The sequence below is a fragment of the Psychrobacillus sp. INOP01 genome (assembly GCF_018140925.1).
Lineage (GTDB): Bacteria > Bacillota > Bacilli > Bacillales_A > Planococcaceae > Psychrobacillus.
In genome coordinates this window covers 2767460-2825130 of the sequence record NZ_CP073315.1, presented here as the reverse complement: position 1 = coordinate 2825130, position 57671 = coordinate 2767460, and the positions used below count along the sequence as shown (strand labels likewise).

The following is a 57671-nucleotide window of genomic DNA, read 5'->3' as shown; positions in this document are numbered from 1 at the left end:
TGGTATAAAAAACGTGGTTGATATGTATATTGGGGTTGCACCTGTAGTACTTGCATTCGGTACGATTGCATTAATGCTTGCAGAATATACTTCGGTATTCACTATTTTAGGTAAGCCATTTGAGCCTCTATTAATGTTATTTGGCATTCCAGAAGCAGCGGCAGCAGCACAAACAATGGTTGTTGGATTTGCGGATATGTTCCTTCCATCTATTCTTGGGGCATCTATTGAATCTGAAATGACTCGTTTCTTTATAGCTACAATGTCCGTAACGCAGTTGATCTACATGTCTGAGGTTGGTGGTTTGTTACTAGGCTCGAAAATCCCGGTTAATTTTAAAGATTTACTCGTTATTTTCTTGTTGCGTACGCTTATATCATTCCCAATCATTGCAGTTGTAGCGCATTTATTGTTTTAAATATAAGCTCTATTAAACGATACTTCTGATTTCCGTGACAAAGGCTAAAAGCGCAACCTTTCACAACAATCAATAAAGTGATTATAAAAAAACAGCTGACCTTATAGAAGGTCAGCTGTTTTTTTTGCTGCTAGTTTAGTTAACATATCCTTTGTCATAGCATCTAAATCGTACTTAAATGAAAAGCCCCATTCTTCTTGTGCAGCTGTTGCATCGATAGAATCTGGCCAGCTATTCGCTATTGCTTGTCGAACTGGATCCACCTCATAGTCCAGAGTGAACGTCGGTATTTCCTTTCGTATCGATACTGCAATTTGCTCAGGTTCAAAGCTCATCGCTGTTACATTGAATGCGTTGCGATGTATAAGCTTACTTCCATCAGCTTCCATTAAGTCTACAATTGCCTGTAATGCGTCGGGCATATACATCATATCCATATATGTCCCTGCACTAATATACGATGTATATTGTCCTGTTTGTATTGCCTTGTAGTAAATATCCACCGCATAATCGGTCGTTCCACCACCAGGTAAGGTTTCATTGGAAATCAGCCCTGGGAAACGCACTCCGCGTGTATCTACTCCAAACTTATTAAAGTAGTAATCACATAGTAATTCACCAGATACTTTGTTCACACCGTACATAGTTGTAGGACGCTGTAGTGTGTCCTGAGGCGTGTTCTTTTTAGGTGTAGATGGTCCAAATGCTCCGATAGAGCTTGGAGTAAAGAACTGCAACCCTAGTTCCCGGGAAGCTTCTAATGCATTCACTAACCCACCCATATTCAAATTCCAGGCAAGTAAGGGTTTTGCTTCAGCTGTTGCTGATAAAAGTGCCGCCATGTGGATCATCGTGTCCGCATTGAAATCCTTCGCAAGCTGATGCATTTTTTCTCCGTCTGTCACGTCTAAAATTTCAAAAGGACCACTTTCCGATACAGGTGAAGCTAAATGTCTAATATCTGTTGCTAATATATTTTCTGAACCATATTCTTTTCTCAATTTGGTTATTAACTCTGAACCAATTTGCCCTAAAGCTCCGGTAACCATAATCTTTTTCATAAGAATCTTCCTTTCAAAAACAATTGTATTTTTGAGGAGTACATTAACAACACTCAAACCATTGATATAACAAGACTTTTACGAAATTTATTATACAATGTTCACTCTCTAAATACAACACCTCATCATAGAGGGTTTTGGTATAATGAAATAAAGGAGGATTATATGAGACTATTACCATTTATATATATATTTATTTTTGGGGTTGTACTAACAGTAGCTTTGCTATTTATAGAGCAACCATTTTGGTTGATTTATATTGTAATTATTGCAGTATACGTTGTATTGCTCGTTTTGCCTCCGATGTATACTGTATATAAATCCAACAACCTAAAAAAAATTGAGCGCTTTTTGGAGAAAAACAAAAAAAAGCCTATATTTGCTTACGCACTTGCAGTACAGACTGGCAATCGCGAGGAAATAATTGATACAATTCAGATGATTTTATCGAAATACAAACAACCATATGTTCAAGAAGTGTATAAAGCAAATTTAGCTTTATTTGAAAACAATATATCGCTGTTTGAACAGCGTGCTAAACAAATAAGTAAAGAACCACTTCATACATACTACATTGCTTATGCAGAAGCACTGAAAGGGAATTTTGAAAATGCACAAGTTTTAAAGAAGAAGTTGCCTGTTGGGTGGATGCCTTGTGCAATAGATGCAATTATTGCTAAAGCGCATGGAGATATGATTGCCTTTCATCAAGCAGCTGAGCAGAGTATTAACCTGGCTAGAGGAGTTCAGAAGTTTAATCTTTTTTATTCATTTAAATGGATGGAAAAAGAGTAACTCTGTGACGATAACAGGTTCCGGTTCCAATCACAAAACTCAAAATAACACTTGAAAATGCTTCACTAATTGCACCGCGAAATGCGGTGCTTTTTCTATAAGAAATAGCCCAGTAAATTAATCTGAGCTTTTTTATGTTTATTTTTATTCGCTTCTTCAACTAAAGCACCCGTTAGTTTAAGTGTAATTCTTCACAAACTATTAGCAGATAATTCTATTGTATTTTTGATCGGAGAGAGAGAAATTGCTAATTCCACTCTTCCTATTCATGTTTAAAATTTGATAACTACTTTTCCTTTAGTATGTCCACTAGCCACTAAATTCAGTGCTTCATTAATGTCCTCGATTGTAAAAATGGTAGGGTCTATGGCTGGAACAATATTGTTTTCTTCAATGATTTTTGTAATTTTTTCTAATTGTTTTCCATCAGCTCTTACGAAAATGAAGCGATATTGAACACCTTTTTTCTTTGCTTTCTTATCAAATTTCGAGCCAACTAATCCAAAAATAATTTGCTTCCATTTTGGAAGACCTTTATCTATTGCAAACTGTTTATTTGGTCCAGTACGAAGACTTAGTAACCGACCACCGGGCTTGATAATGGATAACTCTCGTTCGAATTCATCGGCACCTAGAGTATCTATTACAAAATCAACTTCGTCTAGTATTTCCCAATAATTTTCCTTTGTATAATCAATATATTGATCTGCACCAGCATTCAAAGTTCTCTCTTTAGCGGAAGGACTACCAGAAACAATAACCATCAATCCCATTGCTTTAGCTATAGGAACAGCCATTTGGCCAAAACTTCCTGATCCTCCTGGAATAAACACTGTTTGTCCCTTTTTTGCTTCTAACTCTTCTATTAAGCCTTGATATGCCGTCAAACCAGTTAAAGGTGCACCAGCTCCCGTAACGAAATCTAAATTTTTCGGCAAATGCCATATGGATTTAGCATCAACTGCAACATATTGTGCAAATGCCCCAATTTTTTCAATAGGGAGTCTTGTATAAATAGGATCTCCAACCTTAAAACCATATACATGATTACCCACTTTTTCGATAATCCCTGTTAGTTCATTTCCTAATACAAGAGGCATATCATAGTCTTGTATTAATTTTACACTTCCTGTAATATTTAATATTTCAAGTGGATTTATTGCAGCTACTTTTACCTTTACCAGTACTTCATTATCTTTAATACTTGGTATAGGGATATCAACAATCTGCGCTTCAATGTTTTTCGAGTATTTTTGTATTTGAGCGGCTTTCATATTCCCAATCTCCTTTTAAAAAACCACCAACTCTTACATTGATGGTTTTTATCATTCGTTTATTTCATTCATTTATTCTAGTCTGTGTATCCTAAAGCACCATTATAAATCTAAAATGTTTTGTCATTCCCTTTAACTGTTAAAACTAACCTGACTTACTCTTTTAAGAACGGATAATCTATATACCCTTCCGCTCCTCCTGCATAAATGGTATTTTTATCAGGCATATTCAGTGGGGCATCCAATTTCAATCGTTCGACAAAATCAGGGTTAGCTATCATCCAAGTCCCTACAGTTATAACGTCCGCAAGTTCATTATCTAAGTCTACCGTAAGTTGGTCTAAAGTACGTCCTGCTCGGTTAACAAGAAGTGCTTGAGACCAGAGTTGACGGATTTCTTGTAATAATGATTCATTTCCGAAGTGCATGATGTGTAGATATGCAAGGTTGAGTTTATCTAACTCGCTGATTAAATATCGGTACATTTCACTACTTGTTTCTCCCTCTTCTATTCCATTTAGTGTTCCTTGAGGAGAGAAGCGTATGCCCGTTCGTTCTGGACCAATCTCATCAACAACTGCTTTTGCCACTTCAATGGCAAATCTTGAGCGATTTTCAATCGTTCCACCGTATGCATCCTGACGTTGATTAGCATTTTCACTTAAGAACTGTTGAATAAGGTAACCATTTGCTCCGTGGATTTCAACGCCATCTGCCCCAGCTTCTACCGCTGCTCGTGCTGCTAGGCGAAACTCATTTATAACGTCCTTAATTTCTCCTTCACTCAACGCTCTAGGTGTAGGAATCTCCTTCATCCCTTGTGCTGTAAATATTTCTATATTAGGAGAAATAGCTGAAGGGGCAACAGCTTGACGGTGATGAGGTGTATTGTCAGGATGTGAGACACGGCCTACATGCATAAGTTGAACAAATATACGTCCTCCTTTGTTATGCACTTTTGATGTTACCTTTTTCCACCCCTCCATGTGTGATTCTGTATAAATACCAGGTGTATTTGTATAACCCTGACCATCCTCTGAGGGTTGAGTACCCTCACTTATTATTAAACCAACCGATGCACGCTGGCCGTAATACTCTGCCGCCAAATCACTAGGTGTTCCATCTGGCAGTGCTCTACTCCTTGTCATTGGTGCCATACCTAGACGGTTTTTTAGTTCTATATTTCCAATTCTGACTGGTTCAAATAACTTGCTCATATAACTTCCTCCTTTTTAATCGTTATCAATTTTTTATAAAGATGTTGAATTCAAGAATGAATTGACGTTCTCAGCAAATAGTTCTGGAAATTGGAATAGGTGACCATGACCAGAATCAGGATATATAATGAGTTGTGCTTTTGGTAAATACTCAGCTAAAATATAACTATTTTTAGTCGGAACCATAACATCGTTATTACCATTTGTCACAAGCATAGGGTGTTTAATGTTCTGTAACCAATTGTAATCATTATTGGATTTTGGTTGAGACCACTTTGCCAAAGCCTTTAATTGGGCTTGTTGTACTTGGTCAGAACTTTCAACCTTTTTCTGATTGATAATTCTTTGTAAAGATGCCATTCCCGCAGATTTACTTGTTTCAGTTGAAGTGTAGAAGAAAAACATGAAGTCATCCAAAGCATTCTCTGCATTCCCACCGTGTCGATTCATTCTTTCAAATATTTCTGGCTCAGGATTAATTCCAGACTCAGGTCCAGTACCTGCCATGATGATTCGTCTAATCAAATTCCCTTCTTGTAATGCCAATTCTTGTGCAACCATTCCACCAATTGAAAAACCGAGAATATCGACTTGATCTAAACCAAGTGCTTTTATAAATTTCCCTGCATCTTGTGCCATCTCAGCAATCGTAGCAGGTGTTTGTCCTTTCGTCTCACCAACCCCTTTGTTATCAAATAGGATAACTGGACGTTCCATCGCTATTGGACCAACCATATTAGGATCCCAATTTTCCATAGTTCCTCTAAAGTGAACTAGAAATACGACAGGTACTCCCGTTTTTTTACCAAACCTTCTATAAGCATAACTAGTATCTTCAACTTTAATAAATTCTGTTTCAGATGGGATAGTAAATATTGTCATTTGAATTTCTCCTTCGAACATTGAGTTCTTAAATTTTTATATAAATTAGTTGTACTACAACTTTTCTAGAATGAACATTCTAGAATGGATGAAAAGAAAGCTAATCCAGCACTGAAAGTGTCAGATCAACAATGTTTTCTATATTTTTTGAGTTGTAATTGGTTTTTACTAAGACCCTTAGACCTACCAGCGTGTTGTTAAGATAAAGGGAGAGTAACTCAGGGTTATGTTCATTTGAGATTTCACCTTTATTCTGTCCTTGTATCAGTAGATTGTAGAAATGATTTTCTGTTCTGGTGAACATATCTGAGATTATTTGGGCAATTTCTTCGTCTAACAACGATAATTCGACGGCTGTGTTGACAGTCAGACACCCTTTGGGATAGTCACTATCTACTTTTGAGTTAATAACAAACATAAATACTTCTTGTATCTTTTGTTTGGTTGGTAAATCACGTTCAAGCTTCGACATTAATTTGTTTGTAATAAACTCTTCATAATACGTTAAAGCACTTAGAAACAGCGTACGCTTGTCTCCAAAAGTATCATAGATGCTTCTTCGATGAATGCCCATATGATCTACTAAATCTTGCATTGACGTTTTTTCATATCCTTGTTTCCAAAAAAGTTGCATTGCTTTTTTTAATGTTTGTTTTTCATCGAACTCTTTACTTCTAGCCATAATTCTCCTCCCATACAAGAACATTTTATATAATGGAGATAGAATATTAATAAAAATATCCCATTTAAATACAAGAACGTTCATTCTAATTATTTCAAATTGTACTACAACAAATTTATTTTTATATAATATCATTTCTAGAACGATTAGTAAAGAATGATTAATTCATTAGAATAACATCTACTTTACTTATATAAGAAATTGTTTGTCGATGAACCCAAACTTTGAGTTAAATCTCTTTTATTGTTCCGTTTTTGTGTCATTGCGACATTAACCCCACCTACACTTCTTCAACTAATCTGCTGCGTTAGTTCAATAAGAAAAAGCTACCATTGGCAGCCACTTGTTTAACTAAAGCACCGGTACTTAAAGTGCTTTCCTTTACAAACAAAAAAATTATAAACACAAAAGATGATATTGTATTATTTAACTTTTAATATCAGAACTATATAAGACACTAATTAATCAAATGTTGTTTAACCAACAATTGATGTTATTTGTTTGTTGTAACCGCTGTCAGACTTTATTATTATGTAGATAAGCAACATATGTTGCTATATGACGAAAAGGGAGGACGTTTAATAGTGAATTCTGAAACCTACCTAGATCGTCGTATTTTACGCACACGTGATTCTTTAAAAGTTTCCTTTATGAAATGCCTTCAGAAAAAAAGCATACACAAAGTTTCAATCAAAGATATTACAGAAATTGCTGGAATTAACCGCTCTACTTTCTACTCTCATTTTACAGACAAATATGATTTGCTGAATGCTGCAATTGAAGAATATGCATCATTAAAATATAAAAACGTCTCTAAAATAAAAGAAATTAATGGGGAAATTTTGAAGGATATTTTTATTAGTGTCACGGTGATTTTAAAAGAATTAAAGGAAACATACTCCATTAATTTTGATGCAATTTCATTGTATGTTGAAAAACAGATTAAGACCGATTTGCAGTGTATTTTTTATAGTATTGAAGCAGAAATTACAAATCATCAAAATCTTAGAATGGTACATATCTCCTCAGTTATGATGAGTTGGGGGATTTATGGAGCTGCGTTAGAATGGGTTAATAATAGATCTGAAAATGCAGAAGAGTATATTCAATCCGTTATTCCATCTTTATTGCATGGATTAACAAGTATAAAATATTAATTAATCTATTTAGGGGGATATTACATGAAAATCAAAGCTGCAGTCACACATGGTATTGGTGAGGAATTTAAAATCGAGGAAATTACAATTGCTGAACCTAAATCAAATGAAGTATTAGTGAAAATTGTTGCTACAGGTGTTTGTCATACAGATGCTACAGTACGCGACACAGGCATGACACCTCTTCCAGCAGTCCTTGGTCATGAAGGTGCTGGTATCGTTGAAAAAGTAGGAGAAAACGTTTCAAACGTGGAAGTAGGTGACCATGTACTTTTGTCATTCGCAGCATGTGGGAAATGCGAGAGCTGCCTAACTGGCCATCCATCTTATTGTGATCGCTTTATGGAATTAAATATGGGTGGACAAATGGATGACCATACACATCGTTTACATTTCCATGACCAAGCTCTATCAACTTTCTTCGGACAATCCTCCTTCGGTACATATTCGATTGTCAACTCACGAAACTTAGTTAAAGTTGATAAAGATGTAGATTTAGAATTATTAGGACCTCTTGGCTGCGGTATTCAAACAGGTGCTGGTGCGGTGTTAAACGTAATGAAACCTCAATTTGGTTCAAGTATCGTTGTATACGGTACTGGAGCTGTTGGTTTAAGTGCTATTATGGCAGCAAAAATTGCTGGTTCTGAACATATCATTGCTGTGGATATACATGATAATCGTTTAGAATTAGCTTTAGAATTAGGAGCAACATCTACTATTAACTCGAAAAATGTTAATCCAGTGGATAAGATTCGTGAAATCACAAAAGGTGGTTCTCACTATGCTCTTGATACAACTGGCGTACCAGCAGTAGTTGTTCAAGGGATTCAAGCTATCCGCCCACGCGGTCATTTCATGACTGTGGCAGCAATGGCTGAAATTAGCATCCCATTTATGGAATTAACCGGAGCTGGAAAAATTGTGAGCGGTGTAGTTGAAGGGGATTCAATTCCTCAAACGTTCATTCCACAATTAATTGCCTACTATAAAAAAGGAATGTTCCCATTCGACAAACTATTGAAATTTTACAACTTTGAAAATATAAACGAAGCATTTGAAGATTCTAAAAAAGGAATTGCAATTAAACCTGTGATCAAAATGTAAATCATCTATGTTAAAAACCTACTTAACCGTGTAGTGAATATACAAGGTTAAGTAGGTTTTTCAATTGTTGATACAATTTATCTGCTTTCTTCTTTTCAACTAACCTCCCGCTTTAGTTCACTAAAAAAACTTCATTGAACTAACCTGCCGCTTTAGTTCAAGAAGAAAAAAGTTTTTACTCCGTCTTGAATTAAAGCACCCATTATTTAGAGAAGTAAATCAATGCTTTTCTTTTATTTGTTTTAGTAATTCAATTATTTCTTGTTGCTGCTTATATCCTTTTTTAAGCTGTCCATCAATTGATAAAATACTAATAACGACTACAATAAAACCTATAATTATCAACACTACTAAATCCTCCCCACTTCTGCTCTTTCTTCTTCAACTCTTCTGCTGCTTTAGTTCAATAAAAAAAAAGCTTTACTCCTTCTTAAAGTAAAGCACCCGTTAGTTTAAGTACAATACTTCACAATCTTTTTTTACACCTTCAGAAGCTTAATCCCTTAAATGTGTTATCCATGCAAAAAGACGCCATCTTATTAAAGAAAAGCGCCCGATTGTTGAAGATCTTTATTCAACTTACGTTCCTGTTAGCCCTACAAAGAAAAGGATTAGCTGTGATATGGTGATATTTCGGCGTTAAGATTTCTTTAATCAAGATCCTTCCTTTAATAATTCTTTTGCATTTTTGCCATTACCAATAATCCCCCCCAAAACTGATAAGTTCCTTTAGGAATATCCCTAACAATCAACTTTCGAGAAAGTTATTAAAATATTAAACATAGTAATTTTTTTCTTCTATAAGTTTCCCGAACTATTCTAGCAGGAAAGTTCGATAACAGTTTAAAGGTCCATTGTTTATAGGGGGGATATTTAATATTCTAATGCTAAGAAGTGAATGTAACTAATATGGTGGTTGGACTACAAACTAAGGAGGAATATTAAATGAGATTAGAAAATGAAGTAGCGATTATCACTGGAGCTGCAAAAGGAATGGGCGCTTCACATGCAAAACGTTTTATTGCTGAAGGTGCTAAAGTGGTCATTACGGATGTATTAACAACTGAAGGGGAAGCATTAGCAGCTGAGCTAGGACCTAACGCATTATTCCTACCGCTTGATGTAACAAACTTTGCACAATGGGAAGAAGTTGTAAATAAAACTGAATCACATTTTGGGCCTGTTACGATTTTAGTAAATAATGCAGGTGTGGATTTCTCAGAGGTAAGTATTGAAGACTTACAAGTTGCACAATATGAAAAAATTATTGCTATTAATCAACACGGGACGTTATATGGCATGAAAGCCGTTGTTCCAAATATGAAAAAGGCGGGACATGGTGCTATTGTTAATATTTCATCATTAGCTGGAATCATTGCTGCCAATCAAAAAATCGCCTATACAGCTTCAAAATTTGCTGTAAGAGGTATGACGAAAGCAGCGGCCTTAGAACTAGGTGTTGCAAATATTCGTGTTAACTCTGTACATCCTGGTTTTATTGAAACCGATATGACACGTCATTTAATTTCACCAGAACTGGAGCAAATGTTTCCATTAAAACGTGCTGGGCGCGTGGATGAAGTGACAAATTTAGTTTTATTTTTAGCATCAGGTGAATCAAGTTATTGCACAGGCACGGAATTTATCATTGATGGCGGATTAAATGCCCAATAAGTTATCGATATGTTAAGTGAGGAAAGGGGAGCAACCAATGGATGCGCTCCTTTTTCTTATGTAAAAAGGTTAATGTTCTAAAAATCCTTTCTGACGTTGAGTTTCGTTTTGAACAATGTGCCTTTTTATAGTTACAGTATGAACTTGTGCTGTAATTGTATCAATTAAAATTTTCGAGAATTGGACAGCAGATAGCGGACACCCCTGTTCAATCCAATCAATAATTAAACCTGCAGAACCATATACTATATAACGATTTATATATGAGGTTAAGTGTGCGTTTTCGTGAAAATAAAAATCCTGTTCATAAAGTGTTACTAAATGTTGGAGCAATTTTTCTTTAAATCGCAGTTCTAAAGAAGGCGTCATTAATGCAAGATAAAAATTACGATACTTAGCAATATGTAAAAGGGCAGCAAAAGGCTCATCAGAAGTAAGTTGATCAAATTCAAATTTAGATTTCCCCATATAGGGAGTTCGATAAGCTATAGTAAATTCCTTTAATAGCAGCTCAATACAATCTTCCGCAAGGTTTTTCTTATTTGTGTAATGTTTATAAAATGTTGCTCGACCTACATTTGAGTGCTCAAGAATAGATTGAATTGTAATATCCTTGTATGGCATTTGTTCTAATAATGTAAAAAAGGTTAAAAACAATTCGATTTTCGTTTTTTGAACACGTTTATCTAAAAATTGAAATTCAGCCATGGTAAACCTCCTAAAATTAAAATGGATAGTTTCCTTTATTTTAAACTAAATATTATGTAATTTCATTGGGAGGGGTATTTCCTCCTTCAAAACATGCCTCACTCTTATATGTGCATTATACTTTCCCAAAGCGTCGTTTGGTAACCTTTAATAAAAAAATGTTATTCAATAATATGGCCCGATTGTTGAACAACACTCTTCAACTAACCTGCTGCTTTAGTTAACCGAAATTTATTTATCACGTTTTTTCTCTCCATGGTTTACCCAGAGCCAAAAAGTAGTTACCGCAATAATAGGTATAAACATTGCTATTATTTCAAGGATTTTTGAGTCCTGCATTAAAAAAAGTAACATTAATATTCCAAAAGAAATAAATACAATAAAGAATTTTTGCGTACCTTTCTTTTTATTCATCCTATCCCCCCTAAATACGGTATAAGTTTTAATTAATAGTAACACTATTCTTATTCAACTAAACTGCACCTTTAGTTCAATAACAAACCCAGTATGGTAACAGAGAAAATAAATAAAGAAACAATAATAAATAAATACCCTTCAAATCTTTTTCTGTCTTTCTGAAGTTCGGATAATCCTGTTGCTAACATAAATGCCCCTAAGCACATCATTACAATCGGCATTAACTCAAAATCTCTACTTATCAGACTATAACTTGATAAAGAAAAAGCAATTATTGCAAATATAATTCTAGTTATTTTCACCAATTTATTCCCCCTCAAAATTATTTCATCTCAGCTTTAAAAAGTATATTTATTTTGGTCGAATTAATAGAACCTTTATTGAACTAAACTGCTGCTTCAGTTCAGTAAGAAAAAAGGCTTTACTCCTTCTTGAAGTAAAGCACCCGTTAGTTGAATAAGCAATAGCGTTAATATGACTACTATAAAAAACAATCTTCTATTCGATTTTATCATTTAGTTTCGATTTTATTTCCTCTAATAATTTATACTGCTTATCTTGTTTCTCTAAAATCTTATCTGTTAAATTTTCTAATGTTTTCGTAATAGACCATAAAAATACCCATAAAAATATAATAATTGCTAAGGCTTCTATAATAATCACCTTCCTTTACTTTTGCTTCAAACTGATTGGGTAATCCATTTTGTTAGTTCAACTAACCTGCCCCATTAGCCATCCATGCAGCAAAAAAACGCTGCACCACAGAGGATGAAAATTGTTGCAGAACGGGTATAGTTTAGTATGGCTGGCGAAGAAGGTCGATCAACTATGGTGCCATAGAGCCCATCCGTTAGTCTGACTCCAACGACCACGGTGCATCACAGACTGTCGCACTCTATACGAGTAGCACTCATGGGAGATTAATCCTACTCTGGTTATTGCACCAGCCTGCCTTTATTCTAACAAGAATGGAGTCGATTCTTGATTCACCTTTTAACTTAATATAAACATTCTGTATGCTCAGCCTTTTTTAAAAAAAGCAATTTCTGAGTCTCTTTTGTTATGCAATTTTATATTTTTTGAGCATTTTTTAATTTTCATGGGAGTTTAAGTACAACTCTTCACAAACTAACCTTCAAGGAGTTGCATATAGTACAAATATCCCCCTTCAAATTCGACTATCAAGATTCCCAACTCCTTATCATTATCAACTTCTCTTGAAGAGTGTACTTTTGTCCCGACAGGTAATTTTGTTGCTGTCATATCATTAAAGCCAATGCTATTTGTTGACTGTTTTTCAATTTCGCCTATCAAATTATATTTGATATATTGCTCATTTTTTTGTTCAAACCACTCTACTTCGGTCATATTGCTATAAATCCGACCTTTATACATCAATATGTCAGCATCTGAGTTTTGCTTTAATACATCTCTAGCTGTAATCTTACCATCGTCAGCCACACCACAACCTGCAATTAACATTAGAGAGAAGATTGTAAACAAAATATTAAAGAATGTTTTGTTGATGGTAATCAACTTGTTTATCCTTATCATTTTTCTACCTCCTAATGTGATTTCCTTCTTGAAGTAAAGCACCCGTTAGTCGAATAATAATTATGTTCTATCTAAGCAGTTTCTGAACAAACTTTGTTTTGTTAAACAAGCGAATGAATAATGGAATGGAATCAAACCAAATACAATAGATAGATAGACTAAGTTGATTATTAACTTGAAACTACCTTCAAATTCCCTTGAATTTGTCCACACCTTGAAATTTTTAATCTTTAAAAAAAGCTTTTGGCAGCCCTACTTCTCTTAACAGACCATTATAGCTATATCGATATCTTTTTCCTTCAAGTTCCGAGTCACCTAACACTTTTCTAAGTACAATGAACAATTGCTTATCAACTGATTTAAAGATATCAAAACGCTTTTCATTATCTAAATCTATTAAATAACATACAATTGCGGTATATAATAACGGAAACTCTTGTTTAATGACTTCTCTATTATCTACAAATGATTTAACATAACATTCGAAGTGATAAATTTTATCTTGATGCAAATAGAGATACTTTCCACTTTCTAGTTCTTCAATTGGTGGAAAGATAAAGCATGAACTACTAAGCCAATTACCAAGGCCGGCTGCAAAAACAAGAAGCGAATACTTTCGTACTTCAAAATCCGGATGTGAGAAGTATTGATAATAATCATCATAATTATCTTCATTCCAATTCTTTGCTGTATCAAATCCAATTTCCAGTCCTGTTAAAATACTCTTCGCCTTGTCGACTAACGTTTTTGTCATCTAATGTTCCTCATCTCTTGGATCGTAACTTGAATAGATCCCATATAATGCCTACATAGACAGCCATTTACTAGTACCTGCTTCGTTAGTTCAATAAGAAAAAAGGCTTTACTCCTTCTTGAAGTAAAGCACCCGTTAGTTGAATATTCCATTTTAATTCTCCTCAGAATATTCTTTTGTGTAATACTCGACACCTTCTGGGTCCTCGATAATTCTTAATCCTACCTTTTCAAACTCTAACTTAATATTTTCGTCAAGAGTTACATAGTATTTAGAACCATCTGTCTTAATCGTGGCGTCTTTATAAACTTTATTAAATTGTTGGGTAAGTGGAATATTTTCTTTTTCAAGAACTTTATCAATATTGCTTTTTTTGTTACTCTTTCCCCTCAGAACATGACTATCAATCATTATTCCCTCTTCTGATAAAACAATGATTTGACCAGCTCTATTTATAAATCCTGAGTTTTCAAAATCTGAAACATATGCTTTTAATTCATCATTCTTGGAACTATCAGTACAAGCAACTAAAAGTAAAACTGAAAAAAACATTAACATCAGCTTTTTCATCTCAATTCCTCCCTTTAAAGCATATACAGATTAAAAAACGAAAAAGTTCCAAAAAATTATGAATTATATAAAAGTTGTTCTTGAATAAGAATTATTGTTAAATTTGAACTTTCAGAAATACCTCTTATTCAACTAAACTGCTGCGTTAGTTTAAGTGTACCATTTCACAATGTATTTCTGAGATCTACTTGATAGTTCGGTTAAAAAAAAGACCATCGAAAAATGATGGTCTTGTCTAACTAAAGCACCCATTAGTTGAACAAGAAAAGTGAAGCTTATTCAACAATCGCGCCCGTGTGCGGTATAACTTTTATCCCATTTTTAAATCATTCAGCATCGTTACCTTTATCATATAAATCTTTTATGGGTATTACATCGGTTTTATCTTTATATTGTATAGTTACCTTATCTTCATCCGTTAGTTTTTTCTTCTTCCCATTATACAGTAATAATGTGTTTTCATCTGCAAATGTGAAAGAAATGCCACTCCCATCTTTTAGGAGTTTTGCTGGGGTAGAAAAATCGTTCCTTTTTTCATACACAAATATAGTATCTGTATATCCCTCATCTGTTTTTGCATCTGTTAAAATTATATAATGATTGTCCTTTTTTGCTTTGAATAAGAGCGTAGCCATCGTGCCCTGACTCTGAATGTTTGTTTCAACATTACTGGAACTTGCTTGCCACATATTTACAAACACAAAGTAATAAGCAGTTATCAGAACAAGAAACATTGCTAGTAGTGATGATACGATAACTAAGATCTTTTTTCTATTTTTCGAGCGTACCTTTTTGAAATAATCAATGTTCCTTTTATCTTTTCTTCTCTCATTTTCATCTTCTGAAAATAAATCTCCCTTCATTTTGTTTAAATAATTTCGGCATTCTTCACATTGATCCATATGTTTTTCTATCTGTTCGTTTGTTTCTTCACTTGTTAATTTATCAATATAAGCAGGAGCCAAGTCCTTAAATATACTATGTTTCATAACCCTACTCACCCTTTCTGATTTCAAGTTTTGCTCTATAAAAAGTCACTCTTGCCCAGTTTTCTGTCCTTTCAAAAATTGAACCAATTTCTTTGAACGTTAAGTCACCCAACAATCTTAAATAAAGTATTTCTCGTTTATCCTCACTGAGTTGATGAGCCTTTTTAAAAAACATAACTTTATCCTCGTTTTTTATATACTCATCTTCCAAGTCGTAAAATGTTGTGCTTTCACTTTTTAGTGAGTCCTTCAATTGTTGGTTTTTATTTTTATGGTTTAATTCTTGCAGCCATACGTTTTTAGCAATTGCACAGAGCCACGTGGAAAACTTGGCTTTACCATTATCGTGAAAGTTATTAATGGATTTAATCGCTTGATAAAATGTTTCTTGAGTTAGCTCCTCTGCTAAATCAAGGTTGTTTGTCAAAGTTAACAAGTATTTAAAAATAAAATCCCCATAATCTTGGTATATATTGTCCTTATCCACTGCCACCCCTCCCTTTTCCGTCTGGCCATTCACCTATTTATCACAAAATTATTGATTTCGTTACAACATTTTTTAATAAAAAAACTGCATCTTTATAACAGATGCAGATATTCACTTATTCAATTAAATGGCCCGATTGTTGAACACAAGATAAACAACACTCTTCAACTAACCTGCACCGTTAGTTTAAGTGTAACATTTCACATTGTACATAAAAATAGACCATCATTTTTAATGGTCTTGTTTAACTAAAGCACCCGTTACTTTAACACTTTTTCACAATCTTGTACTTTCTTTTGATGTTGAAACGCAAAACTGCCTTAATAATTCTCTAACTCATTATTTATATCCCTTAATAACACATCTATCTCAACTATTACTGAATCTTCATTTATTGGGAAAATGGATGGCTTAACTCTATCTTCCTTCATTCCAACAAGCCATTGGTCAATAAACTCATATAAGTCAATCGATTCAGCTTTAAATTTATTCCACTCATTAACAGTACAGAATTCTGCGAATTCCTTTTTGGGAAAGAAAGGAATCAATATATTTCCATCATCATCCTGTGCTGTTGCCCAACCATCGTCATATAATCCCCAGACTTCCTCATAATCAGCGACCTTTTTAATAAAATACTCATATCTTTTAATTGGTGGCTGTTTAATGACCGATTCAAATTCTTTTTGGTTCATAATATATCCTCCAGTTACTGCAGCATTTAACATATTCTCTAATACTGATAAATATACCTTCTTGAACTAAACTGCCGCGTTAGTTCAATAAGAAAAAAGGCTTTACCCCTTCTTGAAGTAAAGCACTCGTTACTTTAATTGTATAATTTCACAAAGTAGCGAAAAAGTAGTTGTTGCATGAGTAGTATCCATATACTATTCAATAAATAGATCTGTATTTTAAAAAAGTATATTACAACTAGAATAAAGATTATAAAGCTAAAGACACTCATATCTTCAGCTTTATAATCTTTAAATAGTTAAACTACTTCCATATATCCATATATTTTTTTTTGTATTTTTTGTCGTCAACCGTATCAATTAAATCCAGAGCCGTTTGTTTAATAAACTCATCATTGAAATAGTCATATAAGTTTTTCATGTTTTGAATAATGTCATTACGAATTAAAGTAAAATTCTTTTCATCTGCACATTTTTTAAAGCGTTCAACCATAAACTCCATAACCATTTCTTTTTGGGCTGTACCTGCAATTCCGACTTTCCATATAGATTGGAGACTATGTCTAGCCGTAACAAACTTTTCATCTTTTGTTACCTCCCACAATTTAGGGAAATCTTTCATAATTCTCATCTCTGGGTCGCTTTTAGCTAGATTGGCTAAATATTGTGCTGCACGAGAGCGTTGATGGTTATCTTTATGAGTTAAGTCCTCTATTAGTTGATTCCATACCTCGTAAGCCCAATCAACTTGTTGATCAGTTGCATTTAAAATATTTTGATAGGCTTCATAACGCTCATCTTTATCGCCAGATTTTGATTTTTCAAATGCCAATTTTATTTGATTATCCATTTTTCCACCACCTTATTTCATGTCATAACGCTGAAATGTAGTAATTTAATTATTTTTCTTACCAAAATAATAACATACACTATTTGCACAACTCCAAAATAACCATTACTGTAATAAGGCTTTTATCTCTAAATTAACTAACCTGCTGCGTTAGTTTAATAAGAAAAAAAGCTTTACTCCTTCTTGAAGTAAAGCACCCGTTTGTTGAAAATGATTCAATTAAGATGATATTTATACGAAAGTAAAACCAATTATAAAAATTATTGCCGTCACAATAAAGAATGACCAATTAACAATTCGGAATTCGTCTTTCTTTTACTGTAAGAAATTTGGTTTTCATAAATCTTAAACTACTTAGGATAAAAATAAGTCCAAACATTATGAGTCCACGTCCTATGACATCATCTATGATTAAAATGTACCTTACACCAGCAATCATTATTAATAAAGTACCTATGTACCCAATGAAAATATAAAAGTAATGGTTCTTTTCCTATCCACCAACTTCCACTCCCTCTCAATTGCAAACCCTTCTTTAAGTATGCCTTATTAAACAAACCTGCCGCGTTAGTTCAATAAGAAATAGCTAGCCATAAAGACTGCCACTTTTGAGGTCTTCATCCAGCTATAAACTAATGGTATCTATCACTTCTACAGAAATTTTTATTAGTTCTATGGCCTTTTCTTCAAGTACAGTGTCATTTTCAAAATACCAAATGCACAAATCCTCTAATTAATATTCTTCTAACCTTTGGAAGAAACATTACATCCAGCATTAAAAATTTGGCATTGTTTTCATCCATTTAACTAATCATTCTTCCTTATGTTAATCACTCCAAAATTTACCTTTCTCCGTGACTTTGATACCCGTTGAATTTGTTATAATTTCTGCTAATTAGAATACAAAATTAGTCTACAATTTTTTTTGCAGGCGAATCCTTTTTCAGCCTAAAATCATATTTGATTGCATTTTGATATCTTGGATCTAAATAACTTGATTTCTCATCACTTTTTGAAGCTTTTTTAAATTTAGGAAAAGTTGTATATTCTTCCTCTTTCCATATCCAAATACCTGTTTCTCCTCTTTCTTTATGAAATACATTCTTTTGTAGTTTATTTTCTTGATTGGTTGTAAAATAGTTGGAGATAAAAATCCGCGATGGTCCAGCGGTTAAAATATTTCTTTCTATCACATTGTTTTTTGTATCATGTTGTAATAATAGCTGTCCCCCATCTAGCCCCTTCGTGTCATTTCGATAAAGAATATTTTGAGAGATAGTAGAATTGATCGTACCTCCCCGATCCCCATCATACCCACCAATCGATATTCCAGTGTAAAAGTTGTCATAAATAATATTGTTTATTATTTTAATGTTATCAGCGTATTTTTTAGCATGCTCAGAGGTTGCTTCAATTCCAATATCACTTTTATAAATGGTATTCTTTTCAATGGTTATATTCTTTCCACCATCTACATAAATTCCACCAGCAGAATAATCTCCCCCATAAGCCGGATTACCGTAAGAGGATATTTCAGAAACTTGATTATTTTTTACTATACCATTTCGCACATAGTCCACTTTTTTATCATTGGAGGTGCCTTCATAACCAATCAGATCAATTCCGATATTATCACTTCGGCGAACTATATTATTTTCCACTTTAAAACCGTCAATATTTCCATTTAGAGCTAGAGATTCACTTGAACCGAGTTTTAAATCTTCCAACGTATTATTCAAAATATTTATATCCTTCATTGTGCCTGTTCCGTATATAGCGATCCCATGGCCATTCCCATCATCTGCATGGGTTTCAATCCGCTGCACATTGTTATTCTCTAATGTTATATGGTTGCTAGAGCCTGTTACATAAATCCCCATTACTGTTTCATCTGCTAAATCAGTAGATAAATCCTGTATAATTAGCCCGCTAATTGTCACGTAGTTTTTATTATTTATCGTAACTAAGGATGTGTCCCCTTCAACATCATTTATATCCTTTCCACTAAGAACAACCTTCTCCTTGTTGTAGGCTTTAAAAGTAATTGGTTTTGATTTGGTGCCACTATGTTTAACGACAAGCTTTTCATTATAGGTTCCTTTTCGTATGAGAACGGTAGTCCCGGCATTTGCTTCTGTCGTCGCTTTTTTTAGTGTGCGAAATGGCTTTGATTTTGTCCCAGCATTTTGATCATTTCCATTTAGAGCTACGTAAATAGCTTGATCCTGCTTATCATTTATATTGTTTAAAACTAAAACAATCATGATAGCAGCTGCAGCCAAGAGGATAAAATAGATTTTTTTCATTAAATCATTCCTTATTGAATATATGTCATAATACACTTAAGATACTGCACCACAGAGGATGAAAATTGTTTCAAAACAGGTATAGATTAGTATGGCTGGCGAAAAAGGTCGATGCACTATGGTGCCATAGAGCCCAGCCGTTAGTCTGACTTCAACGACCACGGTGCATCACAGACTGCCGCACTCTATACGAGTAGCACTCATGGGAGATTAATCCTACTTTGGTTATTGCACCAGCCTTGCCTTTATTCTAAAAAGCATGGAGTTGGTTCCTGATTTACCTTTTAACTCAATATTATCATTCTGAAGGCTTAGCCTTTTTTAAAAGCTTTTTCTGAGTCTCTTTTGTTATACAATTATATAGATTTTGAGCATTTTTTAATTTTCATGGAGTTCAATAAGAACTTTACTTTTTTAGGAGTGCAGCCTTATAACCAATTTTCTATGCTTACTACCTTTTTAGCATCTGCATCTAACTTCACTTTTTTACCGATAGCTAATGGATGCATCGGATGGGTGTGACATGTATCGAAATCAGCTAAAATTGGAATGTTGAGTCTATCTAATTGTTCAATCAATAAATCTAATGGTAGTTTTCCTGTACCTAAATCATCGTATAGTTCATGTTTACCTAAAATTATGCCAGCGACTTTTTCAAAAACACCATGTAACTTAAGCATAGCAAAGTTTTTCTCAACAACAGAAGCATTTTTCATACAGTCCTCAATTAATAATATGTCGCCATGCTCAATTGTTGGGAAATAAGGCGAACCAATAAATCCGTACATTGCATTTACATTACCACCTATTAATCGCCCTTCTGCTACTCCACTATGCCCAGTTATCCACTCATTACGATAAAGATTTTTATCAGTTGTTTTTTCAAGCCAATTCACTGGCTCATCAGACCAAAATGATGGCATTGGAACTTCGTATGGAAGCTTATTTTCTTCCATGAAATATTGTTCAAAATAACGATATGTATCATTTACAAGAGGCTCAAATTCACCAAAAGAGGGAATAAGAGCAGGACCATAATATGTTGTGATACTTGTTTTTGCATAAAGTGCAAGTAAAACAGCGGTTGCATCAGAATATCCAACGATTATCTTTGGATTATCCTTAAATGCCTCATAATCGATATATGGCAACAAGCTATTTGAATTTGTGCCACCTATAGTAGACATAATCATCTTAATATCTGGATTTCGTAATAATTTATTTAGTTCCTCTGCACGTGCTTTGGGTGTGCCAGAACGATACACATCTGATTGCCCTGTCAATTCTCCTTCTACAATAACAAAACCTTTTTGTTCTATAAAAGCTTTAGCACGTTGAAAGCGTTGATAGGCTGTAACTGTTGCAGGAGAAGATGGGGTAAAAATCCCGATTTTATCTCCTTTTTTTAAGCGTTGAATCATATTATTAACCTACTTTCTAAACCTCTATAATTATATGATAAAGATACTTTACTACATTTATTAATACAACAGGTATATGGACTTGTCGAACTAAACTGCTGCGTTAGTTCAATAATAAAAAAGAGTTGCCTAAGCAACCCCATGATCTTGAACTAAAGCTCCCCTTTAGCACAATTACTATTTATCTTAACCAAACATCATTTGATCCTCTTACAAAAAAACTAAGTCGCCTATTGTACCAACACAAAAGAATACAAAATAATAACTCGCAATAACGATATCTTTCTAAAAAAGCTCTTTAAATGCTTGGTTGAACATGTAATTAAATTTAAACCAACTTAATATCCAACCGATTAAAAGAAAACTTACTATCATCATTTCTGGTCCTCCGCCCTAATTCAACCAAAACTTAACCTTCTAGTTGAGTTAACTTACTCCTTTAGGAATTCATCAACTTATTGGTAAGTTTATGTATCCCAATTTGTATATGAAATTGCAGGTTAAAATGGAGACTTACACTTGCTATTGTTACCTAACAAATTGGGGTACAAATTACACACTGCAATTTCATTAGTTTTTTAAGATAGGTGCCGGAACCCGTTACTGTGATGAGTCACTCTTTTTTGTTTGATCATCCTGTCGAGTACAATCCGTTAATTTGTTGTTTTACTTCGCTCTAAAAGATCAAGGATAAGCTAAAATAAGCTCTAAGCGTAAAAGACTGGCTCTTAAAAGCAAAGCCTTCCTCTCACTGTTTCAGTGAGGTTTTTAATTTTTATCTAACATATATGTTAAAATTCAGTTCCAATTAAAATATAAATACCTAATTATTTTATGAATGTCTAAAATAATTAGGTATTTTTTTATTTCATATTATTTAATTACCCCAAGCTCCCTACCAACTTTTTCGTAAATAGCTATGGCTTCATCTAGCATTTCTTTTGTATGAGCTGCGGTTGGCATGTTGCGTACGCGGCCTGTTCCTTTTGGTACGGTTGGGAAGACGATTGATTTTGCATAAACGCCTTCTTCGAATAGTCGTTTGGAGAATGCCTGAGTTAGTTTTTCGTCTCCGATAATACATGGAGTGATTGGTGTTTCGGATGCACCGATGTCAAAGCCTAGTTTCGATAAACCTGCTTTTAAGTAATCGCCGTTTTCCCATAGCTTGTCGTGCAGTTCAGTGGAATCGATGATCATTTGAACTGCTGTCGTTATTGCCGCTACATCACCAGGTGGTAGCGCTGTGGAAAATAAAAATGGACGCGAACGGACCTTTAACCAGTCGATTAAATCCTTTTTACCTGCAACGTATCCACCTACGACACCGATTGCTTTGGAAAGAGTACCAATTTGGAAGTCGATTTCTTTTTCTAAACCGAAATGCTTTACAGTTCCCTTCCCTTTACCAGTTACTCCTGAGCCATGTGCATCGTCTACATAGGTGATTAGATCAAATTCCTTTGCAATTGCGACGATTTCTGGAAGCTTCGCAATGTCTCCATCCATGGAGAAAACACCGTCTGTAATAACCATTACTTTATTGTATTGTCCAGATTCTGTTGCAGCTTTCGCTTTTGCACGTAAATCATCCATATCAGAGTGATTAAAAGCAATAATTTTCGCACGTGACAGTCGGCAACCGTCAATAATAGATGCATGGTTTAGTTGGTCCGACAGTATTGCATCGTTTTTATCCATCACAGCAGAAATTGCTGCCATATTACAGTTGAAGCCTGATTGGTACGAAATTGCAGCTTCTGTTCCTTTGAATTCAGCTAGCTTTTGCTCTAACTTCACATGAAGATCCAATGTTCCGTTAATCGTACGAACCGCTCCTGCCCCAACACCATACTTGTCCACTGCTTCTTTGGCAATTTGTTTAAGCTCTGGATTTGTCGCAAGACCTAAATAGTTATTTGATGATAGGTTAATCAGCTCAGAGCCTTTTACACTTATTTTCGCCCCATTTGGACCTTCTACAGGGTCAATTTCGTTATATAAACCTTGGCTTTTTAATTCATCTAAGTTTTGGGATAAAAAATTATTTAATACGTGAGACATTTTCCTCATCCTTTCACGGGTAATATTCTACTCTATCTTACCACGCTAAAAGGATTGAGGAAAATAAAGAAACTATTTCAAACCACCGCAGACATTTTAACCAGTGGTGGTTTGTAATTTCTTCAGTTAGTTAGAATCACTTGTATTCATCTAATCGTTTCAAGCATTTTCTCCTGCAATTCACTCCATTTTTCCTCTTCAATGGCTGAATCGTAAAGCATCTTGATCATTTTGGATTCTCCAGCATACGTGCATAGATAATCTTGAGCAAGTTCCATTTCGCTTGCATAACGATTTCTCACTTCTACTATTTTATCCTCATTTATCATTGTTTGATCTATATGTGGGAAGAAATCGATAATTTCATCTCCATCGCGCTCTGGCTCATATACATGAGGGCTTGTTGCATCTACCAAACATAATTGGAGTTCAGGAAGCACTACCCCGTCTACACTATTCGCATCAAGGCCACACCAAATATATCGAACATCCAAACCATGCAATTTTGCCTCATCACCAAACTTCTTCATAAAAGAAGATTTCCCACTACCAGGTAACCCTTTTATATACAATCTAGTTTTTAAATTTTTTGAAATAGACTCTAGTGTATCCTTTGCCCCAAGTGGAGTAAGGGACCCCATTAAACGATGTGTTACTTTTGGATTCTTTTGGAGTTGAATATTACCGATATTTTTCTTAGAACGCTCTTCAAGCAATGTATTTATTCCGTCCCAGCTAATAGCTACTTGTATAAGCTGTTCCCATTCATCATGAATATTTTTTGCTCGGGATAATGCCTGAAGCCCTTTTGTTAACCATATATCATTACTAATCTGCTTTTCTTTTACTATTGGGCCTATGTCACGGAGTTTCCGATCATTATACGCTTCATAATACGGTACCCATTCATGCCCTGCTCCATAATAAGTAGGATCGACCGTGTCAGCTTGTACGTAAAGAGTTTTTGTTTCATTGATATAAATACCTTCCAACAAATCCTCATGCATTGGATCATAAAACCACTCCATATTTTTACCTCGGCGTATTGCATTATAACCTATTTCCTTCAATATATCTGTCAATCGATAGGTAGTCGGTCCTTTAAAGAAATATACTTTGTTTGCTTCTTGAATAATTTCTTTGTAAAAGCTTTTCACACCTTGTCCTGTATATGACCTTCCCATATAATGAGTAATTATCCCGTTCATAGCGTCATCCTCCCTATCATTCCTTCAAGGAATACTATATGCACAGCCCGAGTAAAATATGAAAAAGAGTGTAGAAAATCAGGGCTGATTTTCTACACTCTTCTTAATATACGGTAATGTATAACCCGAAATTTTATATAATAGTTTTTGAGATAATGGCAATGAATAATGAACTATCTGACCGAGCAATAAAGCAATAATAATAGTACCTAATCCCACGGGGCCACCAAGTGCCCAGCCTGCTAGTGCCACAATTATTTCAATACCAGTTCGCACCTTTTTAATACTCCAGCCCGTTTTCGCCATAAGCAGCAGCATAAGAGAATCGCGTGGACCCGCTCCAACGTTCGGAGAAACATACACCCCTACCCCCACTGCCGTTATCACAATTCCAATAACAAATATAATTAGCTGACCTATGTAACTTGTGATATCAGGCAACAGCCAGTTAAACACATCAATAAAGGACCCTATAAAAAGAATATTTAACCATGTTCCAAGCTGTGGAAATTTCTTCGTTCCAATCATCGTGATCAACACAATGATAATACCCGTCAAAATTGCCCAAGTACCAATAGTTAAACCAAGATGATTATATAAACCAACATGAAATACATCCCATGGTCCAATTCCAAATTGCTGTCCCTTAATGGTCATCGAAATTCCCAAGGCCATCGTTGTGACTCCGGTAACAAAAAATATCCAACGCCAAACTAATTGCTTCATTTTACTACACCTACTTCCTGTTTCTGAAAACCACATATAAAGTCTCCAGTATATAGTAGGTCAATTATAACGATGTTTTAAAGAAACGATTACATTTTAATAATTGTTGCAATTCGGCCATTCGTGAGTTGAAGTAAATCTTTGACGCTTAGTTTTACCTGAAGGCCGATTTTCCCACCACTTACAAGGATAAAATCAAGACTCTCTGCACTTGCATCTATCCATGTTGGAAATAGTTTCTTCATCCCTATCGGGGAACATCCACCTCGAATATATCCAGTGGTCGGTTGCAGTTCATTAAGCGGTAACAACTCCACTTTTTTCTCCCCTACAGCTTTAGCTACTTCTTTTAAATTCAACTCTTTATGTACAGGGATAATACAAACATAATGCCTATTTGTTCCAGCAGTAATAAGTAATGTTTTATATACAACTGAAACGGGATAACCTATTTTATCAGCTACAGTTACCCCGTCTACTTGATCACCAGTAAGCTCATATTCAATTAATTCAAACTTAATTTTCTGCTGTTCTAATTTACGAACTGCATTCGTTTTTAGTTTTTTGCTCATATTTGCGAGTGCCCTTTCTTAAGCTATACGGAAGAAACTTGGCTGTTGGTCAGTAAATCCATATTTTTTCATGTGTACTTGAAATGAGTATTTCGCAATTGCTTGTTCTATAAATCTTTTTTTCTGTAAATTCTCCCCTAGAACTTTAGGAGATTGAAATTCCGATTGAACAGAACGATTGGATACTGCTGCCTCATCTTCTTTTTGCCTTTTAGCTTCAAGATCAATTTGTCTAGTCGCTTCTTGGTTTAATGTAATTTGTGATTGGACGGTTTGAATTTTTGCAGTAGCATTAGCCGCTAGCCGTAATTCTTGTGGACTCGGTTTATCAGAAGTAAGAGCAGAGCTTCGAACTTTTTCCAATAGCTCAATCGTTTTTTCGGGTGTTGGTCCACCAATTGTTTGCACAGGCAAAGTAGGGCCTTTGATGTCTAGCATACTTTTGTTTTTTTCTATTAGCTGATATTCTTTAATTGCTGCATTTACTTCCTTGGAGACGTTTTCTTTTTCCTTATTTCCAAGTAACAAATCTTCCAACTCTGCTAATGTAGGATTCTTTTTAGGCTGATAATACTCAGCATTTTTGCGATAAGCTTGTCCTACATCTTTTCGTTGAAAGGCACGCTTTTTTTGCTCTATCTCAGCCATTACAGTGGTAGCACCATTACCAGTTGCTCTTACTAACGTCATCTTTTCCACCTCTTCCTATATAATTATCCTTCCTAATATTTTACCATTTTCACGAAATATTCAAACTTACTATTGTCATAGAGTTAGTACGCACAAAGACTCAAATATTTTTTTGGGAAAATCCACCAATAACAGGTCTTTACTACTATACAAAGAATAAGCCCCCGAAGTTACTCTTTCGGGGGCAAACTCTAATGTATTAGGATTTCTCGATTAAATTAGATAGGAATAATTTGTTCCATGTATTCCTTGATCATTTCTTCGCTCATTTCCCCGGTGATGACTTTCTCAATTTTACCTTCAGGGTTAATAAGTAACGTAGTTGGCAAAGGATTAATCTTGTAAGTTTCCATCACACTTTTGTTGTCATCGATAAGTACTGGAAAAGTTAATCCTTTGCGATCTATAAATTTTTGAACGGCAAAATCAGACTCCCCTATATTTACCGCCAATATTTCTAGTCCTTGGTCTTTATATTCTTGATATTGTTTATCCATAAGTGGAAATTCTCTTTCGCATGGTTTACACCAGGTTCCCCAAAAATTCAAAAAGACTCCCTGACCTTTATAATCGGATAGTTGATGTTTTTCTCCATTCATATCTACAAGGGCAAAATCTGGAGCATCGTCTCCCACCTGTAATAATGCGGTTCTTTCCTTCGTTAAATTTGTATAAATAGTAAAAACAATCGCCACTACCATTAAAGCTAAAATAATTGTACGCATGTAGAAGCGCTTTTTCTTTTTATCCATCTTAGATCTGTCCTTTCTTTGAAGAATTACTTACGTTTCCATAGCACTAGCATCATCCCAGTTATAAATGTAAATGCAATGAGGGCCAGAAATGGAATTGTTACAAAACCAAACAAATTGATATATTGTCCGGAACACGGAACTCCGTTTGTACATGCACTGAACTCACTTAAAGAAGGAATTTTTTGCAATGCATAATGATAACTGGACACTAACATCCCAATCACTGACAGCGGAAGAATATACTTATAAACTTTTGCGTCATTCTGGTAAAAAGCGATACCTAAGAAAATGACAAGTGGATACATCAAAATTCGCTGATACCAGCAGAGCGTACATGGGATAAATCCCATCCGTTCGCTAAAAAACAAGCTACCTACCATCGCTATAATCGATGTTATCCACGCAAAGAGAAGCGGTTTATTTACCATCTGTTGACTCATCTACCATTTCCACAAAATCATCCATTGTTTGTCCGGTAAATTCTTTACCACCAATATAAATTGTTGGCGTCGAATTGACACCTAGATTATTTGCCGTACTCATATCTTTATCCCAAGCATCCTTCGCTTTACCTTCACTGAAAGCATGCTTCACTTTTTCAACTTCTTCCTGAGTTGCAACTTCTGCTAAAACCGTACTCAAAAACTCCTCTGACATCAAATTTTCTTGTCCAGATTCGTTTGTTTGGTTTGCGAACAGGAGATGATGGAACTCCCAAAATCTTTCATTACCTAGTTCCTGGTAAACCGTTTCTCCAAATTGAGCCGACGTCGTTGAATCCGCTGCGATAAACGAATAATTCATAAAGTAAAATTTCGCTTTCCCTGTTTCCACTAATTCCTGATTAATCATTGGAAGGAGTGTGCTATTAAACTCCCCACAGTGTGGACATTTATAATCACCAAATTCAACTATCTCAACTGGTGCAGACTCTTCTCCTAGAAATGGTTGCCCCTCGTAATCTATTACTACTGCATCTTCTTTAGCATTCGTTAACATAACTATGGCAATAAGACATACTGCCACTACACCGATGAACCAAAATAATTTCTTAGACAAATAAAACACTCCTCTTAATCAAATATGCCTCGGCGTATTTCCGTCCAAATTTTTATCGAGCTCGCTCGATAAAAATCTGGGACATCCACCGGAGGCTTTGGGCCAACAGAACGTTGGTCACTCAGGCGTTGCCGCAGGATGCGGTGAGCTTAGCCAGAGTTCCTCGTTCAGCAGGGGTTTGTGGACCCCCACCGCTTTGTATCCATACCTTGTATTTACCTACCCATTTATGAAGCGGAGACTTTTGCTCCTGCGCAAGCTCGTCTCACAAAAAACATTTGCTGAATGAAGTTAAATCAAAACTACATAACGTAGTGTAAATGACCAAAAATTTACGCAAGAGCGTAAATAAAAAATACACATATTAAAATAAATATTGCCAATGACAAAAATGCTTTTTTAAATGGAACCTTCCACTGAACATCCTTTAATGGATCTAACATATACTCAATCCGGTAATTTACAGATGTGTCCGCAAACGATGCATAAGCAAATGGCATTTTTTTTTGATTGCCAACCTTCAGCATTTTCAATAATGCACTACCCAAGTTCACAGATGTCTCCTGTATCCTAATGGCATATTCATCTGCCAATACTTCCTGAATGATTCTATATTGATGATTGAACCACTTTAGAATCGGGATATACCTAATTGTGGATGCGCAAAGTGAAAGCAAAAATATTTTTAGTGGATCACGATTATCCTTATGATATATCTCATGAGAAATGACAGCTTTTAACTCATCATCCGTTAGTAAGCTTATCAACCCAGTCGATATAACAATTCTAGGACAAATGAATCCCATTGTTATTGCTATAGGTGCAGGATTCGAAACGATGATAAAATCTTTTTTCCTACTACCATATGTTTGGTTCATGTTGTTCGTAAGCAAATTATCTTTATATTGCTCAATATGATTTTTCAAGCGTGAAGCATAGAAAAATTGAGATCCTATATGCCAAATAGAAAATAAGAGCGTATAGATTACGAGTGCATCAAGAGCATATTCAAGTGAAGACAATCCGATTGCTTTCATCCAACTATGACAAACTTCGACAATATTAAATTTAACGTTCCAGCCTGCTAACAGAGATAGGACATATAAAGCCATTTGAATAAAAATTGTTCCCGAAATAAAAAGTGACAAGAAAAATATGAAAGATGATTGACGTTTAGACATATACTACATATCCTTTTTCAATTCTTTAATTTTTTGCTCAAGCTTTGCAACAAGATCATCATCTACATCTTCCAGAGCATCTAACATATGACTGACAACAACGTTTCCGAATTCATCCATTAATTCATTTGTCATTTCCTTTGACTGTTCACTTAAAAACTCTACTCGTGACTGAACTGGTTTATAGAGAGATGATCTACCTTCTGCACGTTTTTGAAGAATCCCTTTATCAACTAATCGGTTCATAACCGTCATAACGGTATTAAAATTAGTCATCTTTTCCTTATCCAAAACTTGCTGAACATCTTTTATCGACATTTCCACGTCATTCCATAGAATATCCATAATTTTCGCTTCAAGAGGGCCAAAAAAACGGTTCAATCCACTTTCGTTAATTTTAAATTTTCGAATCAACATGATTTATCCACCTCACATTACTCATTGTAGTGTGAATTTGTTTTGCCGTCAATAAAAGTTCATTAAAGGACTTCCATTAGTTTTCTCCAAATACTATAAATTGTAGTTTATATAACAAAATACACCTATTAGACAATCTCTTTGAGAATTGGCTTACAGGTGTATTTTGTTATTCATAGTGATGAAATGTATCGAAATTTAGATCATTCACCTAAAGTAGTTTCAATTTCATATTCGGACATTTTCTCTGTAATCCATGCAGAATATTCTTCATTAATGCGTGTTTCCAATAGCGTATTATATACTTCATCCTTGACATCTTCTAAAGTGACTTCCTTCGCTTCTGTCTTACCAGTCACCTTAATGATATGGTAACCATGCTCGGATTGTATTGGTTCGCTGATTTCATCTACTCCCATTGCAAATGCAGCATCCTCAAATTCAGTAACCATTTCCCCTTTACCAAATGAACCTAAGCTACCTCCATCTGCACTAGAAGCAGTATCCGTTGAATATTCCATTGCCAATTCCGCAAAATCACCATCAGCTTTTAATTTTTCTAGAACTTCCTTTGCTGTTGTTTCATCCTCTACTAAGATGTGGCTTGCTTCTACTTCTTCAGCTTGATTGAATGATTCTTTGTTTTCTTCGAAGTAAGTAGTTATTTCTTCATCTGTAATATCAATTGTTAATGCCATTAGCTTAGAGGTCAGCTCATAGGTTTCAATATCATCTTCTAAGCCATCCTCATCTATGTTATTAGAAGCAATCACCTGTTGGAATGCCTCTTCTCCACCATACATTTCTATTAATTGGTCTATTTCTTCTTGAATCTCATCATCGGATACTGTTATCCCTTCTTTTTCCGCTTCTAATTGGATCACTTTATTTGATATTAATGTGTCTAGCACAGTTGATCCGTATTGTTTTAAAGTAGCTTCATTCAATTCTTTTTGTGTTATCTTTTCTCCCCCCACAGTTGCTACACTTTCATTTATATTTTCATCTGAACATCCTACTAACAATGCGGTTAGCGCTATAGGTAGTGCAAAAACTTTCAATGTTTTTCTCTTATTAAATTTGTTCATGTATACCTCCCTTTCCATTCTCTTCTTTGTCTATGCTTTTATTATAAAGAGGGAATGAGTCAGCTATGTGTCAGAGTTAATCTGTTCTCATATACCGAGTTATTTACATATAGAAATAACCACCCTTTGCAAATGTACATTTATAAACCCATAGAGAAAGACGGTCAACGAAGATCGTTAACCGCCTTTTTTAGCTGCAATTCAAAACATGTCCCTTTTTCACCGCTACTTATTAAACTTAGGTCCCCCCCCATCGACTGCGCCATCATTTTACTTAATGGTAATCCTAGGCCAAGACCACGTGTTTCGTATTTTTTATTTTCTCCTCTAAAAAATCGTTCAAATATATAGGGACGATCTTCCTCAGTTATGCCTCTCCCAGTATCTTGTACTTGGATGGAGACAAAGTGATCAGTTTCTGATAGAGAAATCGTTATGTTACCTACTCCTTGAATTGCTTGCTGTGCATTGGTTAATAGGTTTGTCAAGATCTGTTGAGCCCTTACGATATCTGCTGAAATAGTAGTTTCTTTTTGAAGCAAGTGAATGTATAGCTTCACATTTTCATGCTCCTGAATAGCTTCCCACTGAGCAGACACTTCTCGGATAAATTGATCTATATTAATGGAAGTTAAATTAATAGGAACTGCATTTACAGCAAATGAATTAAAAGCTAGTAAATCGCCGACCATTGTCTTCATCTTCGTTGTTTCCACAAGTGCCATTGATATAAATTCATCGGCATCCTGCTCAGAAACCACTCCATCTTTGACTGCTTGCAACAAGCCACTAATCGAAGTAACCGGTGTTTTTAGTTCATGAGTCACACCAGCAAGTAGCTCTGTACGGGTAGCCTCCAATTGTTCTAACCTACTTGCCATTTCCTTGAATGAAGAAACTAGCTCATATACTTCTTTTTCTTTTATATAATCTGGCAAGTCAATTTCATAGTTACCATCTTGAACCTGCTTTGCCGCTTTTGCCACTTGTTTAATAGGGCGAGCTAATCGTTTAGATAGGAAGTAAATTGCTATCCACCCTAGAATAGCGAGTCCCAGAATGAGAATTGCTAGCTGGCCATATTCTTGGTCGACCTTTATTAAATTATCTTTGGATTCGACCATTAATACCCATCCTAGCAGTTCTCCATCAACTTCAATCTTTCGTTTTACTAGATAGTATTCTATTTTCTTACTTTCTGAATGGAATGTGACAACTCCCTCTTCGCCATCGATAAGCTCAGAGAAAGTCCGACTTTGCTCATATGGTCGATTACTTGAGATTACTTCACCAGTTGCCCTCACTACATACATTATTGGGTCAATATCACGAATACCGAATGGTTCTCTAGTTTTGACGACGTCATTCATCTTGTCGTTAGGAAAAAAGTCAGGAGCATCCTCATTTGTTATACGATAGACCATTTCATCTGCCATAAACTCCATCATCCCTAAACGATTTTCCAAAGTTGTATGACGAATCCAAAGTGCTGATATAAAAGATATCAATATAAGACCAATACATAAGGTTAGAACGTACCGGCTAGTCCAGTAGGATAATAAAGTTATTCTCTTATTTTTTACGAACATTAAATTGATACCCCAATCCACGTAATGTTTTGATCTCGCCTTCCTCTTCCGGCCAATTAGAAAGTGCCTTACGCAGTCGTTTTACTGCTAAATCTACTGCTCGATCACTGCCTTCGTATTCCCATCCCCATATATGTTCGATTAATTGATCCCTAGTAAATGTTTGATTGGGATGCTCAGCTAAGAATAACAAGACAGATAAATCTCGTGGTGTTAGGACTATCTCTTTTCCTTTTATCCGCACCGAATGTCCTAGAAAATCAATTTCTAGCTGACCAAAGGATTTAAATGTAGTATCCGTTTCACTCAATGCTCGTCGTAAAACAGCCTTAACTCTAGCAACTACCTCGTCTGCTATAAATGGTTTAGTTATATAATCATCTGCTCCCTTGTCAAAACCTTCCAAGCGATAATTCACATCACCTAAAGCTGTTAACATAATGACCGGGCAGCTGCTATTTGCTCGAATTTCCTTCAAAATAGTCCACCCATTTTTCTGAGGAAGCATCACATCTAATAAAACAAGGTCTGGCATTTCACTTTCAAAAATAGTCATTGCTTCTCCACCTGTATAGCACTGAACGACCTCATACTGAACCTTTTTCAAATAAGCCTTTAATACTTGGCTAATAGCAAATTCATCTTCAATTATTAATATTTTTTTCAAAGCACATCCGACCTTTTTATAGTGGCATCATTTCGTTACCATTATTATACTCTCTTAATATGTCGAGTACATGTCAACTCATCGTAAGCGTACTCGATAAAGGTAATTAAAGAATATAAAAATGGATTGGTCAAATAATGACACAACCCATTTTTATATACTAATTAATCAAACTTCATACCTTTTAATAAATCCGCAAATGCATTATTAACCGGTTCCTCTTCTTTATCTTGCTGTTTCAAATACTTCTGAACAGATTTTTTATCTACTTTACCGCCACCTTCTTTTTTACGGCGGGCTTCGAACGCTGATAATTTCTCTCGATGACCACATTTACATACAAAAATTTGACCATCGCCTTCCCCACGTAGTTCTAACTTCTTTTTACATTGTGGGCAACGGGCATTTGTAACACGTGCTACGTTTTTACGATGACCACATTCCCGATCTTGGCAAACAAGCATTTTGCCTTTTTTACCGTTCACTTCAAGCATTGGTTTTCCACAGTCTGGGCAAGATTTCGTGGATATGTTATCATGCTTGAATTTTTTATCACTGCCTTTAATCTCTGATACGATTTCTTTGGTGTAGTTTTTCATTTCTGAGATAAATACTTCTTTTTTCAGTTTACCATTAGCAATTGCTTCCAGCTTTTGCTCCCACTTAGCCGTGAGTGTAGGAGACTTTAATTCTTCCGGTACTAAATCGAGTAGCTGCTTTCCTTTTGAAGTTAGGTATATATCTTTTCCTTTCTTCTCCATCAAGAATGAATTGAATAACTTTTCGATAATGTCTGCACGTGTTGCCACAGTACCTAATCCACCAGTGGATTTTAATGTTTCTGCAAGATTTTTGTTTTGGGTTTCCATAAACTTCGAAGGATTTTCCATTGCAGATAGTAATGTTGCTTCATTAAAACGTGCAGGTGGCTTTGTTTGTCCTGAAGTTTGTGCAATTAATGTTACGTTTAAAGTATTTCCCTTTTCAATATGAGGTAAAATTTGTTCCTTCAAGCCTTCCGTAGTGTCATCATCTTCGAAGTGATTTTCATATACTTCTTTCCAACCACTGGATAAGATTGTTTTCCCACTAGCAATAAAGTTTTCATCACTGATTTTTGCACGAAGTGTTAGTTGCTCATATTCAAATGCTGGGAATAATACCGCTAAAAAACGTTTTACTACTAAATCGTAAATTTTTCGTTCTTTATCATTGAAAGCTGAGAAATTTACATAGCCTTCAGTTGGAATAATCGCATGATGATCACTGACTTTGCTATCATCAACAAACGTTTTCGAAGCTTTTAAAGGTCTCTTTAAAATCTTATTAGTTAGCGAGCGATATTCTCCTATACCACATGCTTTAAGTCGTTCAGGAAGTGTTCCAACAATGTCTGTGGAGATGTAACGTGAATCTGTACGTGGATACGTTAATACTTTGTGCTGTTCATACAGCTTTTGCATAATATTTAATGTATCTTTTGCAGAATAACCAAAGATTTTATTGGCATCGCGTTGAAGTTCCGTTAAATCATATAGTCCAGGTGAAAATGTTTTTTTCGGTTTTCTTTCAATTTCCGTTACTGTGGCATTAGCATTGCCAAGTTTCTTTACAATCACACCAATTTTGTCTTTATCGAAGCTCCTACTATTTCCTTTAGCATCTTGCCAAGTAAGCTTTAGCTTATCTATAGTTTGTGCTTCTATGCCGTAATAAGTTTGTGCTTTGAAGTGCTTAATTTCTCCCTCACGCTTAGCAATAATAGCAACAACTGGCGTTTGTACTCTTCCACAGTTTAGCTGCGCATTGAACTTTGTAGTTAATGCTCGACTTGCATTTAGGCCTATATACCAATCTGCCTCGGAACGAGCTACTGCTGAAGCGTATAGGTTTTCATATGCTTTACCCGGTTTTAAGTTAGAAAAGCCATCTCTAATCGCTTTATCCGTTACTGATGAAATCCATAGACGTTTTATTGGTTTATTTACTTTTGCTTTAGCAATAATCCATCTTGCTACTAATTCACCCTCACGTCCGGCGTCAGTTGCAATAATAATCTCATTAACGTCTCCACGAGTAAGTTGAGATTTTACAGCATTGAATTGCTTCCCTGATTGTTTAATAACGGTAAGTTTAAGATGTTCCGGTAGCATAGGTAAATCTTCTAAATTCCACGATTTATATTTCACATCATAACTTTCTGGATCAGCTAATGTTACAAGATGCCCTAAAGCCCAAGTAACAATATAGTCTTTGCCTTCTAAATACCCATTTCCTTTTTTATCACATTTAAGTACACGCGCAATATCACGTGCAACAGATGGTTTCTCTGCTAGTACTAATCGTTTTGCCATTAATAACATCCTTTCATAAATCCCTATCCTAAATATATCATACGTTTTATATTGGTTCAGTTTTGGTCCTAAAAACAATGCTACACATCAAATTCCTACCACAAGGATTGAATATGTAGTTTTTTATCCTGACAATATAATTCGCGACTTTTCAACATTTTCAGTTAATTTGACACTCTATTTGATATGAAATTTCATAAATATTACAAATCCGGTCACAATTACATCATTTTGTTGTTCGAACATTACTTTTTTCTCACAAATTTTATCCAACAAATGATATTATTGACATAATATCATGGAAATTTGGAGGTGAAATAGTTGGGCACAGTTCATCCTTTTACAAAAACAATATTAAGTACGTCAGAAGATTTAATCATCGTACTGGACGATACCGGAAAGATATTAAATAAGAATAATGCGTGGAAAAAGATGAAGCAAACGAACGAATATACCTTACTCATGACAGAAAACTCTAGCTTCATAGATTTATTGGAATCGACTCATAACTACGAGCAATTAGATTCTATCCAAAAGGTACTACGTGGAGAAATAGATGAATTTCAACAAGAATTTACTGGATCTGTAGAAGAAAATCATTATTGCTACTTATTTCGCATCTACAAATTGAGGCTCTCTTCGAACCGAATAGGTGCGATTATAATTTATTCGGTATATAAAAAGCATGCGGTGGCGAATTCAGAAGTAACTAGTATTTTAGAAAGTATGACAGATGCTTTCTTTTCGGTAGATAAACATTGGAATGTTACCTATATAAACGAATATGGAAAAACCTTATTAAGCAACGTGCATCCAAGCTTTAACTATTCTAATTCCGAAAGTCCATCTTTAATAGAAACGGAGTTTTACCCTTTCCTTCAACAGGTTATGTTGGAGAAAAAAACTCAACAACAGGAAATTTACATCCCCTCTATACCAACTTGGTTCGAGGTAAAAGCCTACCCAAGAGCTGAAGGAGGATTGTCTGTATTTTTTCACCATATAGCCGAAAGAAAAAATATAGAAAAAGATTTAAGAAGTTTTGCGTACTATGATTTTTTAACGAACTTACCTAATCGACGAATGACTTATGATATTCTTCAGAACAAAATAAAAAATGATGATCCTTTTTCCTTTTTTTACATAGAATTAAATGGTTTCAAGTTGATAAATGATATGTATGGTCATGCACGAGGTGACGCACTTCTTGTAGATATCGCCAATTTTTTTAACCAAATCATACAGGTTGATAAAGTAGTTGCACGTGTGGGTGGCGATGAGTTTGCTATTTTTACAGATGAAGTTAATAAGGAACAGCTAAGCATAATTGCAAATAAACTGATTCAAGAATTCCAACAAACTTCCGAGTCTATGTCAGTACCTTCTATTCCTCTAAGCCTTTGTATAGGAATTTCCCGGTATCCCGAGGATGCACCGGACACCGATTTACTATTTCGTTATGCTAATCTTGCGATGTATGCTTCAAAGAAACGAAACGACAAGAACTTCAGTTTCTTTGAACGCTCTATGATTGTGGAGTTAGAAAGAAATGTTAATATTGAAAATGAATTACACGGGGACTTAAAGGAAACATCGATTCACTTTGTCGTACAGCCTCAATTCAATTCTATAACTAATGCAGTAATTGGCATAGAGGTACTTACTCGTTGGATTCATCCAAAATACGGATATATAACACCTCCAGAGTTTATTGAAATTGCCGATAATAGTGGAAGAATTGAGGAACTAACTAAGTATTTAATAAGTGAGGTGTTTTCCAAAGTTGCTAGATGGATTAGGGATTATGGATTTGATAAGCCAGTAGCAATTAATATCACTCCCAAACTACTTGGAAATAGAAAGTTTTTTAATGATTTAATTCATTTTATCCAGTATTATAGGATTCCACCACAAATGATCGATATTGAAATTACGGAAAATGCAAATTTAAATACTGATCAAAGTATTTTAGATAATATTGCCTTTTGTCGAAAACATGGAATTCGTTTATCTCTAGATGATTTCGGAACAGGTTATTCAAAGTTAGCAGATCTTGTAGATTTTCAAATAGACAAATTGAAAATAGATAAGTATTTTGTGGACAAAATTGGTAAAGAAACAAATGCAGAGCTCATTCTGCATACATTTATGAACCTTGCCAAAGGATTAAAATGCGATGTTCTTGCAGAAGGTGTAGAAACAAAAGAGCAGGTCGATTATTTGAATAGCCTTGGTCTTACGTACTTCCAGGGTTATTACTTTTCAAAGCCTATTTCTCTCGATGAATTTGAACAGAGCTACTTACAAAGCAACTAACAAAACAGGTGGAGAAAAAATAAAACATTTTTCTTCACCTGTTTTTATTATTTTCATCCGACTGCCTATTTTATTTGAATGGAAACAGAGCCGCCTAAGTAATCAGGATATGCGATGAAATCTATCTTCACGGGATTAATAATATCTTTTGCATCTAAAGTTATTTCAGAAAATTGTTCCTCTTCGTCTCCCCTGTTACTTTGCGTTGGTATATCAACTACCTTTCCTTTTGCATTTTCTCCTTGAGAAAATAAGGAATACATGTGATTTTCTCTTATTGGATGATATTTTACTTCAATTGAATTACTACCAACGTTCAATACTTCTACTTTTCTATGGGATGGTTGTTCTAGGATTTCCTTTTTTGCAAAGTCTATCAGCAAATAGCTTTCCTCTTTAGGGAGTGCTTGCACTTTAGAGAATTTCAAATACAGCTCTTTAGGCTCTTTAAAATAGTTACTTTGTAAAAAATACGTATTTACTTTGTTTTGATTTTCACCAAAACCAGTTATTCCATTCTGAATGGAACTCCATACTTCCCCGTTTTCATCCTCTATTCGCATATCCTCGAATTGTAATATTTTCATTTCATTTTGTTCATCAAATTCTAAAGTTACAGCCACTCTTAGTGGATATACCTTTATTTCTTTTACTTCTATTTGTTGACCATCTATCTCGACGGTTTCATTTAACGTATATATTTTACCTGACTTCATTTCATTTTTGATTGTAAATGGCACATGAAATGACGTTGTTTTATTTGCTTGCTCCACCTCAAATTGAACTTCAAAATTATTACTTGTAAATTGTTCCGTATCTACAAAAACAAAACTAAATTTATCTACCTTTCTATTTGCTGTTTCTTGGTCTGGTAGATCATAACCAATCGAGGCTATTAGCTCCTGTCCATCATTTAATAACTTTACCTCTTGATAATCAATATTTTCAAGTGAATAAGGAGCCTCTAATGTGTAAAATATTTCAGCACCTGTTTCATCTATAATAATTCCATCAACCGTAAAAGTTATATTATTATTGACTTGGCTTTTACCAATAGGCTCATAATAATCATTTTCGACGATTGCTTTGATTCCTTTATCGAACTGAATGAGATGCACAAACCGCTCCATCCCTGGAATAGTAGAAATAGCACTCGCGAATGTCGGTGAAACACGAATAGATGTTATAAAGGTTAGTATCAGAATTGCGGCAACTGAGAAAGCCCATAGCGTTTTTTTACGGTTTCTCTTTTTGGCCTTCGCTTGTAGTACCCCTTGTTGAATAGCATCATTTACGAGTTGTTCAGGTACAACCACTTGTTCTAGTCTTTTCTTAGTTTTATCAAGCATTTCTTCTTCTTTTTCATACATGGTCTGCATCTCCCTTCTCCGATAGAAAACCTCTAAGTGACTTTAGTGCTTTGTGAAGCCTTGACTTAACAGTGCCTTCTGGAATTTTTTCTAGTTCTGCGATTTCTTTGATTTTTGTATTTTGAAAGTACTTTAGAAATATTAGCTGCTGTTCACCGCTCGACAAGGATGCTATTGCCTCGTTGATCTCTAGGTGAGTAGTGTCTTCGCTATGGCCTATTTCCTGTAGCACCCCGCTTGAGCTATATCTTTTACCCTTTTTCAACTGATCCTGACAATAATTCATCATAATCCGAACTAGCCATGTTTTCATGTAGCTCGGTTCTTTTACTGTATATATTTTTTGATATGCTCGAAAAGTTACTTCTTGCATCGCTTCAAGTGCATCATGTTCATTTTTTAAAAATGCAAAGGCCGTTCGATATAATGTATCTTTATATAATTGCATTAACAGTAAGAAAGCTTGGTCATCCCCTTTAATTGCTTTCTTAGCTATCTCTACTTCTTCCACTCGGTCACCCCCTTGTTCTGTTATACATTCATTAGACATCGCAAAGTTGAAAAAGTTCATTTAAATATAAATTTTTATTGAAAGACACTGGAATTGAGAAATGGGAGTTCCCACAAAAGAAACTACACGTTAGTATTTGTGCGGAAAGTAACGTAAATTCTATTCATTTAAAAATTGTCGTCACTTGTGCTCACTAGCTTTTTACTTACTTTTATCTTACTTTACTAATTTTATACTTTTAGTGATAGGGTTTGCTTCCTCTTATCCTCTAGGATTACTCACTTATTGATTGTAGTAGAAGGCGGCGACTCCTGCGGGATTAGGGAGACAGATGAACCATCACAACGGACGCGGAGCGGCGGTGATGGTTTATCGCTCCCCCCGCGGAACGCGTCCGCCTGAAACGGAAATCAGCAGTATCATTTATTTCTCTAAAGTACTATGAACACGAGGTTTATAGCATAATATTTTTTTACTTTCTTTCATATAAAAAAAAGATGTCTCTATTTACAGAGACATCTTCTTAGTTTAATGTGCATCAATTGGTTCCTTGCAGAGGTTTTTGCTCATTTCAGCATATTGGACAAACACACGAGCAAGCTCTCTCAAACGATCATGTACATCGCTGTCGATAATTACATTATTTTCATCGAAGTGGCTTTTATGCGTGTATACATAGTTGGGAGTAACAAGGCATCTAAAATAGTCTAAAATCGGTTTAAGCTGATTTTCGATTACAAGGTGATGCTGATATGTTCCACCATTTGCGACGATTGACACTGGTTTGTAGCGCATTGACTTTGGATGTAGGAAATCGAATGTATTTTTTAGTACACCTGGTATTGAACCCTGGAAAATAGGTGATGCAATAACAAAACCATCCGCTTGCTCGAATTTACTTACAAGTAGCTTCATATCATCATTGTAGTTCTCAAATGGACGTCCATCTACAAACTGATGCTCGTAATTAGAAAGTCGAATAATTTCTAATGTGTATTCTTTATTAATTTCTTCTATATAGTCTTTCACTTGATCTAAGATGGCACCTGTTTTCGTGCCGATTATCGTTCCGTCTACGAGTAAAATTTTCACCTTACAGAACCTCCTTATTCGTCCTTTATTGTATCAAAAAAAGACGCTAATATTGCAAAAAGAGATCCCATTTTTCAAAGTTCATCCTTTTGACGGAGAGGTTTTGTCGTTATTTGGCTCTTATATATTTGTCAGAGGCGTCAATCTTTCTTAGTATCCTGGTCAACAAAGATATCCTTTCGGTCATCCCAATTGAATAATTCTTCTCGCGAAATCGGCTTTTCTTCTATATCATCAATAGGTTTTGCGTTTAAGATATCTAATGGTTTATAAATTGTTACATCATTTTTTGTATTATGTATTGCGTAATAGTACATTGCAAAAGCCAACTGTTTCCCTTCAATGGAGCGCATTCTTTTTAAAGGCCCTATTAATATAGGATTTAATAGTTGAAAAATACCTTCAGATAGGCGCTCTCCTAAGCGAAACTCGCCTCGACCTCCCGTCAACAAGGACGGTTTATAGATGAAAAGATGCGGTAGTTCCATTTCTATTAATCCCTCCTCCATCCTGCCCTTCACCTGGCTATAGAAAAAAAGAGATTTTTTATTGGAGCCAATCGCGGAGATCACATGAAAATTTGGAATCCCACGTTTTTTTGCTAAAGAAGCAATTCGTAATGGATATTCTAAATCTACTTGCTCAAAGTTCTCTTTTGATTTAGCCTTTTTCATCGTAGTGCCCAAACAACAAAATAGATCATCTGCAATATCTAAATCATTTTCCTCTAATCTATCAAAGTCTTTTATCTGAACGTCTAGTTTGGCATGCCTATAGGGAAAATCTCTTCTGACTATCACTGAAACGGCAGCATATTCCTCGCTCTCACATAATTGTTTTACTAAAAACTGTCCAGTAAAACCGGTTGCACCTACTACTATTGCTACTCTTCTAGCCATTTTACTTACCCCCTTGTCATAAGCACCTGTCCATTTCCATACACTAAAGAGATAACTTTTAGAAAGGAAGATACAATTTGAAACTAGCTTATTTATTGGATACATTACCACACCGTGGACTTTACCCTGCGGATCGTGCAGTAGCATTGCTTTCTTCGTTAAAACCAACTAACTTTGAAATTTTTGTGCATAGTTCTAATACAAGCCTAATTCAATATTTAAAAAAACAGAAGATACAACCTCTTTTGTATAGAAATAATGCTCACCTTATCGAGGAAATGAAAGCTTTTAACCCAACTTGCATCATGCATGATGGTGGAAATTCGGAAAAAGATCTTATCCGTCGTTTAAAAGTTTTCAATAGTACGCTTATTCATTTGGACGACCATGGAGATGGTGGGGCTCTAGCTGATCTTGTTATTCAATCGCTGTATGAAAATCCAAAGGACGTTACGAAAGAGCACTACGTATTTGGTCCGCTTGGATATATTCCAGCCAAAAAAACTGTTTATAAAAATAATAACACGATACAGGATCCCCCGCATATAATCGTATCTTTCCCCCATGAAGATCCCGAAAATTTAACTTACCGAACTTTAAGGCATCTTGTACAGCTTCATATTCCACTTCAGATTAGTGTGTTAGTGGATGAACATTATAAGCATGACATACTTGAACTAAAACGATTTGCACTTACACGTAAATCTATACAAATTATCTCTACCTCTGCGCCTGATATGTTCCTTACTAATAGTGATATTGTCATAACTTCTGGATCATATATGCCATTCTTAGTTGCGCAATTTCAAATACCTTGTATCGTTCTTTGTGCACACGAGGAAGAAGTTAATTACGCATTCCCACAAGAAGGACATGGCTTCGCAAACCTAGGACTTGGGAGAAAGATAAAACAATCTTATCTACAAAATGCGGTGATGGAAATTATCCTCCATGATAATAGAAGAAACGCCTATATACAAAAACAGAACCGCTTTGATTTTAGTAATAACTTAGTAGATTTGGTAAAACTCATTGAACAAACGATCGCAAGTTCGAAAGAGGAACAAGAAATCGTACGCTAAGTCCTTTTTTATGCTACAATAAATGCAAAATACTGAAGGTGATCGATTATGACAAAATCACAGTTACAATCAGAAATTGCAGAGCTAAAATTGGACTATATTAACTTGCAAGGTGATATGGAAAAATTAGAATCAAATGGCCATCCTACTCAAGTTGAAAATGCTGAACGTAGACTAGCGAAAATGGAAGAAAAACTTGCAGAACTAAACAAACAGCTCGCGGAATTATCATAATCCGCAGAGCTTTCTTTTTGGAGGAAATTGATATATGAGCTTATTAGTGGAAAATTTAGGACATACATTCGGAGATCGTACCCTTTTCAAGGAAGTTTCATTTCGCTTAGTCGAAGGTGAGCATGTTGGACTTGTAGGTGCAAACGGTGTTGGTAAATCAACATTGATGAATATATTAACAGGAGAAATCATTCATGACGAAGGTCGAGTGGAATGGCTACCAGGTACCCATTACGGATACTTAGATCAGCACACTCGTTTAGAAACGGGTCGTACGATGTTTGATACACTACGTGATGCTTTTTTACCGCTTTATAAAAAAGAAGCAGAGTTAAACGAAATTATCGGGAAAATGGCAGATGCTACTCCCGAAGAGCTTGAAGTGTTATTAGAACAAATGGCAGAAATTCAAGATGCATTAGATGCTGGTGACTTTTATTCATTAGATATGAAGATAGAAGAAGTTGCCCGAGGTCTTGGGTTGGATGCTGTAGGTTTAGATCGCCCAGTCGAGGCACTTTCAGGTGGTCAGCGTACAAAGGTATTACTTGCAAAGCTATTATTGGAAAAGCCTAAAGTATTGCTGTTAGATGAACCTACCAACTATTTAGATGAAGAGCATGTAAACTGGCTTTCCAACTATTTGAAAAACTATCCACATGCATTTTTATTGATTTCCCATGACACAGAATTTATGAATGGTATTGTAGGAGTCATCTTCCAGCTAGAATTTTCAAAGCTGACAAGATATACAGCATCCTATGAGAAATTCTTAGAGCTTGCTGAGTTGAACAAAAGACAGCATATTGATGCTTATGAAAAGCAACAGGATTTCATTAAGAAACAAGAAGATTTTATCGCCAAAAATAAAGCACGATACTCAACGACGGGACGAGCAAAATCACGTCAGAAACAGCTGGACCGAATCGAACGAATTGACCGTCCTGAAACGGCAGCTAAACCAGAATTTAGCTTCAAAGAATCCCGTAGCCCAAGTCGCTATGTTGTAGAAGCAGAGCATTTGGAAATCGGTTACGATAAGGCTTTACTACCTCCATTAACATTTACAATTGAGCGTGGTGAAAAAATAGCCCTAGTTGGTATGAACGGGGTCGGTAAATCGACTTTACTAAAAACAATTCTTGGCAAGATACCTCCTATAAATGGAACAGTAACACGTGGTGATTTCTTAACTCCTTGTTATTTCGAACAGGAAGTAAAAGCCGGAAATATTACACCGATCGAAGCTATCTGGGAAACGTATCCAAGCATGGGACAAGCCCAAGTTCGTGGCGCATTAGCTCGTACTGGTTTAAAGAGCGAGCATATCTCCCGTCCACTATCTAGTTTAAGTGGTGGCGAGCAAGCAAAAGTACGTCTATGTCAATTAATGATGGAAGAAACTAACTGGTTAATCTTCGATGAGCCGACTAACCATCTGGATATACATGCAAAAGAAGAGTTAAAACGAGCAATGAAAGAGTTTAAAGGTACAATTGTGTTAGTAAGCCATGAACCTGAGTTTTATGAAGGTCTTGTAACAAAAGTATGGAACGTGGAAGAATGGTTCTCTACTGGTAAAGAAGTCATTAAAGAATAGTAATTAAGAAATGCGCAAGTGCCCTTTAAAACTTAATGGATTGCAGTGAAAAGCGGCGACTCCAGCGGGATGAGTGAGACAGAGGAGACATCACAACGAACGCGTGAGCGGCGGTGATGGCTCATCGTTCACTCCGCTGAAAGCGTCCGCCTGTAACGGAAATCCTGCAGTATCATTTAATAGAACTTACACTTTAAAAGACCAGGAACACTGGATTCATAAGACGACAAAATTTTATACTTTTTATTAAAAAGAGCCTCCCATACAAAGGGAGGCTCTTACTATTAGGCTAGCACTAATGATTCTTTTGCAATTTCGTCATTCATTATTAATTCTTTCAAACGTTGTTTTGCACGGAACAGTCTAGATTTTACTGTACCTATTGATACTTTCATTACTTCGGCGATTTCGATTAGTGAAAATTGATGTACATAGAAATACATAACTGTTTTCTGATATATACCATCTAATTCACTAACTTTGGATCGAATCATTTCGCCAACGTCTTCCTTCTCTAATTGCTCTTCAACCGTTAAAACGTCTGCAGCGATTAAGTCCAGCAATGAAATATCTAATTGCTCTGGCTGATTTGCTACGTACTTGCTGCGTCTCACCTGTTTGCGGTAGCGATCACGAAATGTATTCATACAAATGGTCGTTAACCATGCTTTTACATGATCCACTTGTTTCATATAGGATTCGTATCGTACGACTTTCACCCAAACTTCTTGCATTAAGTCTTCAGCTTCTATTTGATTTTTAGTTAATTTCAAAGATAAATAATATATGTAACGGTTATATTCCTCGTAAATTTCTTCTAATTGAACCTGCATGTTATTTTTCCTCCGCTCGGCTTTTCTTGTTAACTCTATAATGCCAAACTTTAACCTTACCCTCCATCGTATTCTCTTTCAGAAAAATTACAAAGGTGTAAGCCAAAATTTAGGAGGATAACAGATTGACCATGCGACTACGCCTTGTTTTACCAGTGTTTTCTTGTTCCTTTCGTATCAAATATACTTACATACACACCTGAAACCTACAATTTAAAAGTTAGCATAAAGAAAAAGACTGTAGAAAAACTAGAATTTCTCAAGTTCGTCTACAGTCAATAGAGCTGTAAGATAGCCTTAACTTATAAAAGTTCCCCTTCTCCACCCTCACGAAATGAAAATCAGTACGCGGTAGTTAATTGTTTGATATAACTTGTACTCATGTGACAGTACTGGGTGTAACTTGTATTAAGAGGAATCGAACCTCGAGGTTACCCCGAAACCTCTGCCCTTAAGTCCAACTTGACCAGTTGGAGGTTTTGTACTCGCCTTTACATTTCGCTACCAACTTCCGACTATTCTATTACATTAGTAAGCCAATTAATTTCTTGAATTTTAGTATCCAACATGCGATGTTTTTGGGATAGTTCATCTACATATTTCTGAGTTTCTTTTACATTGATTGTCGTGACAAATTTAATCTCTGTTCTGGAGTATCTATCATGTTGCATCGCAGCTGCCTCCAATAGGGCACTATATATTTTTCTTTCTTGACCAAGAAGATCACGTTCCGTTAAGGCATCGGCAAGAGATTGCTGATCATCAAAAGCAGTCTGCAAATTTGTACGATTAATATTTTTTATAAGTTGTTTTAAATCACTAAATATTTGATTCAGTTCTTTTTTCAATTCATAAGGATCCTCGTTCGGAGATTCTCCTTCTTGTATTTTAGCATTTTGAAGTAGACGATTTCTCATCTGTTCAATTCGCTTTTGATAATCGGATCTTACTATTAAAGCTTCTCCTAATTTCATGCTTATCCCCCCCTGCATCAAACTATTCGCTTTATGTCGGTGTAAGTCCTCTTTTATAGAAAAAAAATATATCATTACTATAAAAACTTAACAAAAAAACAAGAGGAGTATTAATCCTCTTGTTTTTCGTTCTCTAGTTCAGTTACTTCTTCTCTTTTCGTGATAGTCAATTTAACTATACGACTGCGATCCATTTCATTGATTTCGACCATTAGATCACCGTAAGCGAATTGCTCATTCTCTTCCGGCACATGCCCTAATTGTTCTAAGACAAAGCCTCCTATTGTTTCATTTTCGTTAACAATAGAAATGTTGAAAAGCGAATTGACTTCTTCAATTTCCATTCTTCCTGCGCAGATTAAACGGTTTTCCGTCATTTCATGCACAAGAATTTCTTCGTCATTATCTGTTTCGTCTTCTATTTCCTGTCCTATCATTTCTTCTATTAAATCTTCATGGGTGACGATTCCAAGTGTTCCACCATATTCATCTAATACAATAGCCATATGTTTTTTGTGGGTCAGCATTAGTTTAAATACTTTTTCTACACTCAAGGTTTGTACGACAAACAATGGATCTTTATCGATATACGTATCGATCCCTACAGATGTATCCATTGACCATTCGATAAACTTTTTCGAATAAAACATACCAACAATGGTATCTAAGCTATCGTCATAAACCGGATATCTTGTATAATGATGCTCTAGGATGGTATCTCGAACTTCTTCATATGTAGCTTCAATAGGAATACCTACTACTTCTGTTCTATGTGTAGACAAAACATCGGAGACATCCTTATTTGGAAAATCGAGCATTCCTTTTATACGTTCTGATTCTTCATCTTCAAAGGTTCCATCCGTTGAAGCAAGATCAACCATGGATAGTAGCTCTTCTTTAGTAATTGTCGTTTCTGTTATAGCACCTTTTGAACCAATACGAATAAATAAATTCGTGATTTCAGATATAAACGCTGTAATTGGACGCAAAATGATGACAAGCAAGCGTATGAGTGGCGAAACTGCATACACAACCCGATCCGAAAACGTTGCGGCAATCGTTTTGGGAAGTACTTCACAAAACAATATAATAAACACTGTTAAAATGGCAATAGACCAACCAATATGCCATTCAAACTGTTCTGCGATCAATATTAAAATTACTGCCATACTTATATTAGCTACTGTATTTCCTACTAAGATGGTGATAATCATTCGGTCCGGCTTTGATAGCAGGGCAAGTAGTTTCTCCGATTTTGTGTCTCCCTGTTCCGCTCTTAGCTGGACCTTCATCCTATTAACTGTCATTAACGCTGTTTCACTACCTGATAGAAAAAGGGATACAAGTATTGAAAGAGCAAAAAGTACAAATTCTATGTACAAAATTGTTGCCTCCTGTGAGTATAAATACGTTCATATGTTTTCTTACTACTATATCATACTGTGATTTTAGTTGTCACAAAACTAATACCAACTACGACTAAATACACCTAGTACACACGAAACTTATGCTATAATATTTCTATTCACGAAATTTTTTGAAAAGAGGGATTGTAATGAGTCAATTAACTACATTAGACCATTATTTTACAGAAAAAAGAGAAGAACACTTAGAAGAATTAAAACAGTTTTTACGCATCCCAAGTATTTCTTCTTTATCTGAACATAAAGAGGATATGCAAAAGGGTGCCCAGTGGCTTGCTGATTCCTTAACAAAAGCAGGGTTGGACAATGTCGTAGTCGATAAAACTAACGGACATCCCGTTGTTTATGCAGATTGGTTACATGCAGAAGGTAAACCTACAATGCTTATATACGGACATTACGATGTTCAACCAGTAGATCCACTTAATCTATGGGATAGCGAACCATTTGAACCTCAAGTGAGAGACAATAAATTATACGCTCGTGGTTCAAGTGACGATAAAGGGCAAGTATTTATGCATGTAAAAGCTATTGAAGCACTTCTTCAAACAAATAAAACCTTACCGGTAAATGTGAAGTTTTTAATTGAGGGAGAAGAAGAAGTCGGTAGCCCTAACCTAGAAGTATATATTGAAAATAATAAAGCAAAACTTGCAGCAGACGTTATCGTGATTTCCGATACAGGCATGCAGGGTCCTGGACAGCCAGCGGTTTGCTATGGTTTGCGGGGACTATGCGGCGTTCAAATTGATGTAAAGGGTGCAAAAGGTGACCTTCACTCCGGTCTTTATGGTGGTGGAGTTCAAAACTCGATCCATGCATTAGTTTCCATATTAGAATCTTTCCGTGATGCAGAAGGAACAATTGAAGTAGAAGGTTTCTATGACAATGTCCGTCCTTTATCTGACGAAGAAAAAGAAGCTTATGCCTCCCTTGGCTTCGACGAAGATGAATTGAAGGCTGAAGTTGGTGTCGATGAATTATTCGGCGAAAAAGGCTACACACATTTAGAACGTGTCTGGGCACGCCCTACTTTAGAGATCAATGGCGTCTTCGGTGGTTTCTCTGGTGAAGGCATTAAAACAGTACTTCCAAGTGAAGCAGGTGCGAAAATCACTTGTCGATTAGTACCTGATCAAGATCCTGACGAAATTGTTACTAAACTAAGAGCGCATATTGAAAAACACAAGCCAGTTGGAGTTACTGTTACATTATCTGAATTCGATAAGGGTAAACCGTTCATTACTCCTTTTGACCATCCTGCTATTCAAGCAGCTGGTCGCAGTTATGAAAAAGTATATAACGTTCCTACAGCATATACTCGGGGCGGAGGTTCTATTCCAATTGTTGCTGCATTTGACGAAATTCTTGGACTTCCAGTCGTATTAATGGGCTTCGGGTTATCTACTGAGAATTTCCATGCACCAAACGAGCATTTCCATTTAGAAAACTTTGACCAAGGTCTTCGTGTAATTGGTGATTACTATTTCGAGCTTGCGGAGCTTTCAAAAGAAGACTTAAAAAAATAACTATTTGAAACACATGGGTTGTCTAATCCATGTGTTTTTTAACATAGGAGGATTGTATGGATACAACAGGAGTTAGTTTTATCTCCCGTAAGCTAATAGTGACCTTCGTTACAACAATTCTTGTCGCTATGGTTATGAGCCTTCTCAATGTTGATATGACTATTTATGGACAGGGTAATCATTTTGTAGGTTGGACTTTCTTATTCTTTCTGTACGCTGGAGCAGTAATCTTAGTATACGGAAATATTATTTCAATTGGGGTCGAATCATTACAAAGAAAATATTTTACTCGTCACAAATGGCTATATATAGTTATACTCGGTATTTTTGGAGCATTGTTCGGAATTTTTTTCGATGAACTGTCCTTATCTATTTTTAGTTTTTTTACAGCTATCTTCTTTGCTTCCTTAGATTTATGGTTAATGAAAAATAGTTATAAAACAAAGCAATTATTCTTCCTAATTCTCTCTCCCTTCCTAATTTTGTTTTGTCTTTGGTTGTTTTTGCAAATCGCATCACCTCCCGTCCCTCCCTTTACACAGGAGGACGCAGTTTCGTTTGCAACTTCAGGTGAAGGAACAATGATTAGCGAGTTTCCAAAGGAAATAGGAACATGGACCGGAACAATTGGGGACTATGAAGTGAAGAGGGAAACGAGCGTAATTTCCATTGATGACGAAGAATATGTAGTAACCTTTACAGAAGAATGGAGAAAAGGATACATTTCGGGTAGCTCCCTAACTTCTTACATCGTAGATCGAAATTCTATGACAATCAATGAATCAGAAGGTAATTCTCCTCCATACTATGACTCACAAAATAATTATTTAAAAAGCAGTGAGGAGAATTAGAGTTGGTCTGGTTGGAACTCAGGATCCGTTGGGAAACTCGTTGATCCTTGAGTGATTTTAAAAGCTCAAAAACTGGGTGAGAGACTAATGCCTCTCACCCAGTTTGCTTTTAGTTATTCATTTTTCTCAAATATAGTTACTAAGTCTTCTACACCTTTGCGATCTCTTGGTTTCGGCATTTCATCGAAGTATCCGACTTGGAGCATGCTTATAATACGTTCTCCAGGTTGAATTCCAAGCTCTTTGCGGAACAATGGGTTGTCTAAGTATCCTGGCGTTTTCCAGCAAGATCCAATACCACGATCCCATGCTAATAGTTGTATATTTTGTACAAGCATGCTTGCTGCAGCATAATCTTCTAAACGTTCCTTTTGACGAGTATCCTCAGGGACAACAACAAATACATATCCTCCAGGAGTCGTAAATTTCTTCATTTGTTTTTCTAAATCTTCTTCCGAAAGCTCTTTCCATTTTGGTAGTGCAAATTCCTTTAATACACTATATAAATCTTCTAATTCTTTTCCACATGCCACGATAAACCTCCATGGCTGTCTCAATTGATGGTTGGGTGCCCATACTGCGTCATCTAAAATAGACAACAACATTTCTCTTTCTACAGGCTGTCCATTAAATAATTTAATGGATCTTCTTTGAATTATCGCATCGCGTACCGTTAGTGATTGCACCATTTATTATTTCATTCTCCCTTTTACAATTAAGTTATTTTCTCCATCATACCAATTTAATCATTTATAAGAAAGTGACTTGATTTTTTTCATTTGCCTTGGATACATTAAGAGCGTAATACGATATTTATTTCCTTGTCTCTTGGTGTAAAATAATATTTAAGGTTCAAATAGTAGTCCTTCCTTTACTTTACATACATAAATATTGAGGTGACAGTATGCTCTTCTATTGGTTGTTTAGTTATATAATCGGTAACTTTCTTTCTGCTTGGTGGATTGGTAAATGGAAAAAAATTGATTTAAGAAAAGAACGAAGTGGTAATTTAGGTGCAAGAAATGCTGGTGCAGTTCTTGGGAAATCTGCATTTCTTCTCACATTTCTGGGTGACGCCCTAAAAGGTGTCGTTGTTATTTATATCGGCTTTTATTTTGAATATTCTTTGGAAATAATTGCTACTGGAGGATTGGCGGTAATTTTGGGACATCTTTTTCCATTTTGGTTAAAGGGTAAAGGCGGTAAAGGGATTGCCACGTTCATAGGTGTATCGCTAGTTATAGAACCAGCATTGTTTGGTATGTTGGTCATTTGTTTTATCGTTTTGATGGCCTTGCTTAGAAGCGCAACACTTAGCATGACCATATCATTTAGTGCATATGCTATTTTGTCTTGGATAATACCTGCATTTGTTTCCCTGTGGCCGCTTTCTATTGCTATTCTCATCATTCTAGTTCGTCACCGATTCGATATCGCGGAATCGTGGGAAAATAGATGGTGGAAAAAGATAATTTAATGTTATTACTTTTATAATATTTATCCAAAACAATGAACATACAATTAGACTTAGTATGATATAATTACTATCATTTAAATACTAAATTAGATAGGATGTTCGAAAATGACTTTGAAAAAAATTGCGTGGTTAGTCGATAGTAGTGCGTACATGAGTAATACATTAAAAGACCACCCAGATGTATACGTTCTCCCTCTTAATATTCATTTTGGTATAGAACAATTTGTAGATGGCATTGATCTAACACCCGACCAATTATACGATCGTATTCGTAATGGAACAGAATCAGCTAAAACTTCTCAACCTTCTGCGGGTGAATTTGCAGCGGTATATGAAAAGCTGAGTAAGGAATATGATTCAATTATAGCAATTCACGTTTCTAAAATTCTTAGTGGTACCCTTTCTTCGTCTATTAGTGGAGCTCAGATTGCACAAGTCCAAGTAGAGTTTATTGACTCCCTTTCATTATCAGCAGGTATTACAGGATTAGTCGAAAAAGGATTGCAATTACAAGAAAAGGGTCAATCATACAAGGAGATTGCAGTGGAGTTAAGGGAAATGACTTCGAAGTTTCGTAACTATATTTTAATAGGTAACTTAACTCAACTGTATAAAGGTGGAAGGTTGAGCAGTGCACAATTCTATTTAGGAAGTCTCCTCAAAATAAAACCAATTATTCAAATTACCCAACAAGGGGAGCTTAAGGAATTAGATAAAGTTCGATCTCATAAAAAGGCAATCCAGTATCTTATTAATAAGGCGGTTGAATCTGCAGACAAGGAAGGTCTAAAGCATGTGTATATAATGCATGCCAACGCAGAGCAACAGGCAAATGACTTAAAAGATGCCATTTTACAGCAAGCACCAAGTTTACAGTTTACAATCGGTGAAATAAGTACTTCCCTTGCAGTACATGCCGGAGAGGATACTGTTGCCTTACTTTGGTATTTGTAAAACGTACGAAATATATAGCTAAACTTTTTCAAGGCTAGTTAATGGAATAGCAGACATAAGAAAAACCGGGCAAAAGACGCCCGGTCCTTTAAGGTCAAAACCTGTTTCTACCGTTTTCAGTAGGCTTTGAACCAAATCGTTGCAGTAATATTTCACGACACTTTTTTATGGTATGTTCATCGTATTTACAGCTTGGTTTTTAGCTACATCTAACTTCACGCGGCCGTCGTTTTGATTAGCAGGACCTCTTTTTGTTTCAATGAAGCTTTTTCGAAAGAAATAATCATAAGCAACTCCGAATGCGATGAATAACGTTGAAATTCCTAAAAATATTAAAACGAGCAATATTCTCAACTCCTTTTAATTTATTCTTACTTTAATTGCATTTTCATTTGAGTGAATTTTCAAATAATTTTAATCATCTATCCTTTTTAAAAACTTATGTAGGACAATTGGTTCTCAACTGATAGCAACAATCTTTACGAAAATAGCTTAAGAAGACTCCCGAAGCTTTTCTTTCGAGAGTCTTTTTAAATTTTATTCTTCTCTGTGGTTGTTACCTCTGACAATTCTTATATTGAGTTAATTTGTCGTGATTAGACGTTAAAATTTATCTTTTACATGGAAAAATATATACTTCGTTCTTGGTGTATGTGCATAAGAATCTTCGTAACTCCAATAACGATTGCGGCTATTATTCGTATGTGCGTTAACATAAGGAACGCCATTCTGAACACTTGTTACAATGGTTGAGTGATCGAATCTACCATCGCCTTGAAAATCATAAAAAATAAGATCACCAGGGAATAACTGATCAGGTGAATTAACTTGTGTTGCCTGCAGACCCTTTGTCGAGCCTGCTAAGTACCAACGTAGTGAATGAGGAGTGCTCCAGCTCAAACTCCACGTTTCATTGCTCAACCACCACCCCCGTTCCCTATTTGGTTGCCCCCTCATAGGAGCACCCCCTGCAAACAAGCATTGTGAAATGTAATTTGTGCAGTCCACATCGAATATCGGAAACCTTGGGTTATAGCTATTCCACCACTTTTGCGCATAGGCTACTGCTGCTTCACGATTGTAAGTCGCCAATTTTCATCCTCCCTCTATTTTGTTTATATGATTAAACAGAAAATATATGCTAGTATGGAATTAACAAACTAGTTTATTTTTTTGACAAATTACTTTATGAAAGGAAGATGGCCAGTGAAACAGCATGCAGAAAAAGAAATTTCAGAGCCCACTTTACTTTGCGACAAAAAAGGTAATTTGAACCCAAAAGCAATTGGTTATGCAAAGAAGCCCCTGATTGAAAGCAATTTGAAAGGTCACTTTATGCGTAAAAAAAAGTGGAATTATTGGTGTGTTTTTGGGGACGATATTCTTTTTTCTGCAACGATCAGCCATCTTGATTACGCTGCGGTTTGCTTTGTCTATTTCCTTAATTATGAAACGCAACGATACGTTGAAAAGACAGTTACTATTCCCCTGGGAAATAAACTAAAAATGCCGACTAATATTTTGGAAAGTATTCAACTTCATTCCAAAGAGATGTCTATCCAATTACTTTATATACAAAACGAAACTCATATGACGGTAACAGTCCCAGACTTTGATGGTGATTTATTACATGCTGATTTACATATATCTCACCCAGTCGAGGATGAATCCTTGAATGTAGTAATTCCTTGGAATAGGACGCAATTTCAATTTACCGGGAAACACCATACATTACCAACATCTGGATTTGTGAAGATTGGTGATTCTCGCTTTAGCTTTCAGCAAGAGGACAATTTTGCAGTACTCGATTATGGTAGAGGAGTTTGGCCAAGAGAAGCTACATGGAACTGGGGATTTGCATCTCAACGAGTTGGTTTTAAAAGAATTGGATTGAATTTTGGGGGAAAATGGACAGATGGTACAGGTATGACCGAAAATGCTATTATCATTGATGGTAAAATGACCAAAATCCATGAAGACTTATTGTTTACATACGATACGAATGACTTTATGAAACCATGGAAAGTCAACACAAAGTTTTCCGATGATGTGAATATAACATTCACCCCCTTTTTCCATCGTATTGCTAAAACTGACGTGAAACTTATTTCTTCCGAGGTTCATCAGATGATGGGTTATTTTAACGGCAAAATCCAGCTAGAAAATGGACCTTCACTTGAGGTAAAACAATTACTTGGATGTATAGAAGAACACAAAGCTAGATGGTAATAACACGAATGGAGGATTGTGACTAGTGTCACGATTCTCTATTTTTTATGCACAGAGTATTTTCCATTTAATTGAAAAATAAGAGGATAGTATGAATAGTGAAATTTTTCCTGTTACATCTCTGCATTAAAAAAGTTGTCTCAAAGTACAACTTACTTAGAGACAACTTTTTATAGTGGGTGGGAAAACTTTATGCTTGCATTCTATACAAGTTGCTTTACTAAATTTTTGTTTCGTTCTTTAAATACTTCATTGTGTGAAGATACCATTGCAAATTTGTTAGCATCTGGTTGGATATATTGCTTAGCTTGATTGACCGCATTTGCAGCATCTTGAAAGGTGCCAGCTATTAAGTTTACTTTGCCTGGATATTGAATGATATCCCCTGCTGCATAAATTCCAGAAATGGATGATTCACATGAGCTAGTGCCTTTCACATAAAAATTATCTGCAATATCAATTGGCATTTCACTATTTTTTAGAAGCTCTGCATCCTGATCATAGCCATGGTTTATAATAACCTCATCGATTTCTATTTGTGTTGTCTCTCCTGTTTCATTGTCTAAGACAGCAACTCGTTCTATCATATCGTGGTCTTCATTAGCAATTAGCTTAGTAATCTTTGTATTGAAAAAGCAGGTTACGGAGCTCTCTAATAATTGAGTAACTTGTGCTTCATGACCATTTAACGAATCTTTACGATATGTTACGTACACTTTTTTGGCAATCGGCTCTAGTTCATTAGCCCAGTCAATTGCTGCATTACCTCCACCTGAGATAATGACTGTCTTACCTTTAAAGCGTTGAATTGATTTGACTGTGTAGTTTAAGTTGCTCACCTCGAATCGTTCGGCCCCTTCGATTTCTAGCTTGGTCGGCTTTAAAATCCCACTACCTACTGCAATGATAATAGTTTTCGAATAATGTTTAACGCCAGATGCAGCATGCAAAACAAAGATACCGTCTTCTCGACGAGTTATAGATTCTACTTTTTCATTCACTATAACTTCAGGGTCAAATGTAAGTCCTTGTTGAACTAATTGATCGATTAAACGCTCTCCGGAAATCGGAGTCTGACCACCTACGTCCCAAATCATTTTCTCAGGATACACATGTAGCTTTCCACCTAATTGAGGCTGAAATTCAATAATTTTCGTTTTCATTTCTCTTAAACCACTATAGAAAGCAGAATATAGACCAGCTGGACCTCCACCAATAATCGTCACATCAAATACATTATGCATTTTCAGTCTCCCACCCTAAAAAAAAATTTTGTTGACATCAGTTAAATTATTAAATATAGTTGCTAATATGATAATGATAATCGTTATCATTAAATTATGCAAGAATTAGTTTGGAGGTATTCAAATGGTTCGTTTATATACGGACGATTTATCCATTGGCTACGGTGAGCAACTCATCGTAAAGGATTTGTCAGTACAAATCCCAAATCAGAAAATCACTACAATAATAGGACCAAACGGCTGTGGGAAGTCCACTCTTCTCAAAGCGATTACACGAATCATTTCTCATCAATCTGGTGCAGTCGTATTAGATGGTAAAAACGTTGCGAAAGAAAACACTAAAATTCTCGCAAAAAAAATGGCCATTTTACCTCAAACGCCCGAGAGTGCAAGCGGTCTCACTGTAGGAGAATTGGTATCATATGGGCGCTTTCCTTACCAAACTGGTTTCGGAAGACTTTCTAAAAAGGATTACGAGGTAATAGATTGGGCACTTCAAGTTACTAACACTAGCACATTTAAGTATTTACCGGTCGATTCTCTTTCCGGTGGTCAACGTCAACGTGTATGGATAGCAATGGCCCTTGCACAAGAAACAGAGATTATATTTCTTGATGAACCTACCACTTATTTAGATATGGCACATCAATTAGAAGTTCTTGAGCTTCTGCAGCGTCTAAACCAGCAAGAGAAACGAACTATTGTAATGGTTTTACATGATTTGAACCAGGCAGCACGTTTTGCAGACTATATCGTAGCCTTAAAAGACGGGCAAATTGTGAAAGCTGGTCCTTGTGAAGAAGTAATCACGAAAGAAGTTTTACGCGGTGTATTTAATATAGATGCTGAAATTGGAATAGATCCACGAACAAGCAAACCAATGTGTATCACATACGATTTACTAAAAGGAGAATAACAGATGAAAAAGCTAATATTGTCGATTTCAATCTTATTAGTACTTATCCTAGGTGCTTGCAACAGTGAGGCTACGGATACAAAAGAAAGTGAAACGAAAGATGAACCTACTACCATTACATATCAATCCGAAGAAGGAGCAGTAGAAGTACCAGCAGATCCAAAACGAGTTGTCGTTCTTTCTACTTATGCAGGAAACGTAGCTTCACTAGACGTAAATTTAGTTGGAGTAGATTCGTGGTCAAAATCTAACCCAGGATACGATTCTTACCTAGCAGATGTGGAGGAAGTATCGGAAGAAAACTTAGAAAAAATTATTGAATTAGACCCAGACTTAATCATTGGTGCTTCTACCACTCAAAACTTGGAAAAAATAAAAGAAATAGCTCCAACTGTAACATTCACTTATGGAAAAGTAGATTATTTGACACAGCATTTAGAGATAGGAAAACTACTGAATAAAGAAAAAGAAGCGCAAGCATGGATTGATGATTTCAAAGAACGTTCATCAGTAGCTGGAGAAGAAATTAAAGCAGTAATTGGTGAGGATGCAACTGTTTCAGTTATTGAAAACTTCGACAAACAATTATATGTGTTCGGAGATAACTGGGGTCGAGGTACAGAAGTTATCTACCAAGCAATGGGGCTAAACATGCCTGAAAAAGTAAAAGAAATGGCTTTAGACGCTGGTTATTATGCTTTATCTTTAGAGGTTCTTCCTGAATATGCAGGAGACTACATGATCTTTA

The 57671-nt window shown here is 35.5% G+C and carries 59 protein-coding genes (2 of these 59 running past the window's edge); 16 read left to right on the top strand and 43 right to left on the bottom strand.

From position 1 onward, the window contains the following. Positions 1-418 carry the end of a YjiH family protein gene (locus KD050_RS14150; protein ID WP_211892981.1) on the top strand. It extends 923 nt beyond the left edge of the window, so only the last 418 of its 1341 coding nucleotides appear in the window; its start codon lies beyond the left edge, outside the window; it ends in the stop codon at positions 416-418. A 101-nt stretch (positions 419-519) separates the two neighbouring features. Here the strand turns inward: KD050_RS14150 and KD050_RS14145 are convergent, their stop codons facing one another. Then, positions 520-1479 (bottom strand): L-threonine 3-dehydrogenase, encoded by a 960-nt coding sequence (locus tag KD050_RS14145; RefSeq protein WP_211892980.1) that lies wholly within the window; start codon positions 1477-1479, stop codon positions 520-522. Between the two features lie 165 nt (positions 1480-1644). On the opposite strand from KD050_RS14145, the gene KD050_RS14140 reads away from it, so the two are divergent. Beyond that, complete coding sequence (locus KD050_RS14140; RefSeq protein WP_211892979.1) at positions 1645-2274, top strand: hypothetical protein; 630 nt, start codon at positions 1645-1647, stop codon at positions 2272-2274. 272 nt (positions 2275-2546) lie between these two features. On the opposite strand, the gene KD050_RS14135 is transcribed toward KD050_RS14140, so the two are convergent. The 4 genes from KD050_RS14135 to KD050_RS14120 all read right to left on the bottom strand — a co-directional run bounded on the left by KD050_RS14135 (position 2547) and on the right by KD050_RS14120 (position 6329). Further along, on the bottom strand, positions 2547-3548 hold the full coding sequence (locus tag KD050_RS14135; protein WP_211892978.1) for an NADP-dependent oxidoreductase: 1002 nt from the start codon (positions 3546-3548) through the stop codon (positions 2547-2549). Between the two features lie 155 nt (positions 3549-3703). Beyond that, on the bottom strand, positions 3704-4765 hold the full coding sequence (locus KD050_RS14130; RefSeq protein WP_211892977.1) for an alkene reductase: 1062 nt from the start codon (positions 4763-4765) through the stop codon (positions 3704-3706). Between the two features lie 33 nt (positions 4766-4798). Further along, positions 4799-5647 (bottom strand): alpha/beta fold hydrolase, encoded by an 849-nt coding sequence (locus KD050_RS14125; RefSeq protein ID WP_211892976.1) that lies wholly within the window; start codon positions 5645-5647, stop codon positions 4799-4801. Positions 5648-5747: 100 nt separating this feature from the next. Continuing rightward, complete coding sequence (locus tag KD050_RS14120; protein WP_211892975.1) at positions 5748-6329, bottom strand: TetR/AcrR family transcriptional regulator; 582 nt, start codon at positions 6327-6329, stop codon at positions 5748-5750. A 584-nt stretch (positions 6330-6913) separates the two neighbouring features. Here KD050_RS14120 and KD050_RS14115 point away from each other — a divergent pair. Both KD050_RS14115 and KD050_RS14110 read left to right on the top strand, forming a co-directional pair. Further along, complete coding sequence (locus KD050_RS14115; protein ID WP_211892974.1) at positions 6914-7486, top strand: TetR/AcrR family transcriptional regulator; 573 nt, start codon at positions 6914-6916, stop codon at positions 7484-7486. A gap of 24 nt (positions 7487-7510) precedes the next feature. Beyond that, positions 7511-8593 (top strand): NAD(P)-dependent alcohol dehydrogenase, encoded by a 1083-nt coding sequence (locus KD050_RS14110; RefSeq protein ID WP_211892973.1) that lies wholly within the window; start codon positions 7511-7513, stop codon positions 8591-8593. Positions 8594-8812: 219 nt separating this feature from the next. Here the strand turns inward: KD050_RS14110 and KD050_RS21400 are convergent, their stop codons facing one another. Beyond that, positions 8813-8941: a hypothetical protein gene (locus KD050_RS21400; protein ID WP_255553294.1), complete on the bottom strand. Its 129-nt coding sequence runs from the start codon at positions 8939-8941 to the stop codon at positions 8813-8815. Between the two features lie 597 nt (positions 8942-9538). On the opposite strand from KD050_RS21400, the gene KD050_RS14105 reads away from it, so the two are divergent. Continuing rightward, on the top strand, positions 9539-10267 hold the full coding sequence (locus KD050_RS14105) for an SDR family NAD(P)-dependent oxidoreductase (protein ID WP_211892972.1): 729 nt from the start codon (positions 9539-9541) through the stop codon (positions 10265-10267). A gap of 69 nt (positions 10268-10336) precedes the next feature. Here the strand turns inward: KD050_RS14105 and KD050_RS14100 are convergent, their stop codons facing one another. From KD050_RS14100 to KD050_RS13970, 26 genes are all read right to left on the bottom strand, one after another. Then, positions 10337-10975, bottom strand: a complete 639-nt coding sequence (locus KD050_RS14100) for a TetR/AcrR family transcriptional regulator (RefSeq protein ID WP_211892971.1) — start codon at positions 10973-10975, stop codon at positions 10337-10339. Between the two features lie 231 nt (positions 10976-11206). Next, the gene (locus KD050_RS14095; protein WP_211892970.1) at positions 11207-11389 is read right to left on the bottom strand and encodes a hypothetical protein; all 183 of its coding nucleotides are present in this window, start codon (positions 11387-11389) and stop codon (positions 11207-11209) included. Positions 11390-11460: 71 nt separating this feature from the next. Continuing rightward, positions 11461-11694 (bottom strand): DUF3953 domain-containing protein, encoded by a 234-nt coding sequence (locus tag KD050_RS14090; protein WP_211892969.1) that lies wholly within the window; start codon positions 11692-11694, stop codon positions 11461-11463. Positions 11695-12520: 826 nt separating this feature from the next. Then, positions 12521-12946, bottom strand: a complete 426-nt coding sequence (locus tag KD050_RS14085) for a hypothetical protein (RefSeq protein ID WP_211892968.1) — start codon at positions 12944-12946, stop codon at positions 12521-12523. 223 nt (positions 12947-13169) lie between these two features. After that, a complete protein-coding gene (locus KD050_RS14080; RefSeq protein ID WP_211892967.1) occupies positions 13170-13700 on the bottom strand; it encodes a hypothetical protein in 531 nt (176 codons plus the stop codon). A 153-nt stretch (positions 13701-13853) separates the two neighbouring features. Then, the gene (locus tag KD050_RS14070; RefSeq protein WP_211892965.1) at positions 13854-14270 is read right to left on the bottom strand and encodes a hypothetical protein; all 417 of its coding nucleotides are present in this window, start codon (positions 14268-14270) and stop codon (positions 13854-13856) included. 326 nt (positions 14271-14596) lie between these two features. Further along, positions 14597-15259: a zf-HC2 domain-containing protein gene (locus KD050_RS14065; RefSeq protein ID WP_211892964.1), complete on the bottom strand. Its 663-nt coding sequence runs from the start codon at positions 15257-15259 to the stop codon at positions 14597-14599. Positions 15260-15263: 4 nt separating this feature from the next. Continuing rightward, positions 15264-15746 carry an RNA polymerase sigma factor gene (locus KD050_RS14060; RefSeq protein WP_211892963.1) on the bottom strand — a complete coding sequence of 161 codons (483 nt, stop codon included), beginning with the start codon at positions 15744-15746 and terminating at the stop codon, positions 15264-15266. A 320-nt stretch (positions 15747-16066) separates the two neighbouring features. Continuing rightward, positions 16067-16441 carry a DUF2750 domain-containing protein gene (locus tag KD050_RS14055; protein WP_211892962.1) on the bottom strand — a complete coding sequence of 125 codons (375 nt, stop codon included), beginning with the start codon at positions 16439-16441 and terminating at the stop codon, positions 16067-16069. 304 nt (positions 16442-16745) lie between these two features. Further along, positions 16746-17291, bottom strand: coding sequence for a hypothetical protein (locus tag KD050_RS14050; protein ID WP_211892961.1), 546 nt, complete (start codon positions 17289-17291; stop codon positions 16746-16748). Between the two features lie 908 nt (positions 17292-18199). Further along, positions 18200-19597 carry a right-handed parallel beta-helix repeat-containing protein gene (locus KD050_RS14045; RefSeq protein WP_211892960.1) on the bottom strand — a complete coding sequence of 466 codons (1398 nt, stop codon included), beginning with the start codon at positions 19595-19597 and terminating at the stop codon, positions 18200-18202. 428 nt (positions 19598-20025) lie between these two features. Then, complete coding sequence (locus KD050_RS14040; protein ID WP_211892959.1) at positions 20026-21018, bottom strand: S66 family peptidase; 993 nt, start codon at positions 21016-21018, stop codon at positions 20026-20028. An 873-nt stretch (positions 21019-21891) separates the two neighbouring features. Beyond that, entirely contained in the window at positions 21892-23082 is a 1191-nt protein-coding gene (locus KD050_RS14035) for a glycine C-acetyltransferase (RefSeq protein WP_211892958.1), read from the bottom strand. A gap of 146 nt (positions 23083-23228) precedes the next feature. Next, complete coding sequence (locus KD050_RS14030) at positions 23229-24290, bottom strand: hypothetical protein (protein ID WP_211892957.1); 1062 nt, start codon at positions 24288-24290, stop codon at positions 23229-23231. 78 nt (positions 24291-24368) lie between these two features. Continuing rightward, entirely contained in the window at positions 24369-25016 is a 648-nt protein-coding gene (locus KD050_RS14025; protein WP_211892956.1) for a YczE/YyaS/YitT family protein, read from the bottom strand. An 89-nt stretch (positions 25017-25105) separates the two neighbouring features. Beyond that, on the bottom strand, positions 25106-25588 hold the full coding sequence (gene ybaK / locus KD050_RS14020; RefSeq protein ID WP_211892955.1) for a Cys-tRNA(Pro) deacylase: 483 nt from the start codon (positions 25586-25588) through the stop codon (positions 25106-25108). Positions 25589-25606: 18 nt separating this feature from the next. Beyond that, a complete protein-coding gene (locus KD050_RS14015) occupies positions 25607-26278 on the bottom strand; it encodes a hypothetical protein (RefSeq protein ID WP_211892954.1) in 672 nt (223 codons plus the stop codon). Between the two features lie 218 nt (positions 26279-26496). After that, positions 26497-27030 (bottom strand): thiol-disulfide oxidoreductase ResA, encoded by a 534-nt coding sequence (gene resA / locus KD050_RS14010; protein ID WP_211892953.1) that lies wholly within the window; start codon positions 27028-27030, stop codon positions 26497-26499. A gap of 26 nt (positions 27031-27056) precedes the next feature. After that, positions 27057-27461, bottom strand: coding sequence for a disulfide oxidoreductase (locus tag KD050_RS14005; RefSeq protein WP_211892952.1), 405 nt, complete (start codon positions 27459-27461; stop codon positions 27057-27059). Beyond that, positions 27451-28101 (bottom strand): DsbA family protein, encoded by a 651-nt coding sequence (locus tag KD050_RS14000; RefSeq protein WP_235753818.1) that lies wholly within the window; start codon positions 28099-28101, stop codon positions 27451-27453. Before KD050_RS14000 ends, KD050_RS14005 begins: the two co-directional genes overlap by 11 nt. A gap of 323 nt (positions 28102-28424) precedes the next feature. After that, the gene (locus tag KD050_RS13995; RefSeq protein ID WP_211892951.1) at positions 28425-29273 is read right to left on the bottom strand and encodes a M56 family metallopeptidase; all 849 of its coding nucleotides are present in this window, start codon (positions 29271-29273) and stop codon (positions 28425-28427) included. Between the two features lie 3 nt (positions 29274-29276). Next, positions 29277-29690, bottom strand: coding sequence for a BlaI/MecI/CopY family transcriptional regulator (locus KD050_RS13990; protein WP_211892950.1), 414 nt, complete (start codon positions 29688-29690; stop codon positions 29277-29279). Positions 29691-29893: 203 nt separating this feature from the next. Next, positions 29894-30778, bottom strand: a complete 885-nt coding sequence (locus tag KD050_RS13985; RefSeq protein ID WP_211892949.1) for a peptidylprolyl isomerase — start codon at positions 30776-30778, stop codon at positions 29894-29896. 164 nt (positions 30779-30942) lie between these two features. Then, complete coding sequence (locus tag KD050_RS13980) at positions 30943-32367, bottom strand: HAMP domain-containing sensor histidine kinase (protein WP_211892948.1); 1425 nt, start codon at positions 32365-32367, stop codon at positions 30943-30945. Next, a complete protein-coding gene (locus KD050_RS13975) occupies positions 32351-33034 on the bottom strand; it encodes a response regulator transcription factor (RefSeq protein WP_211892947.1) in 684 nt (227 codons plus the stop codon). Before KD050_RS13975 ends, KD050_RS13980 begins: the two co-directional genes overlap by 17 nt. A 164-nt stretch (positions 33035-33198) precedes the next feature. Then, the gene (locus KD050_RS13970; RefSeq protein WP_211892946.1) at positions 33199-35388 is read right to left on the bottom strand and encodes a DNA topoisomerase III; all 2190 of its coding nucleotides are present in this window, start codon (positions 35386-35388) and stop codon (positions 33199-33201) included. A 321-nt stretch (positions 35389-35709) separates the two neighbouring features. Between KD050_RS13970 and KD050_RS13965 the strand changes: the two genes are divergently transcribed. After that, complete coding sequence (locus KD050_RS13965; protein WP_211892945.1) at positions 35710-37704, top strand: sensor domain-containing protein; 1995 nt, start codon at positions 35710-35712, stop codon at positions 37702-37704. A 65-nt stretch (positions 37705-37769) separates the two neighbouring features. Here the strand turns inward: KD050_RS13965 and KD050_RS13960 are convergent, their stop codons facing one another. The 4 genes from KD050_RS13960 to KD050_RS13945 form a co-directional block, all read right to left on the bottom strand. Beyond that, on the bottom strand, positions 37770-39074 hold the full coding sequence (locus KD050_RS13960) for a DUF4179 domain-containing protein (protein ID WP_211892944.1): 1305 nt from the start codon (positions 39072-39074) through the stop codon (positions 37770-37772). Next, positions 39067-39585, bottom strand: coding sequence for a sigma-70 family RNA polymerase sigma factor (locus tag KD050_RS13955; protein WP_211892943.1), 519 nt, complete (start codon positions 39583-39585; stop codon positions 39067-39069). Before KD050_RS13955 ends, KD050_RS13960 begins: the two co-directional genes overlap by 8 nt. A 528-nt stretch (positions 39586-40113) precedes the next feature. After that, the gene (locus KD050_RS13950; protein WP_211892942.1) at positions 40114-40677 is read right to left on the bottom strand and encodes an NADPH-dependent FMN reductase; all 564 of its coding nucleotides are present in this window, start codon (positions 40675-40677) and stop codon (positions 40114-40116) included. 140 nt (positions 40678-40817) lie between these two features. Then, the gene (locus KD050_RS13945; RefSeq protein WP_211892941.1) at positions 40818-41576 is read right to left on the bottom strand and encodes an NAD-dependent epimerase/dehydratase family protein; all 759 of its coding nucleotides are present in this window, start codon (positions 41574-41576) and stop codon (positions 40818-40820) included. A 77-nt stretch (positions 41577-41653) separates the two neighbouring features. Here KD050_RS13945 and KD050_RS13940 point away from each other — a divergent pair, with 77 nt between their 5' ends. From KD050_RS13940 to KD050_RS13930, 3 genes are read left to right on the top strand one after another with little or no spacing between them, the layout of a single operon-like run. Further along, entirely contained in the window at positions 41654-42658 is a 1005-nt protein-coding gene (locus tag KD050_RS13940) for a hypothetical protein (RefSeq protein WP_211892940.1), read from the top strand. A gap of 48 nt (positions 42659-42706) precedes the next feature. Beyond that, a complete protein-coding gene (locus KD050_RS13935) occupies positions 42707-42892 on the top strand; it encodes an SE1832 family protein (RefSeq protein WP_211892939.1) in 186 nt (61 codons plus the stop codon). 34 nt (positions 42893-42926) lie between these two features. Further along, positions 42927-44492, top strand: a complete 1566-nt coding sequence (locus KD050_RS13930) for an ABC-F family ATP-binding cassette domain-containing protein (protein WP_211892938.1) — start codon at positions 42927-42929, stop codon at positions 44490-44492. Between the two features lie 284 nt (positions 44493-44776). Here KD050_RS13930 and KD050_RS13925 read toward each other — a convergent pair whose 3' ends face one another. The 3 genes from KD050_RS13925 to KD050_RS13915 all read right to left on the bottom strand — a co-directional run bounded on the left by KD050_RS13925 (position 44777) and on the right by KD050_RS13915 (position 47681). Then, positions 44777-45325, bottom strand: a complete 549-nt coding sequence (locus KD050_RS13925) for an RNA polymerase sigma factor (RefSeq protein WP_211892937.1) — start codon at positions 45323-45325, stop codon at positions 44777-44779. Positions 45326-45840: 515 nt separating this feature from the next. After that, positions 45841-46299, bottom strand: a complete 459-nt coding sequence (locus tag KD050_RS13920) for a DIP1984 family protein (protein ID WP_211892936.1) — start codon at positions 46297-46299, stop codon at positions 45841-45843. A gap of 110 nt (positions 46300-46409) precedes the next feature. Beyond that, entirely contained in the window at positions 46410-47681 is a 1272-nt protein-coding gene (locus tag KD050_RS13915) for a hemolysin family protein (RefSeq protein WP_370627085.1), read from the bottom strand. Positions 47682-47854: 173 nt separating this feature from the next. Between KD050_RS13915 and KD050_RS13910 the strand changes: the two genes are divergently transcribed. Further along, on the top strand, positions 47855-49252 hold the full coding sequence (locus KD050_RS13910) for a dipeptidase (RefSeq protein WP_211892935.1): 1398 nt from the start codon (positions 47855-47857) through the stop codon (positions 49250-49252). A gap of 56 nt (positions 49253-49308) precedes the next feature. Continuing rightward, a complete protein-coding gene (locus KD050_RS13905; protein WP_211892934.1) occupies positions 49309-50103 on the top strand; it encodes a hypothetical protein in 795 nt (264 codons plus the stop codon). Positions 50104-50216: 113 nt separating this feature from the next. Here KD050_RS13905 and KD050_RS13900 read toward each other — a convergent pair whose 3' ends face one another. Further along, the gene (locus KD050_RS13900; protein WP_211892933.1) at positions 50217-50792 is read right to left on the bottom strand and encodes a nitroreductase family protein; all 576 of its coding nucleotides are present in this window, start codon (positions 50790-50792) and stop codon (positions 50217-50219) included. Positions 50793-51007: 215 nt separating this feature from the next. Between KD050_RS13900 and KD050_RS13895 the strand changes: the two genes are divergently transcribed. Next, positions 51008-51580, top strand: a complete 573-nt coding sequence (locus tag KD050_RS13895) for a glycerol-3-phosphate acyltransferase (protein ID WP_211892932.1) — start codon at positions 51008-51010, stop codon at positions 51578-51580. 105 nt (positions 51581-51685) lie between these two features. Beyond that, a complete protein-coding gene (locus tag KD050_RS13890; protein WP_211892931.1) occupies positions 51686-52534 on the top strand; it encodes a DegV family protein in 849 nt (282 codons plus the stop codon). A gap of 165 nt (positions 52535-52699) precedes the next feature. On the opposite strand, the gene KD050_RS13885 is transcribed toward KD050_RS13890, so the two are convergent. Together KD050_RS13885 and KD050_RS13880 are read right to left on the bottom strand one after the other, a co-directional pair. Further along, positions 52700-52879: a hypothetical protein gene (locus KD050_RS13885; protein WP_211892930.1), complete on the bottom strand. Its 180-nt coding sequence runs from the start codon at positions 52877-52879 to the stop codon at positions 52700-52702. A gap of 258 nt (positions 52880-53137) precedes the next feature. Then, positions 53138-53626 (bottom strand): amidase domain-containing protein, encoded by a 489-nt coding sequence (locus KD050_RS13880; protein WP_211892929.1) that lies wholly within the window; start codon positions 53624-53626, stop codon positions 53138-53140. Between the two features lie 114 nt (positions 53627-53740). Between KD050_RS13880 and KD050_RS13875 the strand changes: the two genes are divergently transcribed. Further along, positions 53741-54763 carry a DUF2804 domain-containing protein gene (locus KD050_RS13875; protein ID WP_211892928.1) on the top strand — a complete coding sequence of 341 codons (1023 nt, stop codon included), beginning with the start codon at positions 53741-53743 and terminating at the stop codon, positions 54761-54763. A gap of 203 nt (positions 54764-54966) precedes the next feature. Here the strand turns inward: KD050_RS13875 and KD050_RS13870 are convergent, their stop codons facing one another. Further along, positions 54967-56013 carry an NAD(P)/FAD-dependent oxidoreductase gene (locus KD050_RS13870; RefSeq protein ID WP_370627232.1) on the bottom strand — a complete coding sequence of 349 codons (1047 nt, stop codon included), beginning with the start codon at positions 56011-56013 and terminating at the stop codon, positions 54967-54969. Positions 56014-56131: 118 nt separating this feature from the next. Between KD050_RS13870 and KD050_RS13865 the strand changes: the two genes are divergently transcribed. Continuing rightward, the gene (locus KD050_RS13865) at positions 56132-56923 is read left to right on the top strand and encodes an ABC transporter ATP-binding protein (protein ID WP_211892926.1); all 792 of its coding nucleotides are present in this window, start codon (positions 56132-56134) and stop codon (positions 56921-56923) included. 3 nt (positions 56924-56926) lie between these two features. Beyond that, positions 56927-57671, top strand: partial view of an iron-hydroxamate ABC transporter substrate-binding protein gene (locus KD050_RS13860; protein ID WP_211892925.1) — the 5' portion only. The gene runs 176 nt beyond the window's last position; only the first 745 of its 921 coding nucleotides appear in the window; the start codon lies at positions 56927-56929; its stop codon lies off the right edge, out of view.

Coding starts and splice junctions, on each gene's coding strand:
- KD050_RS14145 (WP_211892980.1), bottom strand. CDS start 1,479: ATGAAAAAGATTATGGTTACCGGAGCTTTAGGGCAAATTGGTTCAGAG.
- KD050_RS14140 (WP_211892979.1), top strand. CDS start 1,645: ATGAGACTATTACCATTTATATATATATTTATTTTTGGGGTTGTACTA.
- KD050_RS14135 (WP_211892978.1), bottom strand. CDS start 3,548: ATGAAAGCCGCTCAAATACAAAAATACTCGAAAAACATTGAAGCGCAG.
- KD050_RS14130 (WP_211892977.1), bottom strand. CDS start 4,765: ATGAGCAAGTTATTTGAACCAGTCAGAATTGGAAATATAGAACTAAAA.
- KD050_RS14125 (WP_211892976.1), bottom strand. CDS start 5,647: ATGACAATATTTACTATCCCATCTGAAACAGAATTTATTAAAGTTGAA.
- KD050_RS14120 (WP_211892975.1), bottom strand. CDS start 6,329: ATGGCTAGAAGTAAAGAGTTCGATGAAAAACAAACATTAAAAAAAGCA.
- KD050_RS14110 (WP_211892973.1), top strand. CDS start 7,511: ATGAAAATCAAAGCTGCAGTCACACATGGTATTGGTGAGGAATTTAAA.
- KD050_RS14105 (WP_211892972.1), top strand. CDS start 9,539: ATGAGATTAGAAAATGAAGTAGCGATTATCACTGGAGCTGCAAAAGGA.
- KD050_RS14100 (WP_211892971.1), bottom strand. CDS start 10,975: ATGGCTGAATTTCAATTTTTAGATAAACGTGTTCAAAAAACGAAAATC.
- KD050_RS14095 (WP_211892970.1), bottom strand. CDS start 11,389: ATGAATAAAAAGAAAGGTACGCAAAAATTCTTTATTGTATTTATTTCT.
- KD050_RS14085 (WP_211892968.1), bottom strand. CDS start 12,946: ATGATAAGGATAAACAAGTTGATTACCATCAACAAAACATTCTTTAAT.
- KD050_RS14080 (WP_211892967.1), bottom strand. CDS start 13,700: ATGACAAAAACGTTAGTCGACAAGGCGAAGAGTATTTTAACAGGACTG.
- KD050_RS14070 (WP_211892965.1), bottom strand. CDS start 14,270: ATGAAAAAGCTGATGTTAATGTTTTTTTCAGTTTTACTTTTAGTTGCT.
- KD050_RS14065 (WP_211892964.1), bottom strand. CDS start 15,259: ATGAAACATAGTATATTTAAGGACTTGGCTCCTGCTTATATTGATAAA.
- KD050_RS14055 (WP_211892962.1), bottom strand. CDS start 16,441: ATGAACCAAAAAGAATTTGAATCGGTCATTAAACAGCCACCAATTAAA.
- KD050_RS14050 (WP_211892961.1), bottom strand. CDS start 17,291: ATGGATAATCAAATAAAATTGGCATTTGAAAAATCAAAATCTGGCGAT.
- KD050_RS14045 (WP_211892960.1), bottom strand. CDS start 19,597: ATGAAAAAAATCTATTTTATCCTCTTGGCTGCAGCTGCTATCATGATT.
- KD050_RS14040 (WP_211892959.1), bottom strand. CDS start 21,018: ATGATTCAACGCTTAAAAAAAGGAGATAAAATCGGGATTTTTACCCCA.
- KD050_RS14035 (WP_211892958.1), bottom strand. CDS start 23,082: ATGTCTCACGTATTAAATAATTTTTTATCCCAAAACTTAGATGAATTA.
- KD050_RS14030 (WP_211892957.1), bottom strand. CDS start 24,290: ATGAACGGGATAATTACTCATTATATGGGAAGGTCATATACAGGACAA.
- KD050_RS14025 (WP_211892956.1), bottom strand. CDS start 25,016: ATGAAGCAATTAGTTTGGCGTTGGATATTTTTTGTTACCGGAGTCACA.
- ybaK (WP_211892955.1), bottom strand. CDS start 25,588: ATGAGCAAAAAACTAAAAACGAATGCAGTTCGTAAATTAGAACAGCAG.
- KD050_RS14015 (WP_211892954.1), bottom strand. CDS start 26,278: ATGACGTTAGTAAGAGCAACTGGTAATGGTGCTACCACTGTAATGGCT.
- resA (WP_211892953.1), bottom strand. CDS start 27,030: ATGGATAAAAAGAAAAAGCGCTTCTACATGCGTACAATTATTTTAGCT.
- KD050_RS14005 (WP_211892952.1), bottom strand. CDS start 27,461: ATGGTAAATAAACCGCTTCTCTTTGCGTGGATAACATCGATTATAGCG.
- KD050_RS13995 (WP_211892951.1), bottom strand. CDS start 29,273: ATGTCTAAACGTCAATCATCTTTCATATTTTTCTTGTCACTTTTTATT.
- KD050_RS13990 (WP_211892950.1), bottom strand. CDS start 29,690: ATGTTGATTCGAAAATTTAAAATTAACGAAAGTGGATTGAACCGTTTT.
- KD050_RS13985 (WP_211892949.1), bottom strand. CDS start 30,778: ATGAACAAATTTAATAAGAGAAAAACATTGAAAGTTTTTGCACTACCT.
- KD050_RS13980 (WP_211892948.1), bottom strand. CDS start 32,367: ATGTTCGTAAAAAATAAGAGAATAACTTTATTATCCTACTGGACTAGC.
- KD050_RS13970 (WP_211892946.1), bottom strand. CDS start 35,388: ATGGCAAAACGATTAGTACTAGCAGAGAAACCATCTGTTGCACGTGAT.
- KD050_RS13960 (WP_211892944.1), bottom strand. CDS start 39,074: ATGTATGAAAAAGAAGAAGAAATGCTTGATAAAACTAAGAAAAGACTA.
- KD050_RS13945 (WP_211892941.1), bottom strand. CDS start 41,576: ATGGCTAGAAGAGTAGCAATAGTAGTAGGTGCAACCGGTTTTACTGGA.
- KD050_RS13935 (WP_211892939.1), top strand. CDS start 42,707: ATGACAAAATCACAGTTACAATCAGAAATTGCAGAGCTAAAATTGGAC.
- KD050_RS13930 (WP_211892938.1), top strand. CDS start 42,927: ATGAGCTTATTAGTGGAAAATTTAGGACATACATTCGGAGATCGTACC.
- KD050_RS13925 (WP_211892937.1), bottom strand. CDS start 45,325: ATGCAGGTTCAATTAGAAGAAATTTACGAGGAATATAACCGTTACATA.
- KD050_RS13920 (WP_211892936.1), bottom strand. CDS start 46,299: ATGAAATTAGGAGAAGCTTTAATAGTAAGATCCGATTATCAAAAGCGA.
- KD050_RS13910 (WP_211892935.1), top strand. CDS start 47,855: ATGAGTCAATTAACTACATTAGACCATTATTTTACAGAAAAAAGAGAA.
- KD050_RS13905 (WP_211892934.1), top strand. CDS start 49,309: ATGGATACAACAGGAGTTAGTTTTATCTCCCGTAAGCTAATAGTGACC.
- KD050_RS13900 (WP_211892933.1), bottom strand. CDS start 50,792: ATGGTGCAATCACTAACGGTACGCGATGCGATAATTCAAAGAAGATCC.
- KD050_RS13895 (WP_211892932.1), top strand. CDS start 51,008: ATGCTCTTCTATTGGTTGTTTAGTTATATAATCGGTAACTTTCTTTCT.
- KD050_RS13890 (WP_211892931.1), top strand. CDS start 51,686: ATGACTTTGAAAAAAATTGCGTGGTTAGTCGATAGTAGTGCGTACATG.
- KD050_RS13865 (WP_211892926.1), top strand. CDS start 56,132: ATGGTTCGTTTATATACGGACGATTTATCCATTGGCTACGGTGAGCAA.